Raw genomic sequence first — 57,382 nt, forward strand, 5'->3', positions numbered from 1 at the left:
ACAGGGCTTCGCATTCGAATCGACGCTCGGCAAGGTCGCGCGCGTGCTGACCGGGCAATACGGCGTGACCGTCGTGTTCAGTCCCGATGGGCCGCGCGTCGAACCCGGCCGCATCGTGATTCCCGATTACGAACGCGATGGCGGTGTCGAGCGCGATGTATTGATCGGCTATCTCGATCTGCTCGTCGCGCGCGCCAAACATGCGTCGCTCGCGCAACTCGATGCGCTGCCGCAAGGCATCACGGCAAAGCTCGCGCAGGTGATCGACGATCGTCGCGTCTGCGCGCAACTGCTCGACGAATATCCGGGCGCGCGCTGGTTCATCGGCGCATTGCGCGCGCATACGGCCGAACGTGTGCGGCAACGCTGGCCGAAGCTGCATTGGCGCGATCGGCTCGCGTGGCTCGTCGAGCGCACATTGTGGGACGAAGCGCCGACCCGTACCGAGGCGGTTCATTCGCTGCTGGCGGCATTGCACGCGTCGCAGGATTTGCTGCACGAAGCCCGCGCGAGCGGTTCGACCGCGCGCAGCATCGCGGTCGCGCACGATCTCGTCGCGCGCGTGCGGGCATTGTCGGCCGGCGAGGCGAACAGCATGATGTTCACGGCCGATCCCATCGAAGACATCGACACCGATACCGTGCCCGCTTCGTCGGCACCGTTCAGCGAGGACGATGATCTGCGGCCCGATCACGCCGCCGCCACGCCGCCGGCGGAGCGCGGCGGCGGCGCGCAGGCCGACGACGCGGTCGGCATGGGCCAGTCGCCCGCCGATGCGCAGGCGCTCGCCACGCGCACCGAAGCCGCGACAAGCGCGACCTCGGCGGGCGCCGCACGCATGCTGCTGTCGCTTCCGCTCGCCACCGAATTCGACGTGATCGCCGACGTGACCGGCCAGGGCGACAGCGCGGCATGGCGCGCGCTGCGCGCCCAGGCGCGTGCCGACACTGCGCCGCTCAAGGACAAGCTCGAGCGCGCGCTGTCCGCCGACGAGCGCATCCGCTGGCGCCGCGAACAGGAGCGCGGCGAGATCGACCGCATGGCGCTCGCGAAGCTCGCGACGTCGCCCGGTTATCGCACGCCGTTTCGCACGCAGCGCGCGGCCAAGGGGCGCGACGTCGCGGTGACCTTGCTGATCGACCGCAGCGGTTCGATGGCCGGCCGCAAGATCGAACTTGCGCGCCTCTGCGCGAGCGCCCTATGCGATGCGCTCACGCAGTTGTCGTTCGATTGCGAAGTGCTCGGCTACTGCTCGCTCGAATCGGCGCCGATGAAGCAGCTCTACGAGCGCCAGCTCGCGGCCGGCGCCGATTTGCGGCGCTATAACCGCTTCGTCGAGCGGCTCGATCTGAAGGTCTACAAGCACTTCGGCGCGACCGATCTGAGCGGCCTCGCCGAAATCGACTGCGGGCACGAGAACCCGGACGGCGAGGCGCTCGCATGGGCCGCGACGCGGCTCGCCGATCACCCGGCCGCGCGCCGCATCCTGATGGTGTTCTCCGACGGCTACCCGTCGACCGGCGACGGCGATCCGCAGGTCTTGCGCAGCGATCTGCGCGAACGCGTCGCGGCGATCGGCAAGCGCGGCATCGAACTGGTCGGCATCGGCGTGCTGACCGATGCGGTCGAAGATTTCTATCCGCGTAACGTCGTCATCAGCCGGCTCGCCGAACTGCCCGCGACGGCGTTCTCGGTGCTTGGCTCGATGCTGCTCACACGCTAGTTTGCCAGTGCGGCGAGTTGGGCCTTCGTCGCACAAACCGACTCCATGAACGCGCCGAATCGGCGATCTGGCCGATCAAGCGAAATCCGCAATCTTCACTGACGACGGTTTGCACGAATCCGTGCGCAACGGGCTGAAGGCTTCCGAGGTCGGCACGCTGAATAGCGCCAGCGCGAAGGTCGTCATGGCCGGGTAGATGGACCTTGAAATTACAAAAAATCAGCGACTGGATTTAAAAATATTTTCTTTAATCAAAACTGGAATTATAAAAACATGAATTATCTTTTCCTTGACAGAAAAGAATGATGTGGCGAGGATGGAATGTAGTTAATTAATATCACTGGCGATTACAGAATAGTAAAAATTTCGTGTGAACGTATGCTCGCCGGCAAAAATACCTGGCATATGAATTTGTTCCATCACAGGAGAAAACCATGAAGCGCTTTATCTCGAACGCCATTCTTGCAAACGCTGTCTTGTGCTGTGCCGCTGCCTACGCGCAGACCCCGCCGCACAACGTCGGCGACAGGCATCCCAACCTGCGTGCCGCCCAGCATCTCGTTGACCAGGCCAACAGGCGGATCGACGATGCTCAAAGAGCGAACGAATGGGACCTCGGCGGGCACGCCCAAAGGGCTCGCGATCTGCTCGTCCAGGCCAATGAGGAACTCAAGCAGGCGGCGGAAACCGCGAATACCGAGCACAGGTAAACCGGACCTGTTAGCGAACATTGCCGGTGCCCGAATTTGCGGCACCGGCGTTATAGGTATAAATAGCGCTGAAAGTTAATCAGGGGCCAAGTCACACACCTCATGCCGGTCAAGGCCTTACTCGCCTTTGGCCGCCCCGAATCCAGTCTCGATTTCGTACCTGCATCGCGCAACGCTCGCAACCTTCATCAAAGCCTGCCGTGAAGCTTGACTGCGCGCGGTATAGGCAACGTAATAAACGTGTTCGCGCTTTTCATCTCGCCACCGGCGGCATCGTCGCGATCGGAATCAGGAATTCGGACACGCCGGTCAGGATGATCTGCACGCCGATGCACAGCAGCAGGAACGCCGACACTCTCAACGCGACCTTCGTGCCTTCCACGCCGAGGTAGCGCGCGAACACCACCGCGCGGCTATAGACCAGATAGACGGTCACGGCCACCGCGAGCGAAATCGCCACCGAGGCGATGCCCGACATCACGAACGCCGAGAGCTTGTGCGTGCGGTTCGCTGTCAGTGCGATGGCCGTCGCGATCGAGCCGGGCCCGGTGGTGAGCGGCACGGTCAGCGGGAAGAAGGCGCGCGACATCGCATTCTCCGCATCGACGCGCTTCACGCCGGTCTGCTCGGCCGGCTGCGTGTCCGGCGCATTGAGCATCTGCCAGCCGCCCACCGCGAGCGCGAGGCCGCCGCCGATGCGCAGCGCCTCCATCGAAATGCCGAAGAAATGCAGGATCGGCGTACCGATGAAAAACGCCACCAGCAGCACGACGCTCGCGTTGATCGCGATCTTGCGGGCGAGCACGCTGCGCTCCTCGGTGGTCAGCGAGGCGGTCCGGTCGAGAAAAACAAAAGCGCCGCCGATCGGATTGATGATGCTGATCAAGCCGGTAAAGCCAAACAGAATGTCGGAGATCAGGCTTTCGACCATATGTGTGTCCGTAGCGGGCCGCGTCGACAGACGCCGTGCCCTGTTGATGAACCCGGGGCGCGGACCCCACGAACTGCTGCGACGAACCGCGGCCCGGACCATGCTGCATTGCTGGCAGATGATATCGCGCCGCGCCAGCCAGGCCGCAAAAAACCGCGCGCCCCGTGCCCCGCGACAGCGCACGGCGAGTCCCGCTCGCGAGCGGCGCGCCGGGCCGCGCTCCGCCTTGCGGTGCAGCAATCGCACCGGAAAGATGCATCCGCAACTTTCGGAAAACTGACATTTATTTTGAAGCCCTTTACGGGACCAAAGTATCAGGCATAAAGTCGTCAACGCAGCCGTACTTTCAACGACATCTACCCCTTCGTTCGAGGAGTTGCCCACATGCTGCTTCGTGTACTTGCCGCGTTGCCGTTCATCGGCATCCTGGTCGGCGTTGCGTTTGTCAATCGTGTCGAGCCGCTCGTGCTCGGCATGCCGTTCGTGCTGGCCTGGATCGTCATGTGGGTGGTGTTGAGTGCGATCATCATGGCGATCGTCTACCGCCTCGATCCGTCCAACCGCCAGCTTGCCGCCGACGCCGAGGAGGTTCGCCCATGAGTGCACTCGTCATCATCGCGGCCGTCACGCTCGGCGCGCTGTTCCTCGGGGTATGCGCGCGGCGCGGCCACGACATGAGCCTCGAGCAGTGGAGCGTGGGCGGCCGCAGCTTCGGCACCGCGTTCGTGTTCCTGCTGATGGCCGGCGAAATCTACACGACCTTCACGTTCCTCGGCGGCAGCGGCTTCGCCTATGGCAAAGGCGCGCCGGTCTACTACATCCTCGCCTACGGCACGCTCGCCTACATCATCTCGTACTGGGTGCTGCCGCCGATCTGGCGCTACGCGAAGATCCACCGTCTCGTCTCGCAGCCGCACTTCTTCACGTGCAAATACGACAGCCCGGCGCTCGGCACGCTCGTCGCGCTGGTCGGCGTGGCCGCGCTGATTCCGTACCTCGTGCTGCAGCTGAAGGGGCTCGGCATCATCGTCGCGACGGTTTCGTACGGCGCGATTTCGTCGACGGCGGCGGTCTGGATCGGCGCCTGCGTGGTCACGGCCTACGTGACCGTGTCGGGCGTACGCGGCTCCGCGTGGAACTCGGTCGCCAAAGACCTGCTGATTCTGGCGATCGTGCTGTTCCTCGGCATCTATCTGCCGCTGCACTACTACGGCGGCTTCTCCGACATGTTCCGCGCGATCGACGCCGCCCGCCCCGGCTTCCTGTCGTTCCCGGCGCGCGGCTCGAGCGTGGTGTGGTTCCAGTCGACCGTGCTGCTGGCCGCGCTCGGCTTCTTCATGTGGCCGCACACGTTCGGCTCGATCTACACGGCGAAGGACGAGCGCATCTTTCGCCGCAATGCAGCAGTGCTGCCGCTCTATCAGCTGATCCTGCTGTTCGTGTTCTTCGTCGGCTTCGCGGCGACGCTGCGCGTGCCGGGCCTGACCGGCGCCGACATCGACCTGTCGCTGTTCCGCCTCTCGCTGCAAACGTTCGACCCGTGGTTCGTCGGCGTGATCGGCGCGGCCGGCATTCTGACTGCGCTCGTGCCGGGCTCGATGATCCTGACCTCGGCCTCGACGCTGCTCGCCAACGACGTCTATCGCGGCATGCTGAACCGCGGCGCATCGGATGCGACCGTCGCCACGATTGCCCGCGTGCTCGTGCCGATCGTGGCGCTCGTCGCGGTCGGCTTCACGCTGCACGGCGGCGCGACGATCGTCGCGCTGCTGCTGATGGGCTACAACTTCGTCACGCAGCTGTTCCCGGCCATGATCTGCAGCCTGCGGCCGCACAACCGCGCGACCAGGCAAGGCGCGTTCTGCGGCATCGTGGCCGGCGTCGCGGTGGTCACGCTGACCACGCTGCTGCACTGGAGCGTCGGCCAGTTGATGCCGTTCCTGCCCGATGCGCTGAAGGACGTCAACATCGGCATCCTCGCGCTGGTGGTCAACGTGATCGTGTTCGTGATCGTGAGCGCGATGACGCAGCCGCGCGGCGCCGAGCAGACGCACGCGTCGGCGCATTGACATGTCCTACGTTCTCTACTATTCGCCCGGCACGGCCAGCATGGCCGTGCACTGGATGCTGATCGAACTGGGCGTGCCGTTCGAGACGCGCCTCGTCGATTTCGGCGCGGGCCAGCAGCATGATCCGGACTATCTGCGCCTCAATCCCGCCGGGCGGGTGCCGACACTGATCGTCGACGGCACGCCGCGCCATGAATCGGCTGCGTTGCTGATGCTGCTCGCCGAGCGGCACCCCGACGCCGCGCTCGCGCCGGCGGTGGGCTCGACGCAACGCGCCGCATGGATCGAGTGGATGATCTACCTCGCGAACACGCTGCTGCCCGCGATGCGCGACTGGTTCTACGCCGACAAGGACGGCGACGCCGGCGGTGCCGACGCGGTGCGCGCGCTCGCGCGGCGCCGCATCGAGGAGGCTTGCGAACGGCTCGATACGCACTTCGGCGGAGCGGAACACGCGTATTTAACCGGCGACAGGCTCAGCACCGCCGACCTGCTCGCGGTCGTGCTGATGCGCTGGACGCGCAACATGCCGCGGCCGGCGACGGACTGGCCGCATCTCGCGAGCTATATCCGCGGGATGCGCGCGCGGCCGTCGTTCATTGAGCTGAATGCGCGCGAGAAGTTGATGGGGTGGATGAACGAGGAGCGGTGACGTGTGTTTAGCATGAACAAGGCCGAATTGATCCGTTATATGCGGATACAGAATGACGCCGCAAAGGCTTGCGATCTGGCGATTAAGATTGAATATCCGTCACCAAAGGAACGGGCGCAACGCAACCATATAGAACTATATGATGTTATGGCAGCACGCTGCCGCTATGTGCTTAGAAGTCAACAAAATGAATTTCTGCGCGATCTCTATTCGATCAAAACGGGCTAAACGCCGTAGCTAATCCATTGAACTTTATCGAATCCCTCACCCCTCCCGCTCCACCACCCCCGTCGGCGCCGCGAACGCATAACCGTCCTTGCCGTCGCGCTTGACCCGATACATCGCGGCATCGGCTGCGGCGACCAGGTGGCGCGGATCGTCGACGTCGTCGGGAAAGCTCGCGATGCCGATGCTCGCGCGCACGGGGCCGACACCCATTTCCTCGTCGGCGCGGACCACGCAGGCGATCAGCCGGCGCGCGATCTCGACCAGTTGCGTTTCGTTCACGAACTCGCGCACCAGCACCGCGAACTCGTCGCCGCCGATCCGTGCGACAAGGTCGCTCTTGCGCACCGATGCGCGGAACCGCGCCGACACGTCGACGAGGAATGCGTCGCCGGTGCGATGCCCGAACGAGTCGTTGACCTGTTTGAAGCCGTCGAGATCGATATAGAGCAGCGCGACCCGCCGCTCTGCGATCGCGGTCCGCGCGCCGTCAGCGGCATCGTCGAGCGCGGTAAGCAGCATGCGGCGGTTCGGCAAGCCCGTCAGCGGATCATGCAGCGACGCATGCTCGAACTCGTGCGATTGCCCTGCGAGTTGCCGGTTGCGCTTCGCATACATGCCGAGCGCGGTAATCAGCATGCAGAACAGCAGCGTGGCGAGCACGATCAGCGTGCGCGAGACGTGCGTCGCGCGTAGCCGCACGTCGGCGCTCGACGCCTCGCGTTGCGCGTGCCAGAACGCATACACGTCGCCGAGCTGCGCCACCGTAGTTTCGGGCGGCGCATCCGCCGCGAGCGTGGACGGAAGCGGCGGTGCCGGCGACGGGCTCGCGTCGACGAGCGCCGCCAGCGAGGCAAGACGCCGCGCGAATTCGCCACGCGCCGCGCGATAGCCTTGCTGGTAGGCGGCGTCGCGGCTCACACCGGACATGCGCTGCCACACGGCCAGTTGTTCGCGCGCGCTGTCGGCGTGCTCGGTCGCTTCGAGCACGAGGCCCGCGTACTCCTGCTTGAATTGATCGGAGAAGACCGTGCGGATCTGCGTCGCGAGATACAGCACGCCGAACAGCAGACACAGCAGCGCGGCCACGGCGACGCTCGCCGGTCCGGGCCGCCAGCGGCGCATCCCTATCCGCGTGCGAACGGCGCCGCGCGGGCCGGCTCGCACGGCGGCAACCCACTCAAGGATGCGAGTAAATGTCTTGTTGTCGTCCGTTGCCATGTTGACGATAACTTACGCGTCGCAAGAAACTGCCCACGCGCGCAAACAGGCCGTCCTTGTGCTTCGCGTTCGACGACGCATGCCTTCCCTGCTGCGCGAGTCGCGTTTCTTTCGACGCACGGCCGGACGCGGGCTGCGCCGTGGAATCGGCGGCCTTCGCGGCGCGAAGGGGCGTGGATGGAGCAGCAGAGGTAGCCGTAGCAACGGGCGGATCAGCCGATGCATCAGCTACGGAATCGGACAACGTGCCTGCCAACTGCACCGCAGGGGCAGCCCCCGCAACAGGCGGAGGACTCTGCCTGATCTGCCCCGACCACCCGCCCGGATCGTTGCCATGCTCGTTGGCGGCTTCGCGCGTATCAACGGACGCGGCCGGTTGCGCGCGAGACGCCTCGGCTTCATGCGCGACGCTCACCGTCGCTGTCGCAGCAGCCCCGCCCGGCTTCGGCGAACCGAGCGCCGCACGCGCCCCGGCGATGGCCTGCGCATACACCTGCTGGTCCTGATCGAACCAGACGCCATAGGCGATGGTGCCCAACACGCCGAAAGTCAGCGCGACTGCCGCCGCGACGCAGAGCGCGAGGCGGCTGAAACGCCGCGGCACAACATCCGTCCGGTACGAACCGTCGAGGTCGAAGTCGCTATGTGGGTCGTCGGTTGCGGAATCACGCACGCGAATAGGATCGTGATCGGTAGCCATTGCAATACGCTCCGGGTACGTGCCACTTCGGGCTGACCAGTGGCCGCGAGCCGCGCTTGCGCGCCGCCGTTGCACGCACTGTTCGATGAATGTAGTCCTCTCGCCTGTGGGCCACAACAGGTTGACGTTGCGCTTTTGCCGCGTCCTTGTCGAGCCTCAATCGCGTTTGAAAATCAGGCCACCTATCGCCATACCAAACGGCAACAAGGCAGGTAAAAGCTGCAACGCGGCAGGTAGGCGCGTCGCCGCCCCCGGCCGCTACGCCAGATGCGACAAGGGTTCCGCGAAACACGCCAGAGCGGTGGCTGTCACCGATGCAACAACCACGCCTGCCCCGTGGACAGCGCACGATGCAAGGCCACCGCTTGAAACGGGCTTTTACCGAGACACGCGCCACATGCGGCGCGAGGCCTCCACCGAACTTGCCGCGGCACCGGATTCCCGAAATAGTCCGCGTGTAATGGTAAGTTCTCGTTCACGCGTTTCGCGAACGCGGGTTGCGAAACGCATAACGTCATCGCTCAGCATGCCAATCATGTCCAACGTGTATCAGCACAAACCTCTGACGCCTTTTCGCCGCGCCTTCGCGCGCTTTTCGCTGTCCGAAACCGCCAAGTACGCGAAGCTCACGCTCGGGCTGTGGATCGGCTTCGGCATCCCCTATCTGCTCGGCTATCCCGATGCGGCCGTGCCGCTCGCCGGTTCGACGATGCTGACGCTGGCGCTCGGCAGCTCGATTTCGGCTGCCCGAAGCTATTTCTACAAGCGCGTGTTTTCCAACGTGGTGGCGATGCCGATCGGCACGCTGCTGATCTGGCTCACCGCGCCACATCTATGGCTCGGCGCGGCGCTGCTGCCGGTCGTGATCTTCGGCATCGTGGCGCTGCGGCCGTCGCTGTTCCAGATGACCAGCATCACGGTGCCGATCACGCTCGTGCTCTATACCGGCGAACATATTCCGCTGCTCGAACAGCGCCTGATCGGCGTCGTGCTCGGCATGTTCCTCGGCTTCATCATCCAGCAGATCGCGTTTCCGCCCGATCACGGCTACTGGGCGAATACGCTCGTCAACGACGGCAACGAGCAGGCGACCGGCATCGTCGAGCAGCTCGCGGCCGGCACGCTCGAAAAATCTCAGATCAAGCCGGCCGCGGCGAAGCTGCGCGCGCTGAGCACGAACCTCAAGCAGGCGCATCAGTTGCTGAAAACCGATCTCGAACAGGCCTGGGTGTCGCCGCATCTGAAGCGCAACAAGGTGCGGCTGCCGGTATTCGCGTGCTATCAGGAGACCTTCGATACGCTCGTCAATTTTCTCGAGACCATGGACACGTTCCATGCCCCGTTCGCCGCGCTCGATGCGGCATGGCGCGAGGCGTTTCTCGCGCGCCTCGGCCAGCTCGTCGCCGTGCACCGGCAACTGGCCGAGGCGGCGGACCTGCGCGTCGAACGTGCGCCGCTCGCCGCGCCGCCGCTGCACATGGAAGACCTGCGTCAATTGAGCGAGGACCTGCCCGCGTCCAGCGTGTTTACGAGCGTGTATCTCGGGCATCTGACCGGCTACGGAATTCTGCTGTGCCGCCTGAGCGAGCTGCACACCGCATGAGTGGCATACAGTTCGCCATGCGGCTTACTGCACCGTGATCGTCTGCTTCATGTTCGGATGGATGCCGCAAAATATCTTGTAGATACCGGGTTTATCGAACCTGAACTGATACGTGTCGTTCTGATCGAGCGCGGCCGAGCGGAACATGCCGGCATCGTTGACGACCGTGTGCGGCTCGCCGTCGAGGTTCTTCCACGTCACCGTCGAGCCGGCTTTGACGGTCATTGCCATCGGCATGAACATGAAGTTCCTGATGACGGCGGCATTGGGGCTTTGCGTCTGCGTCTGCATGTGCCCCTGCATCGGCGTTTGCGCCTCGCCCGATCCCGCCGACATCGCGAGAATCAGAACGCTGCCGAGCAGGTTGAAAAATACACGGACCACGATACGGGTTTGCATGATCGATCTCCTCAGGGCGCGAAAAAATGCGGGCTTCGCCGTGCCGTTCATGCCAGCGTCGCGTCGTTGAGCGTCGCTTTGAGCGGATGCCGCGCGATGCTGACGCTCGTCACGCCGAGCATCTTCGGCAACTGATCGCTCGCGACTTTCAGCGGCCCCGGGCCGTCGCCATGGCCGGCGGTCGGCTGCGGATAGGCAGTCGAGCGCGCGGTATGGAACGTGACGTTGCCCTCGACCTTCGACACGATCTGATGGATATGGCCGTTGAGCACCGTCACCGAACCGAAGCGCTTCAGGTAGCTCATGGCCTGCCCCGCGTCGCCGGTGCCCCAGCCCCACGGTTCGTAGATCGTCCACATCGGCATATGCGCGAACACGACGACCGGCGTGCTCGACGAGCGTCCCTTCAGATCGTTTTCGAGCCACGCGAGCTGTTCGTCGCCGAGACCGCCTAGGCCGTTCGGCTTGAAATGCATCACGTTGACGAGGCCGACGAAATGCACGCCCTGATGATCGAAGCTGTAATAGCCGCGGTTATCGGAGGCCTTGCCGAAGCGGTTGAAGTATTCGGTGCCGGGGCCATCGGTCACGTCGTGCTCGCCGGGCACCGTGTGCAGTTCGGTGATTTTCAGGTCCGCCAGCAGTTGCGCCGCGAGATCGAATTCGGACGCCTTGGACAGATGCGTGATGTCGCCCGTGTGGATTGCGAGCGGCGGTCTGGACGGCATCGCGTTGACGAAGTCGATCGTCTGTTTCAGCGTGCCGGCAACGTCGGGATTCGCTTCCTTGTTGAAGCCGATATGCGTGTCGCTGATCTGCAGGAAAAGCGGCACGCCCGTCGATGCCGACGCGGTTTTTGCATCGGCGGCGAGCGCGAGTTCGACCGGCGCGAGCACGCCGCCCGACAGCATGAACACGCTGCCGAGTCCACCGAATGCAAGACATTTGAGCGCGCCGCGACGCGCCGGATCGAACGGATGATGTGACGACATGATGACCTCACGAAGAAGATTCGCCGCAGAAGCTGCGGGAGTGTCCCGCGGCCACTGCGGCCCGGTTCGTGAGGCATGACTGGCGCTGCGTGGGTTTTATTCCCGCCGGCCGTGCTCAATGTCGTCGTGTCGATGGCGGCGACTTCCGCCGCCGCGTGTGAAGCGTGCAATCATGAAGCGCGCAAGCGCGACTCACGCTTGCCAGGCGGCCTGTCCGGCGCGTTCGGGAAACGGCTTGCGCCACGCGTCGAAAGCGTTCAGCTGATCGTGCCAGCGCTGTACTTCGGAGAATTCATTGAGCGGTATCGCCGCCCTCGGCGCATACGGCAACATCGCGCCAACCAGAAAATCCGCGACCGACAGGTCATTGCCGAGCAGCCACTTGCGGCCCTTCAGGTGTTGCTCGAGCACGGCGGCGTTCTTGCGGAACAAGCCCTGCGCCTCGGCGACTTTCGCTTCATCGGGTGCGCCGATGCCGACCCACGCCTTGACCAGGTATTCGTAGTAAAGCGCGCCCGCCTGACGAAACAGATGCTGGCTATTCCAGCTCATCCAGCGCACGACCTCGATCTGCTGCTGCGGGTCTCGCGGCCAGAGCCCCGAGTCCGTGCGTTGCGCGAAATAGCAGGCGATCGCGTCGGCTTCCCAGAGCTTGCGTTCGCCTTCGACGAGCACCGGCACCTTGCCGTTCGGATTGATCGCGAGATACTCCGGCTTCGTTTGCTCGCCTTTGAGCAAGTCGACGAACACGTAGTCAATCGGCAAATCGAGGTAGCGTGCCACAGCGCAGACTTTGCGCGGAGCGGGAGTTTCAGCGTAGTAAAGCTTCATATCCGGTCTCGGGTTGAGTTAAGAAGATGTCGAAGTGGCGTTACCGTACACGCATTCATGTTCCGCTGCAGCGAGCTTCGCCAGCCTGTGCCTCCAGGAAGCGTTCGAGCTTGTCGAACGAACCGCTCCAGCCGGTCCGGTGATCGTCGCGCGCGGCTTCGTCGAAGAACTGCGCATGCGTGAAGTGGAGTTCCGTGCCCTCGTCGATCGCGCGCAGCACGATCGTCACGAGCGAGCGCCGCTCGGGCATCGTGACCCACTGCCACGTAAAGACCAGCTTGCGATCGGGCTCGACCTCGCGATATTCCCCGCTGCAATCGTGCGTTTCGCCATCCAGCGTCTGGAACACGACGCGAAAGCGCCCGCCCACGCGCGGATCGGCTTCGGCGCTCAGCACCGGGCCGCCATCCGGTCCCCACCAGCGCGCCATTAGTTCGGGACGCGTCCATGCCGCGTACACCTTCGCGGGCGGAACCTTCAGGCGCCGCACGATCGTGAGGCTCGGCTTCTGCGTGGGCTGCGTGGTCATTCGGATTCCCCTTCGACAAAATCGGCCAGCCGGTCGAGACTCGCGGACCAGAAACGCTCATAGCGCCGAAGCCACGCCATGGCCTCTTCCATCGGACCGGCAACGAGTTCGACCGACACGGTTCGTCCGCGCTTCGTGCGAGAAATCAGACCGGCCTCGCCGAGCACGTCGAGATGCTTCATCACGGCCGGCAGCTTCAGCGGCAGCGGACGCGCGATCTCCGTGACCGACAGGCCGGGCTCGCGTTCGAGACGCACGAGGATGGCCCGCCGCGTCGGGTCGACGAGCGCGGCAAACGTACGATCGAGTTGGCTGGATGGATACTTCACCATGTGGTGAACTATAGGCGCCAGGCGAACGGCGTCAAGGTTTTTATCGAAATGTCGCGAAATGTCGCGAAGTGCCGGGATCGTTCGCCGGGCGAAGGCCGGATAATGAACGTCCCTGCCCGCATGAATCCGCCGCGAATCCGGGCCGGTTCACCCACCGATCGAGAGGAGATTGATGCGATGTCCGCTGACGAATCCAAAGTGCCGCGTGTGCTGCTGACCAACGACGACGGCATCGACGCGCCCGGCCTCGCCGTGCTCGAAGCCGTGGCCGCCGAACTCGCGCACGAAGTCTGGGTGGTCGCGCCCGAGCACGATCAGAGCGGCACCTCGCATTCGATCAGCCTGCATTCGCCGCTGCGCGTGAGCCGCCAGGGCGAGCGCCGCTTCGGCGTGACCGGCACGCCCGGCGACTGCGTCGTGATGGGCGTGCGTCATCTGATGCGCGAGGCGCCGCCCACGCTCGTGCTGTCGGGCGTCAATCGCGGCGCCAATCTCGGTGTCGAGACGATGTTCTCGGGCACGGTCGGTGCGGCGATGACCGGCCTGCTGCTCGGGCTGCCTTCGTTCGCGCTGAGCCAGGCTTTTCGAGATCGCGAGCTCGTGCGCTGGGACACGGCACGCACGCTCGCGCCCGGCGTGATCCGCCAGTTGCTCGCGATCGAGCAGGCGGCGCCGACCTGCCTGAACATCAACTTCCCCGACGTCGATGCGGCCGACGCCGGCCCGCTCACGCCGACGCGGCAAGGCGTCGGCCTCGTCGAAGACATCGACGTGCTGCCGCAGGTCGACCCGCGCGGCATGGCGTATCACTGGCTGCGCTTTCAGCGCGGCACGCGCGCGAACGATGCCGACAGCGAAACGGCGGTGGTCGCGGCGGGCCGCGTGTCGGTCACGCCGCTCGCCTTCGATCGCACCGACGACACCACGTTCGCGCGGCTCGCGGCATCGCTGCGCTGAGTGGTTCAGGGCCGCCGCGCGACGGCGGAAGACGGCGTGCCGCCGGGTCCGACCGGACTCGGATTGCCGAAGGCCGGCAGGCTGCCGTCCTCGCGCGCCCGGACGAGTTCGGCCAGGACCTGGGCGCGTGTTTTGCGGCCGTCGTCGCTGGCTTGCGGCGAGGCGTCGGCGGACGGTGCCGGGCCGTTGCTCGCGGCTGGCGCGGCCGGTGCGGTGCCGGATATCGACGCTGTGGGCCCGCTAGCTGGCGCAAGCCGTCGATGCGGCCGCGCGGAAGTTGTTGGCGATGTTTTTTTCACGGCCCTCGTTGTGGACCGCTCGTGCACGGGCACCGACGGTTTGCTTCGCGTGCCGGCAGGCCGTGCATGATGGCCGCGTGAAGTCGTCGCGGCGTTTGCCGCGAGTCGCGTCGGCCTGGCCACGCCTGGCGCCTTTCTGGCCGGCTCGCGACGTGCAAGCCGGCGCTCGCGCGACGCGTGCGACTCGTGCGGATGGCTGTTTTTTGCCGCCTCGTGCGATGAGGGGCGAGCGGATCTGAGCGCAGGCTGTCGCATGTTGTTCGCCTGCAATGGCCGTTGTTGCCGCGGCGGTGCTTGCGGCACGCTGAGCGGCGGATCGTTGCGCGGCTCCGTCGATGCAAACGTCGCGTCCGGCGGCGTGTCCGCTCGCGCTGGCGCCGTCGCTCTTGCCCTGGTCGCATCGCTGCGACGCGAGTTATTGTGCGCCGCCCATGGGTTCGTCAGCGCATTGTCGCCACTCCGCTCGACACGCCCCATCGCCACCGTTGGGCCCGTGAGTTCGCTGCGCTCGCCGTCGCTCCTGAGCACCAGTTCGTCGTTCGGCAGCCAGTTGTTTTCGAACTGCAGCACATACAGGCCGATCGCCACCACGCCGACGACGAGCCCCGTCAGCACTGCCATTCTCGGTTCGCGATACAAGACGGATTCCCCTTCCAGCAGATCGACGTGCCGGGGCGAGCGCGATACGCACACGCGCGCAAACGCGCGTCGATGCGTACGGGCGCCCCGGGATTCAACCGGAAGTGGGCAGCGATCGATCCGATGGATGCCGCCATCACCGCCATCGCGACCGCCATGCGGCCGCTCAATGCACAGATGAATGAGAACGCAGCATAGGCAGTCGGTTCTCATTGCGCGCAGGGCGTGCGATGAATCGGCGGATCAGGCAGAGCGTGTGTCCGAATCGGGCGAGCGCTCAATGGATAAACCGGCGGCAATTCGAATGTGTGTTGTCCTGATACACGATGCACAACGATGAAAAGCAAACGCGGCGCACTGAACCTCAGTGCGCCGCGCTTTTTACGTCTGCTGCGTTATGGCTTTTTTCGGGCCTGCGGCCTTTGCGTTAATGCCGCCTGAATACGCGCTAGATATGCCCGATTCCCAAAGCCGCATTAAACGGCATAGATTTCCGGATTCTCCGCAAGCGGTAAAAATTCGCCGGTCTTGCCATCGAGCGCGAGCATCTCGCCGCTTTCGATATTGAAGATCCAGCCATGCAGCCGCAGCGTTTTATTGACGAGCCCGACCGCTACCGGCGGATGCGTGCGGATATTGCCAAGCTGCGCGATCACGTTGTCCTTGACGAGCGCTTCGAGACGCTCGGCATCCGAGCAGTAGTGACGCGATGCGTTGATGGCCTTGGCCGCATCCGCGTGACGCAGCCAGCTCGCGACCGCCGGCATGTGTTCGAGGTTCGTGCAGGTCGAGATCGCCGTCATCGCGCCGCAGTTCGAATGGCCGCAGATCACGATGTCGGTCACGCCGAGCACGGCCACCGCATATTCGACGGTGGCCGACACGCCGCCCGGCTCCGGGCCGTACGACGGCACGATGTTGCCCGCGTTGCGGATCACGAAGAGCGAACCCGGCTCGGTTTGCGTGAGCAACTCCGGCACCACGCGGCTATCCGAACAGGTCACGAACAGCGTGCTGGGATTCTGTGCCGTCGACAAACGCTTGTACAGCGCGCTCTGTTGCGGAAAGATCTCGCGTTGAAAGCGGATCAAACCTTCGATGATTTCCTGCAAGATATTCTCCAGAGTTTCGAAGAGACTGTTTGCTGACTGCCGCGACTATACAGGAGCCTCCCGCCGCTCGCGCGAACCGCCGTGCTAATCGGCGTTGCGCGAGCGACGGATTCGAACCCGGGAGTCCCCGCGCACCTCAACTGAAATCGCTGCCCTCGAGCTCCACCGACTGCCCGCCATTTTTCTCGAGCACGCGCCGTGTGGCATTTTCAATGCGTGCGCGGTTCGCCTCGAAGGTCCCCACCAGATCGTGGGCCGATGGGCCGCCGTTGCCGAAGTGGCTGTTCAGCGCGTCCAGCGATACGCTGCACCATACGCCCGTGCCGTCCACCTTGGCCTCGAAGGCAACGCGCGCGGCGGCTATCACTTCCCGACGTCCAGTGAATTCGATCCTCATCATGGTCCTCCATGTGTCGAAAGGGAATGTTGAATGCGCAACGCCCGTGCCAAAGCGGCAGGGCCGGCCTGACCCGCTTACCCGCTGACCCGCTTTTTCCCGCCCGCTCGCCCGAACGGAGCGGACCCGCGGCCGGGCTTGCCTGCACGAGGAATCCGGGCACGCATGCGCCGTAAGGTGCATACTCCACAGCGGCCGCCTTGCGCGGCCGCGCCGATGCGTCGCGCCTCGCCCCCGGCGAGCCGCCCGACGCGCTCCACACATCGATACTACGCCTTCATGTCCCGCAGCCCTCAATCCGCACGCCATCTCGTCATCATCGCCGTGATGGCCTCGATGGCGATGGTCGCCATCGAGGCGACCATCGTCTCCACCGCCATGCCGCAGATCGTCTCGCAACTCGGCGATCTGCATCTGTATAGCTGGGTGTTCTCGTCGTTCCTGCTCACGCAGACCGCGATGACCGTGATCTTCGGCAAGCTCGCCGACCTCTACGGACGCAAGCCCGTGCTCCTCACGGGCATCGCGATCTTTCTCGTCGGCTCGACGCTTTCCGGCTTCGCCTGGTCGATGCCCTCGATGATCGCGTTCCGCCTGCTCCAGGGCGTCGGCGCGGGCGCGATCCAGCCGGTCGCGCTGACCGTCGTCGCCGACCTCTACCCGGCGCGCGAACGCGGCAAGGTGCAGGGCTATCTCGCCAGCGTATGGGCGATCTCGGCGGTGCTCGGCCCGATGGTCGGCGGCTTCATCATTCACAACCTGTCGTGGGCGTGGATCTTCTGGATCAACCTGCCGATCGGCCTCGCGGCGGCGGCCGGCTTCATCGCGTTCCTGCGCGAATCGGAACGGCACGCGCGGCCGTCGATCGACTTCGGCGGCGCCGCACTCTTCATGGCCGCGATCGCCGCCTTGATGATGGCGCTCACCTACGCCGGCGACAACGCCCTCACGCAGGCCGGCTGGGCGGGCGGCGTGTTCGTGGTGTGCGTGGTCGGCTTCGTGCTGCAGGAGCGCCGCGCGGCCGAGCCGATGATCTCGTTCGCGCTCTGGAGCCGCCGGCCGATCGCCGCCTGCAACAGCGCGACGGTGCTGGCCGGCATGATCCTGATGGGCGCGACCACCTTCCTGCCGATGTACGTGCAGGGCGTGCTGCACCGCTCGCCGGTCGTGGCCGGCCTCGCGCTCACGATGATGATGGTCGGCTGGCCGAGTGGCGCGACCTTCGCGGCGAAGTCGTTCCACCGGCTCGGGCTGCGGCGCATGCTGATCGGCGGCAGTTCGTTCGTGCCGCTCGGCGCGGTACTGCTGCTGTTCCTGTCGCCAGGCGCCTCGCCGGTCATCGCCGGCGTCGCGTCGCTCATCATGGGCTTCGGCATGGGCACGTCGAGCGTCAGTTCGCTCATGCTGATCCAGGAGATCGTCAAGCCCGAGGAGCGCGGCAGCGCGACCGCGTCGAATCTGTTCTCGCGCAATCTCGGCAGCACGCTCGGCGCGACGCTGTTCGGCGCGGTGCTGAACTTCGGGCTCAGTCATTCGAAAGGCGTCGCCACGGTGACGTCGGACCAGCTGAAGGCACTGCTGCAGAACCGCGCGGCCGATCTCGGCGACAGCGACCTGATCCGCCTCGTGCTGCATCAGTCGCTGCACCTGACGTTCGTGTCGATCTTCGTGATCGGGCTGTGCGTCGTCTCGCTGTTCTCGCTCGTGCCGACGATCCGGCTCAGCGGAGACAAGCCGGTGCCGGTCGAAGTCCTGTCGCCGATGGAAGACTGAGCGCTTTCTCTCACTTGAAATAAAAACGCGCCCAACTCAGAATGGCGCAACGCCTCAAAGGCATACCAAGAAAAACATCGAGAGAAGGCGATCACATGGATCGTGTCGAACCCCATCCTGGAGCGTCGGGCCACGCTTCGGGCATGCCCCCTGCCGCGTTTTCCGTTTTCGCGGATTGGGACAGCGCAGCGACTTTCAAGCTGCGCTATTCAGTCCGGCCAAAAAGCTGGCATCTGCGCTGGAATCCGTTGTCCGCCTTGCGCCATGCATTACGCATCAAAGGCGAACTATCGATCCGCCAGGAGCGCGTCGTGCTGCGTCGAGCGAGCGGCCGTCAACAGTACGACTTTCACCGCGACGAAATCTACGACATCGAGTTCGACGGGCGGCAGTTGTGCTTCGATCTGCGCGCGGGCTCGCGCGACGTGCGACGCGTCGCGCTGACCACCGGCAGCCTCGAAGACGTGCAGCAGATCGTCGGCCTGCTGCCCGCGCAGATGACGCCCGCCTTCGCGGCCGAGCGGCGCGCGCTCAACACGATCAACTACCGGCTTGCCGCGCTGACGCCGCACCTGTGGGTCACCTACGCGCTGATCGTGCTGAACCTCGTCGTTTTCATGGCGATGTACGCCGCCGGAGCCGACCCGTTCAAGCCCCATCCGAGCACACTGCTCGACTGGGGCGCGAACTTCGCGCCCGATACGCTCAGCGGCGAGCCGTGGCGTCTGGTGAGTGCCCTGTTCGTCCATGCGGGCCTCGCTCACCTCGTGTCGAACATGCTCGTGCTCTATGCGCTCGGCCGGCTGACCGAACGTTTGTACGGCAACGCGCGTTTTCTCGCGCTCTATCTGTTCGCCGGGCTCAGCGCCAGCATGTTCAGCATCTTCGTGCATCCCGCGCTCAGCACCGTGGGGGCGTCCGGCGCGATCTTCGGCGTGGCCGGCGCGCTGCTGGTCTACGTGCTGCGCTATCGCAAGGAGTTGCCGAAGACGCTCGCGGAGCGCAATCGCAGCGCGATGTGGGTGTTCATTCTCTTCAATCTCTATAGCGGTCTGGTGCATCGCGGCGTCGACAATGCCGCGCACGTCGGCGGCCTGATCGGCGGCATGCTGATCGGCGCGCTGCTTGCGCGGCCGCTCGAACCCGTCGCGCGTGAGCGCCGCTCGCGCACGAGCCTGCTGGCGTCGACGCTGGTGGGGGGCGCCGCGCTCGGTGCGTTCGCCTATCCGCTTACGCACATGAGCGCGGCGAGACTCGAAGATGCGCAGTTCGAGAAAGTGCTGTTCGACATGCATCCAGCCCAACTGAAAGCGCTCGCGGACCTCGACGCATGGCGGCACATGCGCATGGCGTCGCAGGTCGAACGGGACGTGGCCTCGAACCGGCTCATCACCGATATCCTGCCGGAGTGGGACGCCCTCTACACGGCGATCGACCACGCGAAGCTGCCGCCCCGGTCGCCGCGCACCGCGATGCGCACGGCGCTACTGCGCTATCTCGACGACAACCGGCAGATCTTCCACCGTGAAGCGGTGCTGCTGACGCATCCGCAGGAGACCGACGACGCCACGCAGGCTCCGATCCGCGCGCTCGCCAAGGATGCGCGCGACCAGATCGATCTGGTCACGAAGCTTTCGCATGGGCGCGTGGTGCGCCCGCCTGGCGCCGAGCGCAAGGAGAGGCAGGAGCGCCCGTGAAGGCGCTGCTGAGGCGTTGACGAAGCGCTGATGACGCGTTGAGAACAGCGGCCCCATGCAGGCAGACCTAGCGCCTACCCTGCACGCACACGCGACATGCCCCCTGCCGCCCGCCACGCTCAAGCGCCCTTCGCGTACAACGTCGACTCCGCGAAGCCCTCGGCGGCCAGCACCTCGCCGACCAGAATCAGCGCGGTCCGTTCGATCGACGTCCCTGCCACCTTGCCGACGATATCGTCGAGCGTGCCGGTGATCTTCTCCTCGTCGGGCCAGCTGGCGCGATAGATCACCGCGATCGGACAGGCGCCGCCGTAATGCGGCCGCAACTCGTCGACGATGCGCGCGAGATGCCGCACGCCGAGGTGAATCGCCAGCGTCGCGCGATGCCGGGCGAGATCGGCGAGCTGTTCGCCCTCGGGCATCGCCGTCTTGCTCGCATAACGTGTGAGGATCAGCGTCTGCGAAACATCGGGCAGCGTCAGTTCGCAGCCGAGCGCGGCCGCGCAGGCGGCCGTCGCGGTCACGCCGGGCACGATCTCGTACGGAATGCCGAGTTCGCGCAGACGGCGAATCTGCTCGCCGATCGCGCCGTATAGCGACGGATCGCCCGAATGCACGCGCGCGACGTCTTGCCCCTTCGCATGCGCGGCTGCGAGCAGCGCGACGATCTGGTCGAGATCGAGGTCCGCGGTGTTGACCACCTGCTCGGCGCGATGTCCTTCGAGTACCGCGGCCGGCACGAGCGAACCCGCGTAGAGAATCACCGGGCAGGCACGCACGAGCCGCTGCCCTTTCACCGTAATCAGCTCCGGGTCGCCCGGACCCGCGCCGATAAAAAACACCGTCATTCAAGACTCCAAACGTTATTCAATGAGCTGTTGCGCCGACCGCGCCAACCGTACGCAATGCGTCAAGCAGATCGGCAACGGCGGCAAACTCGCGCTCGGCCGGCGGCAGTGGCGGACGCCGCAGCATCACGACCGGCAGGCCGCGTTCGCGCGCGACTTCGAGCTTCGCCTCGGTCGCGCCACCGCCGCTGTTCTTGCTGACGACCACGTCGAATGCCTGCAGCGCGAACAGCGCGCGCTCGCCATCGAGCGTGAACGGCCCGCGCGCCGCGAGCGTGCGCGAGCGCGCCGTGTCCGGGTGCGGGTCGAGCACGCGCACGGTCCAGAACTGATGCGGCGGGATTTCGTCGAGATGCGCGAGCGGTTCGCGCCCGAGCGTGAAGAGCGGCCGCCTGAACGGCGCGAGCGCCGCCGTCAGTTCGTGCCAGTCGCCGACCATGCGCCAGTCGTCGCCGGCTTGCGGCTGCCACGCCGGACGGCGCAGTGCCCAGCACGGCACGTGCGCCGCGCGGCTCGCCTGCGCCGCGTTGGCGCTGATTTGCGCCGCGTACGGATGGGTCGCGTCGATCACGAGCCCGATCCGTTCGCTTTCGAGGTAACGCGTGAGGCCGTCGGCACCGCCGAAACCGCCGACGCGCACCGCGCACTGCAAATCGTCGGGCACCTTGCCGAGACCCGCGAGACTGTACACGTGCGTGGGGCCGAGCCGGCGCACGATCTTCAGCGCGTCGCCGGTGCCGCCGAGCAGCAGAACCCGCATCATCGCGCGGCTCCGACCAGCTTGCCCTGGCGATCGATCGCAAACGTCTCGACGCCGACCTGCGGCGGCACGATCTCACGCGCGACGGCCAACGCGCGCGCGCAGACGATATCGCCGAGCGGCACCTGCTGCGCATGCGCTAGCGCGAGCGCCTGCTGGCTCGTGTTGGCCGCGCGCATCGCGGCTTGCAGCGCGGCGTCGGCGCCATGCGCGGCGGCCCATGCCGCAAGCTGTTCGAGGTCGATGCTCGAATTGCGGCTATGCAGATCGAGATGGCCCGCCGCGAGCTTGCTGAGCTTGCCGAAGCCGCCGCAGATGCTGAGCCGCTCGACCGGCGCGCGCTTCATATGCTTTAGCACCGCGCCCACGAAATCGCCCATTTCGATCAGCGCGATATCGGGCAGGCCGTAGTGCGCGCGCATCGCGTCCTCGCTCGCGTTGCCGGTGCAGGCGGCGAGATGCGTGTAGCCGTTCGCGCGCGCGACGTCGATGCCCTGATGGATCGACGCGATATACGCCGAGCACGAAAACGGCCGCACGATGCCGGTCGTGCCGAGAATCGACAACCCGCCGAGAATGCCGAGGCGCGGGTTCATCGTTTTCAGCGCCAGTTCTTCGCCGCCCTCGACGCCGACCGTCACCTCGAAGCCGCCGCGGTACGCGTGCTGCGCGGCGAGTTCGCTCAGATGCCGCGTCATCATCTGGCGTGGCACCGGGTTGATCGCCGGTTCGCCGACCGGCAGCGTGAGCCCCGCGCGCGTGACCGTGCCGACGCCGGGCCCCGCGCGAAAAATCACGCCGGGCTCGGGCACGAGGCGCACGCGCGCGAAGACGACCGCGCCGTGGGTCACGTCGGGATCGTCGCCGGCGTCCTTGATCGTGCCGGCTTCGGCGATCCGTCCGCTGTGCGGGCTTGCTTGCGGGTTTATTTGCACACCCGCTTGTTCATTGTCATGTTCGTTGCCATGCGTGCCCGTTAACCCGCTGTCCTGCGTCCCGCCCTCATCGCCCCGCGCCACGAACCGGCAAAACACGAGCCGCATCGGTACATGCTGGCCCTTCGGCAGCACGATCTCGGCGACCTCGCTGACCACGCCCGCGAGCAGCAGCCGCGCCGCCGCGAGCGAGGTCGCCGTCGCGCAGCTACCGGTCGTGTAGCCGCTGCGCAGCGGCGCCGGCTGTTCGGGAGTCTCGTCGCGCATCACGAATCGGCCGACCGGTTATCCGGCGACGCATCGGCCGGCTTCGTCGCTTCGAGCAGCGTGATCGGCAACGCCTGGCGCCACGTGTCGAAACCGCCGAGCGGTTGCGCCTGCGCGAGCGCGATACGCGTGAGCGTGCCGCCATGCTGCTCGCGCCATGCGACGAGCGCCGCCTCGCCTTGCAGCGTGACCGCATTGGCGACGAGCCGGCCGCCGTTGCGCAGACTCGCCCAGCAGGTGTCGAGCACACCGGGCTCGCTCACGCCGCCGCCGATAAACACCGCATGCGGCGCGGGCAGCCCCTGCAACGCGGCGGGCGCGCGGCCGGCCACGAGTTGCAGCGCCGGCACGCCGAGCGCATCGCGATTCCGCTCGATAAAGCCCTGGCGCATCTCGTGCGCTTCGATCGCAATCGCGCGGCAGGCCGGATGCGCGCGCATCCACTCGATGCCGATCGAGCCGCTGCCCGCGCCGACGTCCCACAGCAATTCGCCGGGCGCCGGCGCGAGGCGCGCGAGCGTGATCGCGCGGATATCGCGCTTGGTCAACTGGCCGTCGTGAATGAATGCGTCGTCGGGCAGGCCGCCGCTCAGTGGCAGACGCGGCGCATGCGCGGACGCGCGGCAGTCGAGCGCGATCAGATTGAGCGCGGCCATCTCGCCGGCCGGCCATTGATCGGCGCGGCCCTCGATGCGCCGTTCCCGCTCGCCGCCGAGATGTTCGAGCACGCTCATGCGCGTCGCGCCGAAGCCGCGCGCGACGAGCGCGGCCGCGAGCGCCGCAGGCGTGCCTCCATCGGCGCTCAGCACGAAGAGGCGCGCACGGTCATGCAGATGCGCGTTCAGCGCCGCGAGCGGCCGGCCCACCAGCGACACCGTCGCGACGTCCTGTAACGGCCAGCCGAGCCGCGCGGCCGCGAGCGACAACGACGACGGCGCGGGCAGCACGCGCAACTCGCCGGCCGGCAACTGCCGCGCGAGCGTCGCGCCGACGCCGAACAGCATCGGGTCGCCGCTCGCCAGCACGCACACCGCGTGCGGACGCTCGGCGAGCAGCGGCGCGAGATCGAACGGACGCGGCCATGCGGCGCGGCGCGCGGCAAGCCGCGCCGGCAGCATCGCGAGATGCCGCTCGCCGCCATACACCACCGAGGCGCCAAGCAAAGCACGCCGCGCGGGCCGTCCCAATCCGGCGAAGCCGTCGTCGCCAATGCCCACCACGGTCAGCCATGCCGGCATGCATCCATCCTCATCGTTTGTCGTTGGAAAAGCGGTTGAAAAGGCGCTTGGAACAGGCTCAAAAACAGGCTCAAAGCATGCCCGAAACGCCTACGAAAGCCGTCCGGCAGCGCGGCCGGCGAAGCCTTCGAAAGCGCGCCGAGGCGCGCCAGTCAAAGCGCCCAGCCTCGTTGCGCGGTTCGAAAAAAGGCATAATACAGCCGCCGGCGCCCTTCGGGGCCCAAGAGGGAACACAGTAACGATGTGGCTGCCCCCGCAACTGTATGCAGCGAGTCCGCCTGCGCCACGCGCCACTGGTTCGACCGGGAAGGCCGCGGCGGACCATGACCTGCGAGCCAGGAGACCTGCCGGCGCAACTGTTCGTGCCAGCCAACATCGGGCGGGGTGTACCGATGCCGCAGCAAGGTCCGCGACGCGGCCTGCTCGGGCCGTTGCGCGACGCTATTCCCGGTGTCCGTCTTGAATCGAGCTTCGCCCTCAACCGTTTTGCCCCACGCGCTTCCGATGTCGCGGCCCTCGGCGTGTCCGGGGCTGCTGCGCATCGTCGCCGCGCGCGACGGCGGCCTCTGCCGGATCAAGCTGCCGGGCGGCGAACTCGGCGCCGCGCAGGCGCGCGCGATCGCCGAGGCGAGCACGCGGCACGCGAACGGCGTGATCGAGTTGACCAATCGCGCGAATCTGCAGCTGCGCGGCGTGCGCGAGCGGCATGAGGCGGCGTTGAGCGGAGAGTTGATCGAAGCGGGGTTGGGGCCGGGGGCGGGTTCTCTGTGCGCTTTTGATCCTGCTTTTGCTCCTGCTTCCGGTTCGGCCGCTGGCTCTTGCTCTTCCCCGCTCGACGCGAACGACGCAAACGCTCCTCCGGACACCACCGCTCTCGGTTTCGCCGACGACATCCGCAACGTGATGACCAGCCCCACCGCCGGCCGCGATCCGTCTGCGTTGATCGATACGAGGCCGTTGTGCGCCGAATTGCTCGCGCTGCTGCAAGACGAGGCGCGCTTCGCGGCGTTGTCGCCGAAATTCGCCCTGCTGCTCGACGGCGGCGAACGGCTCGCGCGGGTCGATCATCCGCACGATGTGTGGCTCGCGGCGTCGGCGGATGAAGGCGGCGTGCGCTTCGTGTTCGGGCTCGCGGGATGCCCGGGAGATGGGGCGGACCTTGGTGCCGACACCGGCACTCGCCGCGACCTCGCCGGCCCCCGCCCCCTTGCTGCCGTTGCACCATCGCATGCCCTGGCGCTCGTACGCGCGTTGCTGCACACGTTCCTCGATCTCGCCGACGCCAACGCCGACACCCACGCCACCCGCATGCGCGACCTGCTCGCCACGCACTCCGCCGACGCGATCCTCGAACACGCGCAGCGCTACGTCGATTTCCCGCTCGCCCGCGACGCCTCGCTCGCGCACTGGCAACGCCCTCTTCGCGCTGACGCCGCGCTGCGCCTCGGCGCACACGCACAGCGCGGCGCACACACCTGGCACGTCGGCGGCCAGCCGCCGCTCGGGCGTCTGAGCGCCGCGGCGCTGCAGGGCCTCGGCGCGCTCGCACAGCAATACGGCAACGGCACGCTGCGCATCACCCCGTGGCAAAGCGTGCTGCTGCCCGACATCCCGACGCAGGCCGTGCCTGCCGTCCTCGCGCAGCTAGGCGCGCTCGGCCTCGCCTGCGATCCCGCCCAAGCCATCACGCACGTGATCGCCTGCACCGGCTCGCCAGGCTGCGCGAAGAGTCTCGCCGACACCAAGGCCGACGCGCTGCAACTGGCCGCGCGACTGCCCGCCGGCGTCGACGTGCATCTGAGCGGCTGCCCGCGCTCGTGCGCGGCCGCGCATTGCACGCCGTACACGCTGCTCGCCGCCGCGCCCGGCGTCTACGACCTTTATCGACGCGACGGCCGCTCCGGTTTCGGCCACTGCGTCGCACCCCCACTGACGATCGACGAGGCCGCCGACCTGCTCGCGCGTCTCGTCAGGAATAAACCCGATGCTTGATTACATCCGCGACGGTCAGGAGATCTATCGCCAATCCTTCGCGACGATTCGCGCCGAGGCCGACCTGTCACGCATTCCCGCCGACCTCGAAAAACTCGCGGTGCGCGTGATCCACGCGTGCGGCATGGTCGACGTGATCGACGACCTCGCGTTCTCCGCCGGCGCGGGCACGGCGGGCCGCGTGGCGCTCGCGCAAGGCGCGCCGATCCTGTGCGACGCGGGCATGGTTGCGCAGGGCATCACGCGCGCGCGGCTGCCCGCCGACAATGCGGTGATCTGCACGCTCACGCACATGAACGTGCCCGCGCTCGCGCGCGAGATCGGCAATACGCGCTCGGCCGCCGCGCTCGAGCTGTGGCGCCCGCACCTCGCCGGCAGCGTCGTCGTGATCGGCAATGCGCCGACCGCGCTGTTCCATCTGCTCGACATGCTCGATGCGGGCGCGCCGCAGCCCGCGCTGATTCTCGGCTTTCCGGTCGGCTTCGTCGGCGCGGCCGAATCGAAGGCGGCGCTCGCGGAAAACAGCCGCGGCGTGCCCTACGTGGTCGTGCACGGACGGCGCGGCGGCAGCGCGATGGCGGCCGCGGCGGTCAACGCGCTCGCAACGGAGATCGAGTAAATGACGGCACAGGTGACGACTCAAACGACAACTCAAGCGACCTCCCTGGCGACGCGGCATACGGCAACCCGGGGCCGGCTGTTCGGCATCGGCGTCGGCCCCGGCGACCCCGAACTCATCACGCTGAAGGCGCTGCGTTTGCTGAAGGCCGCGCCGGTGGTTGCGTACTTCGTCGCGAAGGGCAAGAAAGGCAACGCGTTCGGTATTGTCGAGGCGCATCTGGACGAGGCGCAGCAGCATCTGCCGCTCGTCTATCCGGTCACGACCGAGGCGCTCGAACCGCCGCTGTCGTATGAAGCGATCATCGCGGACTTCTACGACACGGCCGCCGAAATCGTCGCCGGCCATCTCGACGCGGGCCGCGACGTCGCCGTGATCTGCGAGGGCGATCCGTTTTTCTACGGCTCGTACATGTACCTGCACGACCGGCTGGCCGCGCGCTACGACAGCGAAGTCGTGCCGGGCGTGTGCTCGATGCTCGGCGGCGCGGCCGTGCTCGGCGCGCCGCTCGTGTATCGCAACCAGAGCCTCTCGGTGCTCTCGGGCGTGCTGCCCGAGGACGAATTGCGCCGCCGTCTCGCCGATGCCGACGCCGCCGTCGTCATGAAACTCGGCCGCAATTTCGACAAGGTGCGGCGCGTGCTCGACGACCTCGGACTCGCCGGGCGCGCGCTCTACGTCGAACGCGCGACGATGGGCAATCAGCGCATCGTGCCGCTTGCCGAGGTCGATCCGATGGCCTCGCCGTATTTTTCGCTGCTTGTCGTGCCGGGGCAAAAATGGCAAGGATGAACGTGCCGGCCATCGTGATTCTCGGTGCGGGAGCGTTGGAGACCGCGCGGCGGATTCAGGCGGTTTATGAGAGGCGCGGCGCACAGGCTATATGCGCTGCTGACGCGACACGCAGTGCCGACGCTGCCCGTGATGGCGATGCGGCTTGCGGTACGGCTATCGCCGATCGCGGCGTTCAACCTGCTCGCACCGCTCCCGCTCGCTGCGAAATCCACGCGCTGCAAGGCCGCGTAGGGGTCGGGGACGGGGGCGGGGCCGACGTCGCCTACACTGAACTCGGCGCGCACCTGCGCGAACTCTATACGCGCGGCACGCCGATCGTCGTGCTGTGCGCGGCCGGTATCGTGATCCGCTGTCTCGCGCCGTTGCTGTCGAACAAGGGCGCGGAGCCGCCGGTACTCGCGGTCGCCGAGGACGGCAGCGCGGTCGTGCCGCTGCTCGGCGGCCTCGCGGGCGTCAACCTGATGGCGCGCGAAATCGCCACGGCCCTGACCGTGCAGCCCGCGATCACGACGAGCGGCGAGTTGCGCTTCGGCACCTGCGTGCTCAATCCGCCCGAGGGCTATGCGCTCGCCGATCTGGGTCAAGGCAAGCGCTTCGTGTCGGATCTGCTCGCGGGGGCAAGCACGCGCATCGAAGGCGAGGCGCCGTGGCTCGACGACGCGCAACTGCCGCGCGATGCCCACGCACGGCTCGCGATTCGCGTGACGCCGCATGCGTGGGATGGCCGCGTGGATGAACTGGTGATTCATCCACGGAGCGTGGTGGCGGCGGTGGTGCTGGCGGATGCGTGGGGCAGTACCGATGCTGCTGAGCAAGCGCAGGCTCGTACTGCCGGCGCGGCTGAGGAAACCGGTGGCGATGCCGGTCACGCCAAGGCCAAAGCCAGCGATAACGCGAGCGGCACGGCAACTGACCGTGCTGCTGCGACCTCTATTGCGACCGCTACCGCCGAAGCCAACGCCCATACAGGCCGCACTACCGCTCAGCCTGCCGCGATGGCTGACAGCGCCCCGGCCGAGTCCGTTACCCAATCCGCCGAAGCGATCGCCGCACACGTACGTGCAGCCCTCGACGCACACGGCCTCGCCGCGCTGTCGCTAGCGGCCTTGCTCGCGCCGACCGCGAGCATGACCCACCCCGCGCTGGCGCAAGCCGCGGCGCTCCTGAACGTGCCGCTGCGCTTCGCCGACGCAAGCTCCGCGGCGGATCGCTCAACCCCCGAGGCATTGCTGCATGCTTCGCTGCGCGTCCCGCATAAGACGCTGAATGAAGCCATACCCAACACACCAGACGCAGCGGCTCACAACACGCCGCACGAAACATCCCACGAGGCGCCGCACGCCCATCCCCCCATCGCCCTCGCTCTCGCCCTCACCCCGCTCGCCATCGATCCCGCGACCATCGGCCGAGCGCGCGGCCGCCTGACCGTGATCGGCCTCGGCCCCGGCCGCGCCGACCTGCTGGCCCCGGCCGCGCGCACGGCATTGAACGAAGCCACCGACATCCTCGGCTACGACACCTACGTGAAAATGGCCGGCCCGCTGCGCGCGGATCAGCGCGTGCACGGCACCGACAATCGCGAGGAAATGCAGCGCGCGCGCCACGCGTTCGAACTCGCGAGCGAGGGCCGCGCGGTCGTGATGGTGTCCTCGGGCGACCCCGGCGTGTTCGCGATGGCGGCGGCCGTGCTCGAAGCGCTCGACGCCTCGCGCGACGACGCCTGGGCCACCGTCGAACTGTCGATCGTGCCGGGCGTCTCGGCCGCGCTCGCGACCGCCGCGCAAGCCGGCGCGCCGCTTGGCCACGACTTCTGCATGCTGTCGCTGTCGGACAACCTGAAGCCGTGGACGATCATCGAAAAACGCCTGCGTCACGCGGCCGAAGCCGATCTCGTGATGGCGTTCTACAACCCGATTTCGCGTGCGCGCCCGTGGCAACTGGACAAGGCGCTCGACATCGTGCGGGAGTATCGCGCGGCATCGACCGAGGTCGTGCTCGGCCGCGACATCGGCCGGCCCGGCGGCACGCTGCGCACGCTCACACTCGGCGAGCTGCGTTCGTCGGACGTGGACATGCGCACGATGGTGATCGTCGGCTCATCGCTGACGCGAAGGTTTGCCTGCGGGGCCAACGGCGCGCAGTGGGTGTACACGCCGCGCTGGTACGAGTAGGCGAGCGCGCCTGTACAAAACCCGCACGAGACCTGCGGGAAGCACGTCCCCTCGCTTTTCGCGTCGCTTCTCGCCTCACTGCTCGCTCCTCGCTTCGTCCCGCCTCGTCCCGATTGGCCCTGCCTCACCCCGCTCACGCCACCTTCTGATCCTCGACCGCTCGCTGCCTGACCCCGAGGTCGTCCCACAACTCCGGATGACATGTGAACACCAGAATCTGGTGCCGCGTGGCCGCGTCGATCAGCGCGCGCTTGAGCGCATCGCGCCGCGATGCGTCGGTATGCACAGCCGCATCGTCGAGCATTAACAGGGTTGGCCGGCCCGACGACTGAAGCAGGTCCGCGTAGGCGAGCCGCGTCAGGATGCCGAGCTGTTCGCGCGTGCCGAAGCTGAGCGCGTCGAGCAGTTCCTCGCGGCCCGCGCGATCGAGCGCCGCGGGACTCAGGTCGTCGCCGAGCGCGAGGCTCGCTTGCGGAAAAATCCGCTTCAGGTAGTGGCCCAGCCGCTCGGTCAACGGCGCGCGCAGTTGCGCCACCGCCGCATCGCGTTCGTCGACAAGCACCTCGTCGAGCAAACTCAGCGCGCCCGCGCGCAGGCTCAGCTCGTCCTTGCGGCGCGTGGCCTGCTCGATCTGCGCGTCGAGCGCCGCCAGCCGTTCGCCGAGACCGGACGCGCCCATCGTCTCCAACTGGCTGCGCAGTTGCGCGATCCGCACCTGGCGCTCGTGCTGCTCGCTGCGCGCAAGCTCCGCCGACGCGCGATAGCGCTTCGCCTCGGCAGCCGGATCGTCGAGACGCGCCGCATCGAGTTCGCGCTCGCGGCCCTCGCGCTGCTGGCGCAACGCATCAACCTTCACGCGCTGCTCGACGAGATTCGCCTGCCATTGCGTGCGGTTGCGGCGAAACGCATCGTCGGCGAGCTGCGCTTCCTTTCGCTGCAGTTGCGCGGCGAGCGAATCGGCCCGCGCGACGCCGGTCGAGCGCGCTTCGGCAGCCTGCGCGAGCACCTTGCGCGACGCATCCAGCGCGTCGCGCGCGAGGTCGGCGTGGCGGCGCGCGTCGTCGAGCGGTGGCGCGGCGGACACGTCGGGCAAGCCCGCAAGCCGCTCGCTCGATGCCTGCAAACGCGCGGCCGTCGAGGCCAGCGCCGCGCGCAACGCATCGATGCCCTGCGGCGCATGAACCCGCAGGATTTCCGCGTGGCGCTTCTGTTGCGCGAGCGAGGCTTTCCAGCGCTCGTGCCGCGCCTGCGCATCGCCCGCCGACGCGACGCCGAGCGTCTGCAACAACTGCGCATGCTGTGCTTCGAGCGACGCCAGTTCCGACAATTGCGCCGGCAGATCGGACACGCCCGGAATCACGCGCAATTCGCCGAGTTCGCCCAGGCCGATGCGCTTTTCCTCGTCGACACGCAACACACCCGTGCCGCTGATGCGCGCCTCGCCGACGCTCAACTCGCCATCGAGCCGATACTCGATGCGCGTCATCGCCGCTTCGGTGCGCGCGCGCAGCACGGTCAATTCGCCGTCGAGCGCGACGAGCCGCTTCAGCCGCGCCTCGTCGATTTCGAGCGCCGCCGCCTCGCGCGCGGCTTGCAGCACCGCTTCGTTCGCCTTGTCCGCTTCCACAATCGACGCGTCGAGACGCGTGCTTTCCGCGCGATAAAGCTCGATCTGGCTGCGCAGATCGGCGGCGGTCACGGCCGCGTTGGCGAGTTCGAGCGCGCGACTCGCCTCGGCCGAGGCCTGCTCGAATTGCGCGACGCCGCCCGCGGCCTGCGCATGCGCGCTCTCTGCGGCGGCCACTTCGGCGCGCGCCGCAGAGAGCTGTTCGCGTTCGCGCGCGACCGCCGCCTCGAGTTCGAGCGCGCCCTGCTCCTGCTGCACCGACAACGCCAACTCGGCCTCGCCGACCTGCAACGACTGCGCGAGCCCCTCTACGCTGCGTTCGAGTTCCGCGAGCGCGGCCGCGCGTTGCTGCGCCAGCGCGGCCTTCTGCTCGTGAAGCTCCCACGGCCGCCGACGCCCGGCGTCGTCGAACGCTTCCTGCTGCGCGGCGAGGCGCGCGATGTTGTCGTCGAACTGCTGGCGCTGCTGCTGCAACTCGTCGCGGCTCGCGACGAGCGCCGCGAGCTTCTGTTCGGCTTCGGCGAGCGGCCCGGTCGATTTCTGCGTGCGCGCGGTCAGCAACTGGCGCAATTCGCGCTGCACGGCGGCGATCAGCGCATCCTCGCCGGCCGAGTCGCTGCCGCCCGACAACTGCGCGAGCGCATCGCGCAGATACTGCGCGGCATGCCCGGTCGAATCGCGCAGTTCCTGCGTGCCGCCCTGCTGCACCCACAGCAGACCGGGCACGCCCGCGTTCTCGGCCTTCATCGCCCCGCGCGCGGCGCGCGAAAAACCGAGCAGCGCGGCGAGCTTGTCCTCGGCTTCGTCCTCGGTGAACACGGCCTGGCCGATCCGCAGTTCGCAGCGCTGCCGCGAGACGAACTGCTTCGACAGACGGCACGCCTCGCCATCGAGATCGAAGCTCACTTCCACCGACGGCTGCCCGCTCGCGAGCCCCCACGGCAGCAGGTCCTTCAGATGCGAAGCTTTATAGCGTTCGAGAAACACCGTGCGCACGGCTTCCGCGATCGTGCTCTTGCCGGCCTCGTTCGGGCCCGTGAACAGATTGAGGCCGGGCGCCAGGTCGTCGATCACGAGCCGCCCGCTGAACTGCCTGAATTCCTGAATCGCAATGCGCTGCAGCTTCATGCGGACCTCGCTTCGCGCTGCGGCGTGGTATGGGCCGTATGTGCCATATGTGTCTCACGTTGCCGCGCGGGTTGCTGTTCGCGTTGAAAACGCGCGAGCAGCAACAGCGCCTCGGCCGCGTGCCGCGCCTGCTGCGGATCGCCCTGCGGGTCTTCCTGCAAGCCGCGCAGCCGCGCGACGACCTTGGCCAGATAACCGCTTTGCGCGCCGAGTTCGGCGAGATCGTCGGCGGTGGGCAGTACGTGCAGGTCGCCAAGATCGGCCCGCAGCGCGCGCACGCGGGCGCGGGTTTCCTCGACCGCGACACGCAGCGCCTCGACATCGGCGAGCGCCGCCGTGCCGCCGACCTCGATCCGCAGCACGTCGTCGGCGCCGAGCGCGGCGAGCCGCGTCCTGAGCGCCTCGACGTCGCTCGGCACCGAGATCGTTTCGTCCCAGCGATGCCACCGGTATTGCCCGACCCGCACCGCTTCGACGCGCGGCGGCGCGTCCTCGCCTAGCGTCACGTCGAGCACGAAACCCGGCTCGTTGGCGCGAAAGCGGTCCTGCTCGTGCGTGCCCGCGTACCACGTACGGTCGTCGACACGCAGATGGCCGTGCCAGTCGCCGAGCGCGAGATAGTCGAGCCGCGCGCTCGCGGCACGCGTCGGCGCGATCGGATTCGACGAATCGATGCTCTCCTGCAGAATTCCGCCGACGCTGCCATGCGCGAGCCCGACGCGCGCATAGCCAGGCGGCGTCTCGGCCGTATCGAAGAAGGCGGTGGTGTCGTCGTAGGTGATGCGTTGCGTGAGCGGCGCGCACAGCAGCGCGCAACGGCAGGCGTCGAGCAGCACGACGCCGGGTTCGAGCACGACGCGCACGTTCGGCGCGATGCAGTTCAGGCGCTGCGCGCGGGTCCACACGCTTTCGACGAGGGCGGCGTCGTGATTGCCGGGCAGCATGATCCAAGGCCCGGAGAACGGTTGCAGCGCCGCGAACAGACGCCGGATCACCGTGTCCGAAACCGTTTGCAGATCGAACACGTCGCCCGCGACGAGCACCGCATCGACGTTGCGCGCGGCCGCTTCCTCAGCGATGCGGCGCACGGTATCGAAGCGCGCCTGTGCGAGATGCGCGGCCTCGTCCGCTTCGAACTGGCCGAACTGCGTGCCGATCTGCCAATCCGCGGTGTGTAGAAATCTGCTCACTGGGTCCTCGTTGCGGTTGTCCTGTCTCGTGCCATGCTGCATCGTGGTTCGTTGCGCCGAACCGCGTTTTGTTACGCTGCTTCGCCGTGTGTCGCGCCGCCGCATGGTTGTCCTGCCGGGTTTGCCGGCGTGCCTTGCCGTGCCTTGCCACGACCCGCATCACGCCCCGGCGCGCGCCATCGCATTCGACGCAGCCGCATGCGAGTCCAAGCGCGAATGTTACCTTGCCGAAGCCGCCGCGCGTACGCCGGCTGGACGCATGCGCCGGCCGTGCCGCATCATGGCACCCGCACCGTACCGCACCGCCCTCGCCCGACAGGACCACCCCGACGATGGACAAGACCACCGAACTGAAGCGCGCCAGGCGCACGCCCTTATTGCTGCTGCTCGTGGCCGCCGGCGTTTTCGTCGTGACCGCGTTCATGCCGCGCGGCGTGTGGATCGACGGCATCAAGGCGATTGCCGAGGCCGCGATGGTCGGCGCGCTCGCGGACTGGTTCGCGGTCGCCGCGCTGTTCCGGCGCGTACCGCTTCCGCTCGTCGCGCGCCATACCGCGATCATCCCGCGCAACAAGCACAAGATCGCCGATAACCTCGCGGTCTTCGTGCAGGACAAGTTTCTCGACGTGCCCTCGCTCGTCTGCCTGATCCGCCGCCACGACCCGGCGCGCAGCATCACGTTGTGGCTCACCGAGCCGGCCAATACCGCGCGCCTCGGCGATTACGTCGTGCGCCTGACGGGCGGCATGCTCGACGTGGCCGACGACGCGCGCATCCAGAGCTTCATCCGCGACGCGCTGCGCGACGTGCTCGCGAAGGTCGATCTGTCGCAAGCGACGGGCGCGATGCTCGACACGCTCACGCGCGACGGCCGCCATCAGGAACTGCTCGACACTGCGCTCGATCAGCTGATCGCACTGCTGCGCGAGCCGCCCGCGCGCGAGTTCATTGCGACACGCATCGTCGATTGGGTCAGGAGCGAGTATCCGAAGATGGAGAAGATTCTGCCCTCGGCCTGGCTCGGCGAGAAAGGCGCGGACGCGATTGCGAGCGCCGCGAACCGCATGCTCGAACAGATCGCGGAGAATCCCGCGCACGAGCTGCGCGAGCGGTTCGACGAGGCTGCGCGAAAGCTGATCGCGAAGCTGAAGACCGATCCCGCGTTTTTGCAGCACGGCGAAGCGCTCAAGCGCTATCTTGTCGAAGGCGACGCGTTCAGCGCCTACGTGAAGGATATGTGGAGCGAGTTGCGCGCGTGGCTCAAGCGCGACCTGCACAGCGCCGACTCGGCGCTGCATGCGCGCGTGGCGGCCATGGGCCAGTGGATCGGCCGCGAACTCGCGAACGACCCGGCGCTGCGGCAATCGCTGAACGATCATCTCGAAGATGCGGCGCGCGCGATGGCCCCCGACTTCGCGCAGTTCCTCACGCGTCATATCAGCGATACGGTGAAGAACTGGGACTCGCGCGAGATGTCGCGGCAGATCGAACTGAATATCGGCAAGGACCTGCAATACATCCGCATCAACGGAACGCTCGTCGGCGGCTTTATCGGGCTCTTGCTGTATGCGAGTTCGCAACTGCTGGAGCTGCTGCGCATGCAGGTCGGCTAGCTGGCGAGCCGGCGAATCGGCCAACGCGAGCGAGCCCATCGCGCCGCTCCGTTACGATGCGTGCCTCTGGTTCGCGGCATGCCAAACCGCCTACAATTCAGGCATATGTCTTGCTGCCCCGTTATCTCCCGGAACGCCCCGGCAGCGCGCTCCAACCGGAATCTCTGTTCACATGAAAATATCGTTACCGCCGCCGCAGCGGCCGCCGAACCGCGTTTACCCGCCGGGCACGCCAGGCCTGCATGGCCTCGTGTCGCTGATTACCGGCGTCGTGGTCGTATGCGCACTCTACTTCGGCCGGGCGGTGCTGATTCCGATCACGCTGTCGGTGCTGTTGAGCTTTCTGCTCGCGCCGCTCGTGCAGATGCTGCGGCGCCTGCACATGGGCCAGTGGCCGTCGATCTTCATCGCCGTGCTGTTCGCGCTCGCCTCGATGCTCGCGGTCGGCGCGCTGATCGGCGCGCAGATCGTGCAGTTGGCCGGCGCCCTGCCGCAGTATCAGGAAGCGATCGAGCAGAAGATCGAAACCGTGCAGGAAAAAACCGTCGGCCGCGCCGATTCGCTGATGAGCAGCACCGCTTCCGTGCTGCAGCGCATGGCGCCGTCGCGCCCCGCTCCGCTGCACCCGACCGGCCGCGCCGCGCGCAACGCGCCCGCGGTGCCGCAGCCGGTCGAGGTGCACGAGCCCGCGCCGACGCCGATCCAGCTCGCGCAGCGCGCGCTGTCGCCGGCCATCGCGCCGATCGAGACGAGCTTCATCGTGCTGGTCGTGACGATCTTCATTCTTTTGCAGCGCGAGGACCTGCGCGACCGGCTCATCAGCCTGTTCGGCTCGCGCGACCTGCACCGCACGACCACGGCGATCAACGACGCCGCCGGCCGCCTGTCCCGCTACTTCGTCGCGCAGCTCGGCGTGAACCTCAGCACCGGCAGCGTGATCGCGATCGGGCTGGCGATCATCGGCGTGCCGGGCGCGCTGCTGTTCGGCGTGATCGCCGCGCTGCTGCGCTTCGTGCCGTATATCGGCATCTGGATCGCGGCGATCCTCGCCGTGTTTCTCGCGGCCGCGATCCAGCCGCAATGGACAATGGCCGTCTATACGCTGATCCTGTTCATCGTCGTCGACGTGGTGGCCGGGCAGATTGCCGAGCCGCTGCTGTACGGCCATCGCTCGGGACTCTCGCCGCTCGCGGTGGTGGTCGCGGCGATCTTCTGGAGCTGGCTGTGGGGGCCGATCGGGCTCGTGCTGTCGACGCCGCTCACGCTGTGCGTCGTCACGCTCGGGCGCTATGCCGACCGCCTCCACTTCCTCACCGTGCTGCTCGGCGACCAGCCCGCGCTGACGCCCGCGCAGAATTTCTACCAGCGCCTGCTCGCCGACGATCCGCACGAGGCGATCGTGCAGGCCGAGCGGTTGCTGCGCGAGATGTCGCTGATCGACTACTACGACAAGGTCGCGCTCGAAGGCTTGCGGCTCGCGCGTAACGACGCGCTGCGCGGCGTGCTGATGCCGGACCAGTTGCAGCGGATCAACGACGCGCTCGTCGATATCGTCGAGAACCTCGAAGTCGCCGATGGCTTGCCGGACACGCTCGCGCGCACCGATGCGGCCCACGCCACCCACGCCACCGAGATGGGCGGCACGCTGCTCGCCAGCGCGCCGCAGGAAGCGGCCGGGCACCGCGGCGATCATGTGCCCGCGCATACGCCCGAGTCGCGGGACGCGACGAAAACGGCGGTGCTGTGCGTGCCCGGACGCGGCGCGTTCGACGAAGTGACGACCGCGATCGCGGTGCAACTGCTCGGCCGCCAGGGCTTCGCGCCGATGATGGCGACGCACTCCGGCTATCGCAGCGCTCACGCCGACGAGCCGAGCTACAAGGACGCGTCGATCATCTGCATCGTGTCGCTCGATGCGCCCGAGTCGCCGCCGTATCTGCGCAACATGCTGCGGCGCACGCGCGAATGGCGGCCGCGCGCGACGCTCGTGGTGGGCGTCGGCATCAGCGAGCCGGCGGAACGTAATGGCGCGGAACTGGAAACGGCCGGCGCCCTGCCGGCGTCGCCCACGTTTCGGGCGATGATCGAGGAATGCCACGCCGCGACGGGCGAGCTGCCGATGCGGCCGTCGGTGCATACGGCAGGGGCCGAGTAACGCGCGCGCGGACTCATTGCGGCGAGTCCGCATGAAAAACCGCGCGGTTTTCAGGCAAGACCGCGCTCGAGGGTTCGAGTCTGCGCGCCTCGAACCCTGACTACCTCACTGCCTCACTGCTTCGGATACAAACCCAACGTGCTCGCCTGCAAACGCGCGAGCCCGAGCAATACGTCGGTATACGGCGTCGGCACCTGCGTCAGTTGCCCGAGTTCGCGTACCGCCCCGACCAGCGCGTCGAGCTCGACCGCCTTGCCCGCCTGCACGTCCTGCAACATCGAGGTTTTCATCGCGCCGAGCTTCAGCGTGATCGCGTGACGATCGTCGGGCGCCTGCTCGATCGGAATGCCGAAGCGCGCGCCGATCTCCTTCGCTTCGAGCATGATCTGCGTGACGAAGCCGCGTACGAGTTCGTCGCCGAGAATCCGGTCCGTCGTCGCGCCCGTGAGCGCGCTGACCGGGTTCATCGTCATGTTGCCCCACAGCTTGTACCAGACGTCGCGCTGGATCTGCGCCGACATCGACGCATCGAAGCCGGCCGCCCTCAGCAGCGCCGCGAGCTGTTCGACGCGCTCGCTCGGCTGCCCCGACGCCTCGCCGACGATCAGCCCGTTGCCCTGATGATGGCGGATCACGCCGGGTGCATCGACGAGGCAGCTCGCATGCACGACGCAGCCGACCGTCCGCGCGCCGGGAATCGCCGCCGCGATCGCGCCGTCCGGGTCGATCGACGTCAGGCGCTGCCGCGCGAAGCCGCCGCCGAGCCCGTCGCAGAACCACCACGGCACGCCGTTCATCGCCGTCAGCACGATCGTGCCGGGGCCGAGCAGCGGCGCGATTCGCGCGGCCACCGCCGCCATCGCCGGTCCCTTCACCGCGATCACGACGAGTTCCTGCACGCCGAGGCTGGCGGGATTCTCGCTCGCCTCAACCTGTTCGGCGAACACGACGCCGCCTTCGACCAGACGCAGCCCGTGCTGGCGCAATGCGTCGAGCGTCGCGCCGCGCGCCACCACGCTCACCGCGTGGCCGGCCTGTGCGAGCTTCACGCCCATCCAGCCGCCGATCGCGCCGGCGCCATAGATCGCTACTTTCATCGCTTCAATCCTTGCGTGGATTCCTGACTGGGTTTCTTGACCTGCTTGCCGCGTTGAGGCTTCGAACGGGTCATGTGCTCCTCATGCGCCCATCACGCGCTCACTGCCGGTAGCTCGCGTCGATGCGATCGACGCGCCGCACCAGCGCATCGAACACGTCCTGCCCCGCGCCGTGGCGCGGGTCGAACTGCAGCGCATCGCGCGAGCAGCGGGCCGCCACGTCCTCGGGCACCGGCCGCGCGCGGCCCATCGCAAACGTCGCCATCTGGATTTCGCACGCGCGGTTGAGCGTCCACAGTATCGCGAAGGTCTGCGGCAACGTGTGGCCCCATGCGAGCAGGCCGTGATTGCGCAGGATCACCGCCTGGCGGTTGCCGATATGTTCGAGCAGACGCGGCCCCTCTTCCGCATGAATCGTAATGCCCTCGAAGTCGTGGTACGCAATGCGCTCGTGCAGTTGTGCGCTATAGAAGTTGGTCTGCTGCAAGCCGTCTTCGAGACAGGCCACGGCGACACCCGCTGTCGTATGCGTGTGCATCACGCAGTGCGCCTCGGGAATGCCTTCGTGAATCGCCGCATGCACGACAAAGCCGGCCGGGTTGACCGGATGCGGCGAGCCGTCGAGCACGCGGCCGTGCGCATCGATTTTCACGAGATTGCGCGCGGTCACTTCGCTGTAGTGCAGCCCGAACGGGTTGATGAGGAAGTGGCGCTCGTTGCCGGCGACGCTCGCCGGCACGCGCAACGTGATGTGGTTGTAGATCATCTCGGTCCAGCCGAGCATGTCGAAGATGCGATAGCACGCGGCGAGCTGCACGCGCGCCTGCCATTCGTCGGGATGCAGGGCGGCGGATGGCGCTACGCTCGCCGGCCGGGTTTCGAGGGTCGTCATTCGTGTCTCCATGATTGTCGTGGCGGCGCTGCGTCATGCCATGTTATGCCGCGGCGCCGCCCGTCGATACCTGCCGCCATTCGCCGCCGTCATGCGCGGCATACTGCCTGGCTCGATGCCGGACTCAGGCGCCCGACACCACCGCTGCGATCGACGAGGCCACGTACTCGGCGTTGCGCGCGTTGAGGCCCGCAACGCACATGCGTCCCGAGCGCAGCACGTACACTGCGTATTCGTTACGCAGGCGCTCGACCTGGCTTTCGGACAGCCCTGTGTACGTGAACATGCCGCGTTGCGCGACGTAGCGCGTGCGCATTACGTCGTCCACACGGCCTTCGAGGCCCGCGTAGATCGTGTTGCGCATCGCCAGAATCCGCTCGCGCATCGCGCCGAGTTCGGCTTCCCACGAGGCGCGCAGTTGCGCATCGGCAAGCACGTTGGCGACGAGGCGCGCGCCGTGCGTCGGCGGATTGCTGTAGTTCGCGCGCACCGCCGCCATCAGTTGGCCGAGCACGCGCGCGGCTTCGTCGGCGCTCCGGCACACGACGCTCAAGGCGCCGCAGCGTTCGCCGTACAACGAGAAGTTCTTCGAGAACGAATTGGCGACGATCAGCGGCACGTCCGCGTCGGCGAGCAGACGCACGCAGGCGGCGTCTTCCTCAAGGCCCGCGCCGAAACCCTGGTAGGCCATGTCGACGAACGCGATCAGCTTGCGGCGCTGCAATACCGGCACCAGTTCGGCCCATTGCGCCGGGCTCAGATCGACACCGGTCGGGTTATGGCAGCACGCATGCAGCAGCACGACGCTCTTTTCGGGCAGCGTATCGATCGCGGCGAGCATCTCGGCGAAACGCAGGCCACCCGTTTGCGGGTCGTAGTACGGATAGGTGTTGACCGTGAGCCCCGCCGCCTCGAACACGACGCGATGGTTTTCCCAGCTCGGGTCGCTGATCCACATCTGCGAGCCCGGGAAATAGCGCTTAAGGAAATCGGCACCGACCTTGAGCGCGCCCGAGCCGCCGAGCGTCTGCAGGGTGGCGATGCGGCCCGCCTCGCGCGCCGCGTGGTTCGCGCCGAACACGAGCGCCTGCGCGGTGTCGCGATAGAGCGGCAGACCCGCCATCGGCAGATACGAGCGCGGGCCGATCGCGTCGAGCAGCGCGGTTTCGGCGCGGCGCACCGCGTCGATGACGGGCAGCTTGCCGGCGTCGTCGAAATAGATGCCGATGCTCAGGTTGACCTTGTTCGGCCTGGGGTCCAGCTGAAAGTCTTCGTTCAGGCTCAGAATCGGGTCGCCGGGATAGGCGGGAATGTGGTCAAACATGGCAAGTCCTTGAAGGCGGCCTCGAAAGGCCAAGGGTAGCGGCCGCGACACCGGGGCCGCGCACCTCGGCCGAGCGGTTTCGGCGACGTCGGGCGCGGCCGCGGACGACCAGGCAAACCTCAAGTCTAAGCGGGTTTGCCCGACGACGTCGATTTGCACGAGTATCGGCCCTCGGCGCGCGCGGCACAATCAAGCGATTTTTCACGATTCGTAAGTTTTTCTTTAGAATCGGCCCTATGCCTCTCACCCGTGTCACGATCCGCCAGTTCGAAGCGTTTCTCGCCATCGTCGATCTTCACAGCATCGGCGCGGCGGCGGCCCGGCTCGGGCTGACTGCCTCGGCGGTCAGCCAGTTGCTGGCCGAACTCGAAACCGAACTCGGCTTCCGGCTGTTCGATCGCACGACGCGGCGCGTCGCGCTGTCGAGCGCGGGACAGGATTTCCTCGCCTCGGCCGAATCGGTGCTGCGCCACGTGCGCGCGGCCGCGCAATCTGCCGACGACATCCGCAACCGCGCGGCCGGCATCGTGCGCGTGGGCGCGCCGCTCGTGATCGCGGCCACCGCGCTGCCTGCGGCGATCGCCGACTATGCGCGCAACAAGCCGAAGGTCGTCGTGCGCATCTGCGACACCGGGGTCGAGCAACTGGTGGAGCGCGTCGAGAGCGGCGACGTCGATCTCGCGATCGGCCCCGACCGGCCAAGCGGCGCGCGCGTGCGCTGCGATCCGGCGTTCGCGAGCCCGTGGGTCATGTGGTGCGCGGCCACGCACGCGCTCGCGGCGCGCCGGCGCGTGCAGTGGCGGCATCTGCGCGACGTGCCGATCGTCGCGACCGGGCGCGATCACGAACGCGCGGTCGACCAGATGCGCGCGAATCTGCCGGCCGAGGCGCGCATTATCCCGGTCGACGTCGTCGACAACGTCACGACCGCGTTCGGTCTCGCCTCGCAGGGGCTCGCGGTCACGCTGGCGCCGGCCTACGTCGCGCCGCTCGCGCGCACGTTCGGGCTCGTGATGAGGCGCATCGTCGATCCCGAAACGATTCGCGAGGTCTGCGTGTATCGCCCGACCGAGCGCGCGCTGTCGCCGTCCGCCGATGGTTTCGCGGATTTCGTCATGCCGTGGTTAAGGCGCTGGGATCGGGAGATGCAGAGCGAGGCGCGGGGAAAGCGGGAGTGAGGCTGGATGGCAGGTTACGCTGAAGGCGCTGACTGCCTCGACGCGCTCGCTCCGTCGATACGCTGCTGCGAATGCAATTCAACCAGGTTTTCTATTTTGGGCCTTCGCCCATGTACGGACAGCCTGCCGCACGACGATTATCTGATCTCTGCCGATCCGGGCAGCGACTTCAAATCAATCGTCGGCCTGTCTATGTCCTTGACCGTCTATCGCGGTCAGGGCGCCCCTCACGCCCACAACGGGACAATCGATCCGCCTGGTGGGCAGCTCGGGCACGGCCCCGGTCTGCCGTTTTCACTGCTCCCCTGATAGACGGAAACGAAATGGAAAAATCAAATTACACAAACGTGCGGGAAATCCAGAGTCTCCCGAGCTTCCACGATGCCGAACTCTTGCGGATCGAGCACCGTCGCGATGAACGCGAGTTGGAGCTCGGCTTCAAGCGTGTCAATGGTGAAATAGAGGTCCTGCTTTTCAGGCAGGTGCTTGCCATGCGGATGCTGGATTTCGCGGAGCAAAATGTTGCCTCGCGCGTATTGCTGTCGCCGATACATTCGTTTTCCGTCAACGAGGTGAGAACCATCGTCGGATGGATTCGCAGCTGGGCCGACTCCAAACCCGTGCTCGTGTCTCAGGAGCAAGCGGAGCAGATCACTCAATCCGTACAGGCAGGAAAAACAGCGCTATTCGCACTGGATCCCTCATGCGGCGCTGAAGTCGCCGTCCTGTGTGAATCGGCATGGCTACGGCAACGCGATTGATCGCGTCGCCGTATTCGCCGGCCCCGGTCGCCTCAGAACCGATAGTTGATCGACACATCGGCAACCCCGGTCGCCCGGCTGTGCGTGATCGGACTGTTGCCCGCGCTGCCGACCAGTTGCTCGAATGCGCCATCCGCGGTGGCGAACCAGTGCCTGTTGAACAGCCAGACCGCGCTGATGCCGAAGCCCACCGACTTGAAGCCCGCGCTCGCGTGGTACGGCGAATACTGCGAGTGCGCGGCCTGCTCCTGATTGACGCCGAACCAGCTGTTCATGTATTTCGAGTCGGCAAGCGTCACGTTCGGACCGGCGAACCAGAAGAACTGCTTCGTGCTGCCGGGCATCGGCAGATAGGCGCCGAGATCGCCGGTCCACCCATTCGAGCCGCCGAAGTAGCGGCGAATGTCGGCGCGCACGACGAGCGGAAACGTCTTCGACACGACGTATTCGCCGGCCAGCTTCAGACCCGGCGCCGCGTTGATGTTGCCGAGTCCGTCGAGTTCCTGCGGATCGTCGCGCGCGCGCCGCCCAAGGTCGTAGACGGCGGCGAGACTCATGCGCCAGTTCTCGCCCTGCGCGAAGTTCGCGCCGAAGCCCTCGCCGCTCGACAGAAAGAACAGGTCCTTGTAGCGCACGTCGAGGCTCGGCCCGGCCACGACGTGATAGCGGTCCGAACCTTCGAAGCGCGGCTGGAACGACGTCGCCGCGCCGAGGCGCACCTGCCAGTCGGGGATGTCCGGCTGATACATCTTCTGCAGTGCAATGCCGGCCGAGTACTGCCACTCCCCGAGCGGCGACGGCGTCTGTGCGAAGGCGACGCCGGGCAGAAAGACCATTGCGCCAAGGGTCGCCTCGACGAGCGAACTCGCCGCGCTGCCGGTTTGTTTGTGGCGGAGCCTGCCGCCCCGCTTCTTTCTACGGCTGTTCAACACCAGGGGCCTCCGATCTCGCCTTGTCGCGAGGAGCTTGGGTCCTTGCCCGAGGTCCATGAGCGGACCTGAAACTCGGGCGACTGCCGCGCGGCTACTGACGGCAATGTAATTTTTCCAGTAGGAGATGCGGGCTGTGCGGCATGCGCTTGCGCCGCGCTACTGCATCGGCGACGCGCGACGATCACGCCGTGCGCGGCTTTCGCATCAACGGCCGGGTTGCGGAAAGTGGCCGCTGGAAAGCACTTACGCAAAATATGCGCCACGTTCGTGGTGATTCGATGATCGGAAGATACGGGCGCTGCTGCGGGAACGACGCGCGAGGGGTCGGGGCGAAGATCGGAGTGAAGCGGTCGCGCCATGCGCCGCAAAAGAGCACGAACAACGACCGCCTTCGTCGCCCGGAAGACGACGAAGGTAAGGAAGAAGGCGTCACGGCGCCACTACTGCTGCGCTTCGACCAGCACCGGCTTGTCGCGATACAGATTGGGGAATAGCCGTTTCAGATTGACGATTTTCGGCATGTCGTTGATCGCGATATAGGCCGAATCGGGATGCAACGTCAGGTAGTTCTGATGGTACGACTCGGCCGGATAGAAGCCCTTGTACGGCTCCGCCTTCGTGACGATCGGCGCAGGAAACACATGCGATCTGTCGAGCTGCGCGATATAGCTCTGCGCCACCCGCCGCTGCGCGTCGTTGAGCGGGAACACCGCCGAGCGGTATTGCGTACCGCTATCGGGCCCCTGACGGTTCAGTTGGGTCGGGTCCTGAATCACCGAGAAATAGACCTGTAAAAGTTGGCCGTACGTGACCTTGCCCGGATCGAACGTGACCTGCACCGATTCGGCGTGGCCCGTTTCGCCACCGCTGACGGTCTCGTACTGTGCGGTATCGCGCGCGCCGCCCGAATAGCCTGACACCGCCTTCGTCACGCCGCGTACGTGCTGGAACACGCCCTGCACGCCCCAGAAGCAGCCGCCCGCGAACACCGCGGTTTCCTCGCGCGGCATGCCGGCGGCAAGCGGTTCATCGAGTGTGGGTGGCGCGATCGCGACCGCGGTCTCCGCCGAGAACGCGATGCGCTGCGTGAACACCAGCGCAAACAGGCCGGCGCCGAGCAGCGCGAAGACTGCTGCGGTACGTGAGCGAGCCAGAATACACGACGAGATCGACGAAAAAGCACGCAATAAGCCGCGAAACGAGGTACGAAAACTACGCTTGCCGAGATTCATTTTGCGTCTCCTCATTCAACCCGCACACTCGGTCGATACACCCCAGTCGATACGCTCGCGAATCGCGATGCGAGACCGCCGTCGATCTGAACAATGTCCGTTTGTTGCCGCAAAATCGTGATGTCATTCATGGTGATCGCTCCGGAAAAAAACATATCGTTCACGCGGTGCGATGCTGCATCCCGGTGCATGGATGCTTCCCCTCGCGCGTGACCCGAAGCTTAGTCGGCGGTCACACCGTTTTATGACAGCATGCGCGTCTTTTCTCGCGGCAGCACGACTTGCAGCGGGAATTTCGCAGAGAAAAACCGCCCTTCAACGGCTGCTTTTCGGCTTGTGCAGCTTCGCCGCGACGGCCCGCGCAAATAAAAACGGCAGCCCTCAGGCCGCCGTTCCGTTCACTACTACTACAGCATCGAGCGATACGATCAAACCGTTGCTTCGACCTGCGCTTCGCTCTCTTCGTCCGCGCTGCTGCGGATCAGGTGATCGAACGCGGACAACGACGCCTTCGCCCCCTCGCCGACCGCGATCACGATCTGCTTGAACGGCACCGTGGTCACGTCGCCGGCGGCGAACACGCCCGGCACCGAAGTCGCACCGCGCGCATCGACGACGATCTCGCCATGCTTCGACAGCTCCACCGTGCCCTTGAGCCATTCGGTGTTCGGCACGAGGCCGATCTGCACGAACACGCCTTCGAGTTCGATTGTCTTCACGTCGCCCGAAGCCAGGTCCTTGTAGACCAGACCGTTGACCTTCTTGCCGTCGCCGGTGATCTCCGTGGTCTGCGCCTGCGTGACGACCGTCACGTTCGGCAGGCTGCGCAGCTTGCGTTGCAGCACTTCGTCGGCTCGCAGCGTCGCGCCGAATTCGAGCAGCGTCACTTCGCGCACGAGACCGGCGAGGTCGATCGCCGCCTCGACGCCCGAGTTGCCGCCGCCGATCACCGCGACGCGCTTGCCCTTGAACAGCGGGCCATCGCAGTGCGGGCAGTACGCCACGCCGTGATTGCGATACTCGCGCTCGCCCGGCACGTTGATTTCGCGCCAGCGCGCGCCGGTCGCGAGGACGATCGTCTTCGCCTTCAGCACCGCGCCATTCGCGAGACGCACCTCGTTGATGCGCCCCGGAATCAGCGCTTCGGCGCGCTGCACGTCCATGATGTCGACGTCATAAGCCTTTACGTGCTGTTCGAGCGCGGTCGCGAACTTCGGTCCTTCGGTTTCCGTCACCGAGACGAAGTTTTCGATCGCGAGCGTGTCGAGCACCTGGCCGCCGAAGCGCTCGGCCACGACGCCGGTTGCAATGCCCTTGCGCGCCGAGTAGATGGCCGCCGCCGCGCCCGCCGGGCCGCCGCCGACGATCAGCGTGTCGAATACCGGCTTCTTTTCCAGCTCCTTGGCAGCACGTGCACCGGCGTTGGTGTCGAGCTTCGCGAGGATTTCCTTGACGCCGCTGCGGCCCTGGCCGAACACTTCGCCGTTCATGAACATCGTCGGCACGGCCATGACCTGGCGCGCTTCGACTTCGTTCTGGAACAGCGCGCCGTCGATCGCGACGTGACGGATGCGCGGGTTGATCAACGCCATCACGTTCAGCGCCTGCACGACTTCCGGGCAGTTCTGGCACGACAGCGAGAAATACGTTTCGAATTGATAGTCGCCGTCGAGACTGCGGATCTGTTCGATCACCGCGTCGTCGAGTTTGACCGGATGGCCGCCGACCTGCAGCAAGGCGAGGACGAGCGACGTGAATTCATGCCCCATCGGAATGCCGGCGAAACGGATGCCGGTGTCCTTGCCCGCTTCGCCGATCGAAAACGACGGCTTGCGTTCGCTGTCGCCGCGACGCTCGATCACCGTGACGCGCTCCGACAACGTCGCGATATCGTTCAGCAAGGCCAGCAGCTCCTGCGACTTCGCGCTGTCGTCGAGCGAAGCGACGAGCTCGATAGGCCTGCTAACTTTTTCGAGGTACGTTTTGAGTTGAGTCTTGAGATTGGCGTCAAGCATGGCTTTGCGTTTTCCGTGACGTGGGGTGTGGGGTTCCCGGCACCGCACGCGTCGGATAGAACACGTGCGGCCCGAGGACGCACGAAGCGCCGTATCGGGCGTTTCGCGCGGTGATGCACCGGAAAATACCGGGAAATGTCGACTACAGCCGCAGCAGGCGCTGCGCAGACCTTAGATCTTGCCGATCAGATCGAGCGACGGGGTCAGCGTTTCTGCGCCCGGCGTCCACTTGGCGGGGCAAACTTCACCCGGGTGAGCCGCGATGTACTGGGCAGCCTGAACCTTGCGCAGCAGCTCGCCGGCGTCACGGCCGATGCCGTTGTCGTGGACTTCGCACAGCTTGATCTCGCCTTCCGGGTTGACCACGAACGTGCCGCGCAGTGCGAGGCCTTCTTCTTCGATCAGCACGTCGAAGTTGCGCGAGATGGCGAGCGTCGGGTCGGCCAGCATCGGGTACTTGATCTTCTGGATCGTGTCCGACGTGTCGTGCCATGCCTTGTGCGTGAAGTGCGTATCGGTCGACACGCTGTAGATTTCCACGCCGAGCTTCTTGAAATCTTCGTAACGATCGGCCAGGTCACCGAGTTCGGTCGGGCAGACGAACGTGAAGTCGGCCGGGTAGAACACGAAAACCGACCACTTGCCCTTCAGGCTTTCTTCAGTGACGGTCGTGAAATCGCCATTGTGGTAAGCCTGTGCCTTGAACGGTTTGACTTGACTGTTGATGATCGGCATTTGCTGAGTCCTCTTTCTGAGTGGGTGGAAAGTGGAGTCAGTATGCCAAACCGAGCCCGATAGGTAAAGCGGATTGTTTAAATGATATTGATAGTCTGACACTATTTATTTTACCGGTGCCGACTATCGGCTCGCTTTGGGGGCCTGCGGCCAGGCCGCTTCAATCCTTCAGAAGCCGCCACAGCGTGGTCCGGCCGATCCCCAGTGCGCGGCTCGCGGCCGCGCGATTGCCGCCGGAGCGTTCGAGCGCGAGCAGCACTTCCTCGCGGGTCGGCATCGCGCGCGGGGCCGTGGCGTCCGCGGCGACGCCAGCGCTTGTCTGCTGCGCTTCGGACGCCGTTGCCGGCCCAAGCCGCCCGAATTCGGGAAACACCGCCTGCCAGTCCGCCGAGGCGTCGTCCGGCGCGCTGTTGCCAGCCATCGAACCGATATAGATCGCGGCGCGCACGAGCAGGTTTTCGAGCTCGCGGACGTTGCCCGGCCACGCGTAATTCGCAAAAAGCGGCGCCAGAAACGCCAGCACCCGTTCGAGCGACGCCGCCGGCAAGCCGTACTGCAGCGCGTTGCGGCCCAGCAGATGCCGCGCCAGCAAGGCAATGTCGGCGCGCCGTTCACGCAATGGTGGCAATTTTATCTGAAGCAGGTTTAATCGAAAATACAGATCCGCGCGAAACGCACCCTGCTCGACGAGCGCATGCAGGTCGCGGTGCGTCGCCGCGATCACGCGCACGTCGACCGGCGTGGCGCGGCTCGCACCGAGCTTCATCACCTCGCGCTCCTGCAGCACGCGCAGCAGCCGGCTTTGCAGCGCGGCCGGCATTTCGCCGATTTCATCGAGAAAAATCGTGCCGGTATGCGCGATTTCGAAGAGCCCCGGCTTGCCGCCGCGCCGCGCGCCCGTGAACGCGCCTTCCTCGTGGCCGAACAGTTCGCTTTCGATCAGCCCCTCGGGCAGCGCCGCGCAGTTGAACGCGACGAACGGATTGCCGCGCCGCGGGCTCGCGTTGTGGATGCCCTGCGCGACCAACTCCTTGCCGGTGCCGCTTTCGCCGCTCAGCAGCACGGTCGCGTCGTGCGCGGCGCCGGCCAGCGCGAGCCGGCGCACGCGTTCGAGCGTCGACGACGCGCCGATCAGATCGTCGAGCCGATGCCGCGCGACCAGTTGCTTCGGCCGCTGGTTCGTGCGCAGCGAACGGTCGATCCGCTGCGCGACGAGCGCGTCCTGCGCGGTCACGACGAAACCGGCGCGCGTGCCCTGCTCGACGATCGGCACGCAATTGACGATCAGCGCGCGCCCGCCTATCTGCTCGATGCGCTCGTCGACCGGCCGGTCGTGGCCGAGGGTTTCGCGCAGCAGCGGCGCGAGCGTGCGTGTGACCTGCGATGACAGGTCGCCGACGTCCTGCGGAATCGGTTTCCCGGCGCCTGCGAGAGGCGCTTCTTTCGCCGTGTCGAGCCTGAGCCCGAGCAGTTCGAGCATGGCCGGGTTGACGGCTTCGAGCTGACCGGCCTCATCGAACGCGGCGACGCCGTCGCGCAGATGCGCGACGATCGTATTCAGCCGCACGCGCTTCGCCTCCTTCTGCCGGCTCACGCGCGCCAGTTCGACCGACTGCTCGAAGGCTTCCTCGACCGCCGCGAGCGAGTACAGGAAAACGCTCTCCATGCCGGCCTGCTGCGCCAGATCGCAGGCCATGCCGGCCCCGATGACGACGCCGCAGCCCTCGGCGGCCAGCTGTTCGACCACGAGCCGGACCTCGTCGAGCGACCGATAGGCGCGCTGCCGCAAATCGGCATTGAGCAGCGGGCTCAGATCGGCGAGTTCGTGCGCGATCGCCGCGTGCAGCACGAGCCCGATGCGCGCGCCGGGCCACGTGGCCGTGGCGCGCGTGATCGCGCTCAGCACGTCGAAGCCGTTCACCTTGACCATCACGACCGGCACGCTGAGGTTCTCGCGCAGATACGCGCCGTTCGAGCCGGCGGACAGCACGACGTCGACCGCGCCCGCATCCACGTAGGCTTGCAGCGCCGCGACGGCCGCACCGTAGCCCTCGCGCACCGTGAAGAATTTCGCGCGTCCGGCGTAGCGCGGCTCGACCGCCTCGCACAGCGATTGCAGCCGGCTGATGCTGACGAGCGCGACGCCGGGACGGCTGGAATCGGCGTTCGAATTGAGGGGTGGGATCGGGTTGGCGAGAAACGGGCTGAAGGTGGACACCGTGGGGCTCCTGGTTGAAGCAGTGTCGATGAAACGTTTCTGGAACGTTTTACTTATTCTGCCATGAACACCTCATGAACACCTTTTACCGGCTTATGTCACGCCAACCCTTGATCCGCCGGTTTGCCCCCGAAACACCAGTCAATGGCATGCTTCCTGCACAATGCTGCGTACGTTCCACCCACGCTTTTCTTCCGGAGACATAGCACCATGACGACAGCCGCCACCCGCCGCGCCGCGTTCCGCGCCAAGGTCAATCAACGCCAGGGCCTGCTCGTGCCTGGCGCGTTCAACGCGATGAGCGCACGCGTGATCGAGGACGCCGGTTTCGAAGCGATCTACGTCACCGGCGCGGGCGTCACCAATATGTCGCTGGGCCTGCCCGACCTCGGCTTTATCGGCCTTGCCGAAGTCGCCGAGCACACGGCACGCATTCGCGACGCGGTTGCGCTGCCGCTGCTCGTCGACGCCGACACCGGCTTCGGCAACGCGTTGAACGTGCGGCAGACCGTGCGCGTGCTCGAGCGCAGCGGCGCCGACGTGATCCAGTTCGAGGACCAGGTGATGCCGAAGAAATGCGGCCACTTCTCGGGCAAGGAAGTGGTCGCCACGAGCGAGATGGTCGGCAAGCTCCGCGCGGCCGTCGATGCGCGCGAGGACGCCAACCTGCAGATCATGGCGCGTACCGACGCGGCCGCGGTGCATGGCATCGAGGACGCGATCGAGCGTGGCCATCGCTTCATCGAGGCGGGCGCCGACATTCTCTTTATCGAGGCAACCGAGTCGCTCGCCGACATCGAACGTCTGCCGTCGCTGTTCGAGACGCCGCAACTCATCAACATCGTGATCGGCGGCAAGACGCCGGTGCAGTCGCGCGAAACGCTCGCGAAGCTCGGCTACGGCATCGTGCTGTACGCGAACGCGGCGCTGCAAGGCGCGCTGGTCGGCATGCAGCGCGCGCTCGGCACGCTCCGGAGCAACGGCCGCCTCGACGAAGACGCGACGATCGTTGCGCCGTTCAGCGAGCGTCAGCGGCTGGTTAATAAGCCGTTGTATGACCGGCTCGATAAGGAGTATGCGGCGAAGGAGTAAGGAGACGGCGGCCACTCATGGAAGCGCAGGCCGGCTACGTATTCTCGTGACCAGGCCTGCCGTTATCCGATCACGCCAGGATGGCGCAGGTACAGGCCTATTTGATGGTCGAATGCATCCATCGTCCCGAGATATTCCTTCTTGCAATACGATGCGATCTCTGCCCTGCTCTTTCCGCTGAAGTATGCGCTCGCGGGTTGAGCCTTCTTATAGTCGAATGCCGATCCGTAAATCGATGTAGACGCATATGCCGTCTGTGCTACCAGGCAAAGCAGCCCAAATAATCTAATGACGTGCATCATAGGCTCTCCTTTGTACGGATAGGTTCTCGAAGTGCTTGCCCATCGTCGGTTACGGAACGTGCGATGCGTCCCGCGAGATCGACCCCGTCCCGCGTGATCCAGGCGTATCAACGTTAGCCAGATTTCTCCCCTAATACAGTCAGACAGCTCTTAAACCCGCGTGCGGATCGCGCAAAACACATAAACCGCTTCAAAAACCAGGCCCCCGACAAAAACCGCTAACACAAAACCATCCACTACGCCCCCGCACCCCAACCCCCTGCACACCGCAACAATATGGCGCCATTTATTGCGTTACGATTCAGGGCTGGCGACCGGGCAAGCCCAAAGGCGGACCGACGTCTTCGCCAGGCCACCGCCACTCAGCCACCGTTCCGCGGCCGGTTTCGAATTTCTCGCCGATCCGCTCCCACGAACGCCGGCAAAACGCAATCGAAAGGCAATCGCAAGCACCATGAAGTCAAACTCCTCGCGCACCACGTCCCTGCTCGCCAACCGTCCTCACGCGCATGCGCTCATGCGCCCGGCAGCGGAGATCGCGCGATGAGCGGCGCCGGCACCCGCAATGCGCACGTCGGCTGGCTGCCGTATATCGTCGCGGCCACCTTCTTCATGGAGTATCTCGACACCACCGTGATCGCCACCGCGCTGCCGCAGATGGCGCGCTCGTTCGGCGTCGGCCCGAACAGCCTGAGCCTCGGCATGACCGCGTACATGCTCGCGCTCGCGATCTTCATCCCGGCGAGCGGCTGGGTCGCCGACCGCTGCGGCGCGCGCACCGTGTTCGTCAGCGCAATCGGCGTGTTTACGGTCGCCTCGGTGCTGTGCGGGCTGTCGCAGAACGTCCCCGAGTTCACGGCCGCGCGGCTGCTGCAAGGCATCGGCGGCGCGATGATGGTGCCGGTCGGCCGGCTCATCGTCGTGCGCAGTACCGAAAAGGCCCGCATGATGCAGGCGATCGCGACCATCACCTGGCCGGCCATCGCGGCGCCCGTGGTCGGGCCGCCGATCGGCGGCTTCATCACGACTTACGCGTCGTGGCGCTGGATCTTCCTGCTCAACGTGCCGTTCGGCATCGCCGCGATCACGGTCGCGCTGATGCTCGTGCCGAACCTGCGCGAAACCGCCCGCAAGCCGCTCGACGTGGTCGGCCTCGTGCTGAGCGGCATCTCGCTGACCGCGCTCCTGTACGGCGCCGAGCTCGCGAGCCAGCCCGCCACCAACGTGTGGCTCGCCTGCGCGGTCATGGCGGGCGGCCTGCTGGTCGGCGTGATCGCGTTCCAGCACGCGAAGCGCCACCCGCATCCGCTCGTCGACGTATCGACGCTGAAGGTGCCGACGTTCTCGGTGACGGTCATCACCGGGTCGTTCACGCGCATCGGCATCGGCGCGGTACCTTATCTGATGCCGCTGCTGTTCCAGCTCGGCTTCGGGCTCTCGGCGTTCCACTCGGGTCTGCTGCTGCTCGCCAGCGCGACCGGCAACCTCGGCATGAAGGCGCTGACCACGCGCATCCTGAAACGCTACGGCTTTCGCATGGTGTCGATCGTCGACGTGACGATCGCGGGCGTGTTCATCATCGCGTGCGGGCTGCTGACGCCGAACGTGCCGCTCGCGCTCGTGCTGATCGTCGTGTTCGTGTACGGCGTCGCGCGCTCGATGCAGTTCTCGACACTTGCCACCCTGGCCTACGCCGATATCGCGCAGCCGCAGATGAGCGCCGCGAGCACGCTATGGAGCGCCGCCGCGCAGATGACGCTCGGCCTCGGCATCGCGTTCGGCGCGGTGTCGCTGCGCGTCGCGGCTCACCTGAACGGCGAGACGACCGGCCACGTTTTCACGCTCGACGACTTCCGTCTCGCGTTCCTGTTCGCCGGCGTGCTGACGCTGCTGTCGGTGCTCGGTTATAGAGGGCTCGCGCGCAATGCCGGCCAGAGCATCGGCGGCGGTTCGGGCAGCGGGGAGAATACGGAGAAAAACCCGGCGGAGAAGAGCCGGGCCGCGAAGGGCTGAGCGCGGTTTTATCCGCGTGATATGGCGCGGATGGATCGGCCCACGTCAGACATAAGCGCGCTCGCGCATCCACTTCGTCATGATCCATTTGTCGCCGGCCAGCACTGGCGCGCCGCCGTGCAAGGTCAGCGGATCGAGCTGGCGCCGGCCGTTCATATAGCGGAAATACACGGCGCCGCCCGCGCGCGCCGCGACCGAAATGCCCGCGCCGGGAAAGATCGTTTCGCCGCCCTCGGCGACGTCGTTCAGATAGATCACGAGCGTCGCGACGCGCTGGCCACCGCGCGCGGTATGCACGGCGCTGCCCGGATGATCGGGCGAAAAGTAGTCGAAATGCGGACGGTATTCGCCGCTCGTGCCGTAATGCAGGACCTGCAAGCCCTCGCCGTTTTCGAGCGGCCAGTTCATCAGGCTCGCGATGCGCCGGTCGAGCGTCTCGATCAACGCGTCCTCGCCGCGCTGATACCAGACGCCTTCGCTGGTGCGATTGCGGATCACGTCCTCGCTACCGGTGACGGGATTGACCGTGGTCGAGCGTTTCAGCCGATGCCGCGAGCGCTCGATCAACGCGTCGCACTCCTCGGGCGATAGCACGTCGGCGAACACGATCAGTTGCGGCCGCTCGCAGCGCATCAGCACGCGCACGTCGCGATCGCCGGCGCGGATCAGGTTGCCGTGCGCGACCGGCGCTGCGTCGTAGAGGTAGCCGTGCGGCGCGGCGTTGGCGGCGGTGGTTTCGATGACACTCGCTTCGCTCGCGACCGACCTGCCCGCGGTTGCATTAACGGCTGCATTAAGGGCCGCATTAACGGTTACGTTAGCGGCGACCTTGGCGACGGCTGCGTCGGTGATGGCGGCCTCGCTCGCAATCGCGCCGCCGATCGCTGAATCGGTGGCCGCCGCCTCGGTGGCGGCACGCACGGCGGCCCTGCGCTCGCTAACCGCCTTGTGCACGGCGACGCGCGCGGCCTCGGCCGCAAAGCCGGCCTGCACCATGACGTCGATCAGCGCATCCGGCAGGCAACCGCGCGCGACATTGGTGTCCAGCCATTCTTCCCATGCGGCATCCACGACCGGCATAGCGTTCCCTGTTCGTCCCACCCGCCAAAGCGCGGGCTCGAGTGGACGATCATAGCAAGCGTGCCATGCCAAAAAAGTTCGCCGGATGGCCAGGTCTCAAGAGCGGTTTTCAGCGGTTTTCCGGCGCCTTCCGGGCGAGTCCCGGTTGGCACTGCAACGGCATTGAAGCGACATCGCTACGCCGTTTCAACGATGCAGATGCCCACGATACAGCGTGAGCCCGCGGCGCGCCTGCGCCCTGAGCATGCGCTGCACGAGCGGCGACCAGCCGAACAGCGCGCCGCGCACGCCCATCGCCTGACGCATCCACAGCCACAGGTCGAAGCGGTCGCGATGCTCGACGATAAGCCCGTCGCGGAACGCGAAGCGCGCCTCGATCCGGTTGACCACGGGCCGCCCCGTCTGGGTGAACTGATAGCTCGCGACCCATTGCGCGCGGCCGCTCGCGTCGTCGGCCTCGATCTCGCCGAAGGTCAGCGAGAAATCCTGCGCGTGTTTGACGAGCATGCGCCACATGTCGCGCACTTCCTCGCCGCGCAGCTCGCCGAAGGCGGGATCGCTGAAGACGGCGTCGTCGGCATAGCAGGCGGCCATGGTTTCGGCGTCGCGTTGCTGGAAGGCGGTGTAGAAGCGTTCGATCAGCTCGGTGTTGGGATGGCTCATTGTTTCGATGTCGTGTGTTGCGTATTGCGGGAGCGCGCGGTATCGCACTCCGGAAAAACCGCCCGCTCGGGGTGGGTGGCGGGCATGGCGCACACGATATCGGAAAATGGCGTGAACGGGGGTTTTGGCGAATGTTTTGCGGCGGCGAAGCGCCTGCTGCTGAGGGAGTCCGGGCGCGCACGAACCCGGTACAAGCCCGCCATCAACCACGTACCAACCCGGCAAAACCCAGACAAAACCTGGCAAAAACCAGCTACAAGCGCCGCTACCCCCGCGACACGGCCCCTCGTCCCCTCGCGACTTCGGCCCTGCCCGCCAGCACCCATATCCCCGCAGCCACCGACGCCGCGACGAACGCGGCCACGCCCAGCGCCGCCGCAAAACCGCCCGCGAAGCTCGCGCGCGCGGCCGCCGTCAGCATGGCCTGCAAGGCCGGCGACAACCGCGCGGTGGCCTGCGCCGCATCGCCCGCCATCACGCGCGACATGAAACCGGCGTCGAGCGCGGCCCGTACCGGAGCCGTCAGCGGCGTGGTCGCGAGGAAGCTCGCCTCGGTGCGGGCCGCGAGCACCGCGCCGAGCACGCCGACCGACATCACGATCGCCGTGAAGCGCGTCGTCGTGCTGATGCCCGACGCCATGCCGGTACGCTCCGGCGGCACGCATGCCATGATCGCCTTCTGCGTATCGCCGTTCAGCACGCCCGCGCCGAGCCCCGTCACGACCATCCCGCACGCGACCCAGGCGTAGCGCTCGCCGCCGGCCGCGAGCGCGGTCAGCAGATTGCCGAGCGCGATCAGCAGCAGGCCCACGCTCAGCAGGGTCATTTGCGGAACGCGTCGGCCAAGGCGCGCGCCGAGGTAAGGCCCCGCCACCATCGCGAGCGCGAACGGCAGCATGCCGACACCGGCGGCGATCGCCGGCAGACCGAACGCGTTTTGCAGATACAGCGGCAGGAACGTCATCATCACCTGCGCGCAGGCGGCATAGCCGAACATCGCGAGCACCGCCGCGACGAAGCGCGGTTGCCGGAACAGGGCAAGATCGACCATCGCGTGAACGCGGACGCGCTGCAATTGCACGAACGCGCCGCCAAGCAGCACGCACGCCGCGAGCCGCGCACCGGTGGCCCAGCTCGCGAGGCCATGCGACGGCACTTCGATCAGCGCCCAGATGCCGGATGCGAGCGCGAGCCCGAACAGCAGGCTGCCGGCCGCGTCGAGCGAACCGGGCGACGGGTTGCGCGATTCGCGCAGCTCGCGCGCCGCGCTCCAGCCGAGCACGGCGCACACCGGCAGATTGAGCAGAAAGATCCAGCGCCAGCCGAGCCATTGCGTAATCACGCCGCCGACCAGCGGCGCGACCGTCGTCGCGACGCCCATGCAGGTGCCCCACACGGCCCACGCGCGCACGCGGGCGACGGGGTCGTGAAAGGTGTTGGCGATCACCGCGAGCGCCGCGGTCAGCAGCATCGCGGCGCCCACGCCCTTGAGCGCGCGCGCGAGGTTCAGCACCAGCGCCGAGGGCGCGAGGCCGCAGCCGAGCGAGGCCAGCAGGAACACCGCGAGACCGGTCAGCAGCATGCGCTTGCGGCCGACCCGGTCGGCCAGCGCGCCCGCCGGCAGCAGACACGACGCGAACGCGACCATGTACGCGCTGACAACCCATTCGACGTCGGCGAAACTGGCGTGGAACGAGCGCGCGATCGACGGCAGCGAAACGGCGACGACATTGGTGTCGAGCACGATCAACGCGCAGGTGGCCGAGGCGATGGCGAGCACGAAGCCGGGACGGGCGGGAGGTTCCTGCGCGGACGATGCGCGACGGCCGGGGATCAGTGACATACAGGCGGATTCGGAACGGATTAAGGGCGGATCAGGAGCGGATAGCGATTGGACGAAAGGTTTTCAAAGCGCGCTAGCTGGCTGATACGAAGCAGATGCGCAAAGCAGGCCAAAAAGCGGCTACGAAGCGGGCACGAAGCGAAAGCCACACTATCGTAGCGAAGTCATTATTGTCTGTCATTGACATAGAATCGAAGAATAATTGTCCCTGAAAGCAATACCGAAAAACCATGCGGCAACTTGAATTGCGCCATATCCGCGCTTTCGTTTGCGTCGCGCGGCAACTGCACTTCGCGCGCGCCGCCGACGAACTCGGCATCGCCGCGCCGTCGCTGACGCGGCTGATCCAGGAAGCCGAGCGGCTCGTCGGCGTGCGGCTCTTTTACCGCACCAAGCGCTCGGTCGCGCTGAGCGCGGCGGGCAGCGCCTATCTCGCCGAGGCGCTCGCGGCGCTCGACCATCTCGAACGCGCCGGGCAGCGCGCGATGCTTGCCGAGCGCGGCGAGCTGGGGCGCATCGAGGTCGGCTATGTGGCGTCGGCGGTGTATGTCGGCGTCCTGCAAAAAGCGGTCGGCGGATTTCGCGGCACGCATCCCGGCGTCGAGGTGGCGATCCAGGAAGTCCCGATGGACGCCGTCGCCGGCATGCTCGGCGACGGCCTGCTCGACGCCGCCTACATCCGCCCGCCGATGCCGCTCGCGAGCGGCATTCAGGCCGTGACCGTGCATCGCGATCGCTTCGTGCTGGCGCTGCCGGCCAGCTCTCCGCTTGCGACGTCGGCGAGCCTGCGGCCCGCGCAGTTACGCGACCAGTGCTTCGCGCTGCCCGAACAGGAATCGGGCACCTTCGAAGTCGCGCGGCGCGGCCGCTTTTCGC

General features: G+C 66.6%; 50 protein-coding genes and 1 riboswitch (2 of these 51 only partly in view). Of the genes, 21 read left to right on the forward strand and 29 right to left on the reverse strand.

Annotation, left to right across the window (positions count from 1 at the left end):
* Positions 1–1,723 carry the 3' portion of a cobalamin biosynthesis protein CobT gene (locus tag F3J20_RS02555; protein ID WP_167281733.1) on the forward strand. Its footprint begins 38 nt before the window's first position, so only the last 1,723 of its 1,761 coding nucleotides appear in the window; its start codon lies beyond the left edge, outside the window; its stop codon occupies positions 1,721–1,723.
* 434 nt (positions 1,724–2,157) lie between these two features.
* On the forward strand, positions 2,158–2,433 hold the full coding sequence (locus F3J20_RS02560) for a hypothetical protein (RefSeq protein WP_167041839.1): 276 nt from the start codon (positions 2,158–2,160) through the stop codon (positions 2,431–2,433).
* A gap of 253 nt (positions 2,434–2,686) precedes the next feature.
* On the opposite strand, the gene F3J20_RS02565 is transcribed toward F3J20_RS02560, so the two are convergent.
* Positions 2,687–3,364, reverse strand: a complete 678-nt coding sequence (locus F3J20_RS02565; RefSeq protein ID WP_167041836.1) for a MarC family protein — start codon at positions 3,362–3,364, stop codon at positions 2,687–2,689.
* Positions 3,365–3,748: 384 nt separating this feature from the next.
* On the opposite strand from F3J20_RS02565, the gene F3J20_RS02570 reads away from it, so the two are divergent.
* The 4 genes from F3J20_RS02570 to F3J20_RS02585 are packed head-to-tail and all read left to right on the forward strand — an operon-like array spanning position 3,749 to position 6,313.
* The gene (locus F3J20_RS02570; RefSeq protein ID WP_167041833.1) at positions 3,749–3,964 is read left to right on the forward strand and encodes a DUF3311 domain-containing protein; all 216 of its coding nucleotides are present in this window, start codon (positions 3,749–3,751) and stop codon (positions 3,962–3,964) included.
* The gene (locus tag F3J20_RS02575) at positions 3,961–5,433 is read left to right on the forward strand and encodes a sodium:solute symporter (protein ID WP_167281735.1); all 1,473 of its coding nucleotides are present in this window, start codon (positions 3,961–3,963) and stop codon (positions 5,431–5,433) included. Before F3J20_RS02570 ends, F3J20_RS02575 begins: the two co-directional genes overlap by 4 nt.
* Before the next feature lies 1 nt (position 5,434).
* Complete coding sequence (locus F3J20_RS02580; protein WP_167281736.1) at positions 5,435–6,085, forward strand: glutathione S-transferase family protein; 651 nt, start codon at positions 5,435–5,437, stop codon at positions 6,083–6,085.
* Positions 6,086–6,097: 12 nt separating this feature from the next.
* Positions 6,098–6,313: a hypothetical protein gene (locus tag F3J20_RS02585; protein ID WP_167281737.1), complete on the forward strand. Its 216-nt coding sequence runs from the start codon at positions 6,098–6,100 to the stop codon at positions 6,311–6,313.
* Positions 6,314–6,349: 36 nt separating this feature from the next.
* Here the strand turns inward: F3J20_RS02585 and F3J20_RS02590 are convergent, their stop codons facing one another.
* Together F3J20_RS02590 and F3J20_RS02595 are read right to left on the reverse strand one after the other, a co-directional pair.
* The gene (locus F3J20_RS02590) at positions 6,350–7,435 is read right to left on the reverse strand and encodes a GGDEF domain-containing protein (RefSeq protein WP_240158917.1); all 1,086 of its coding nucleotides are present in this window, start codon (positions 7,433–7,435) and stop codon (positions 6,350–6,352) included.
* 55 nt (positions 7,436–7,490) lie between these two features.
* Positions 7,491–8,231 carry a hypothetical protein gene (locus F3J20_RS02595; RefSeq protein ID WP_167281739.1) on the reverse strand — a complete coding sequence of 247 codons (741 nt, stop codon included), beginning with the start codon at positions 8,229–8,231 and terminating at the stop codon, positions 7,491–7,493.
* Between the two features lie 535 nt (positions 8,232–8,766).
* On the opposite strand from F3J20_RS02595, the gene F3J20_RS02600 reads away from it, so the two are divergent.
* The gene (locus F3J20_RS02600; RefSeq protein WP_167281740.1) at positions 8,767–9,834 is read left to right on the forward strand and encodes an FUSC family protein; all 1,068 of its coding nucleotides are present in this window, start codon (positions 8,767–8,769) and stop codon (positions 9,832–9,834) included.
* Between the two features lie 24 nt (positions 9,835–9,858).
* On the opposite strand, the gene F3J20_RS02605 is transcribed toward F3J20_RS02600, so the two are convergent.
* From F3J20_RS02605 to F3J20_RS02625, 5 genes are all read right to left on the reverse strand, one after another.
* Positions 9,859–10,137: a plastocyanin/azurin family copper-binding protein gene (locus F3J20_RS02605; RefSeq protein WP_240162685.1), complete on the reverse strand. Its 279-nt coding sequence runs from the start codon at positions 10,135–10,137 to the stop codon at positions 9,859–9,861.
* Between the two features lie 143 nt (positions 10,138–10,280).
* Entirely contained in the window at positions 10,281–11,225 is a 945-nt protein-coding gene (locus tag F3J20_RS02610) for a metallophosphoesterase (protein WP_167281743.1), read from the reverse strand.
* 192 nt (positions 11,226–11,417) lie between these two features.
* Positions 11,418–12,056, reverse strand: coding sequence for a glutathione S-transferase family protein (locus F3J20_RS02615; protein ID WP_167041810.1), 639 nt, complete (start codon positions 12,054–12,056; stop codon positions 11,418–11,420).
* Between the two features lie 55 nt (positions 12,057–12,111).
* Complete coding sequence (locus tag F3J20_RS02620; protein ID WP_167041807.1) at positions 12,112–12,585, reverse strand: SRPBCC domain-containing protein; 474 nt, start codon at positions 12,583–12,585, stop codon at positions 12,112–12,114.
* Entirely contained in the window at positions 12,582–12,917 is a 336-nt protein-coding gene (locus F3J20_RS02625) for a metalloregulator ArsR/SmtB family transcription factor (RefSeq protein ID WP_167281745.1), read from the reverse strand. The genes F3J20_RS02620 and F3J20_RS02625 overlap by 4 nt, the downstream gene beginning before the upstream one ends.
* 177 nt (positions 12,918–13,094) lie before the next feature.
* On the opposite strand from F3J20_RS02625, the gene surE reads away from it, so the two are divergent.
* The gene (gene surE, locus F3J20_RS02630; protein ID WP_167281746.1) at positions 13,095–13,874 is read left to right on the forward strand and encodes a 5'/3'-nucleotidase SurE; all 780 of its coding nucleotides are present in this window, start codon (positions 13,095–13,097) and stop codon (positions 13,872–13,874) included.
* Positions 13,875–13,879: 5 nt separating this feature from the next.
* Here surE and F3J20_RS02635 read toward each other — a convergent pair whose 3' ends face one another.
* The 3 genes from F3J20_RS02635 to F3J20_RS02645 form a co-directional block, all read right to left on the reverse strand.
* Complete coding sequence (locus F3J20_RS02635) at positions 13,880–14,794, reverse strand: DUF4148 domain-containing protein (RefSeq protein WP_167281748.1); 915 nt, start codon at positions 14,792–14,794, stop codon at positions 13,880–13,882.
* A 494-nt stretch (positions 14,795–15,288) separates the two neighbouring features.
* Entirely contained in the window at positions 15,289–15,924 is a 636-nt protein-coding gene (locus tag F3J20_RS02640; protein ID WP_167041794.1) for a carbonic anhydrase, read from the reverse strand.
* A 136-nt stretch (positions 15,925–16,060) separates the two neighbouring features.
* Positions 16,061–16,321 carry a DUF1488 domain-containing protein gene (locus tag F3J20_RS02645; protein WP_167281847.1) on the reverse strand — a complete coding sequence of 87 codons (261 nt, stop codon included), beginning with the start codon at positions 16,319–16,321 and terminating at the stop codon, positions 16,061–16,063.
* A gap of 279 nt (positions 16,322–16,600) precedes the next feature.
* Between F3J20_RS02645 and F3J20_RS02650 the strand changes: the two genes are divergently transcribed.
* Complete coding sequence (locus F3J20_RS02650; protein ID WP_167041791.1) at positions 16,601–18,094, forward strand: MDR family MFS transporter; 1,494 nt, start codon at positions 16,601–16,603, stop codon at positions 18,092–18,094.
* Positions 18,095–18,189: 95 nt separating this feature from the next.
* Positions 18,190–19,791, forward strand: coding sequence for a rhomboid family intramembrane serine protease (locus F3J20_RS02655; protein WP_167281749.1), 1,602 nt, complete (start codon positions 18,190–18,192; stop codon positions 19,789–19,791).
* 119 nt (positions 19,792–19,910) lie between these two features.
* Here F3J20_RS02655 and cobM read toward each other — a convergent pair whose 3' ends face one another.
* The 4 genes from cobM to cbiE are packed head-to-tail and all read right to left on the reverse strand — an operon-like array spanning position 19,911 to position 23,839.
* Positions 19,911–20,639 (reverse strand): precorrin-4 C(11)-methyltransferase, encoded by a 729-nt coding sequence (cobM, locus tag F3J20_RS02660; protein ID WP_167281751.1) that lies wholly within the window; start codon positions 20,637–20,639, stop codon positions 19,911–19,913.
* A 19-nt stretch (positions 20,640–20,658) separates the two neighbouring features.
* Positions 20,659–21,402 carry a cobalt-precorrin-6A reductase gene (locus F3J20_RS02665; protein WP_167281752.1) on the reverse strand — a complete coding sequence of 248 codons (744 nt, stop codon included), beginning with the start codon at positions 21,400–21,402 and terminating at the stop codon, positions 20,659–20,661.
* Positions 21,399–22,601, reverse strand: a complete 1,203-nt coding sequence (locus tag F3J20_RS02670) for a cobalt-precorrin-5B (C(1))-methyltransferase (protein WP_167041780.1) — start codon at positions 22,599–22,601, stop codon at positions 21,399–21,401. The genes F3J20_RS02665 and F3J20_RS02670 overlap by 4 nt, the downstream gene beginning before the upstream one ends.
* Complete coding sequence (cbiE, locus tag F3J20_RS02675; protein WP_167281754.1) at positions 22,601–23,839, reverse strand: precorrin-6y C5,15-methyltransferase (decarboxylating) subunit CbiE; 1,239 nt, start codon at positions 23,837–23,839, stop codon at positions 22,601–22,603. Before cbiE ends, F3J20_RS02670 begins: the two co-directional genes overlap by 1 nt.
* Positions 23,840–24,026: 187 nt before the next feature.
* Positions 24,027–24,206, forward strand: a riboswitch (cobalamin riboswitch).
* Between the two features lie 137 nt (positions 24,207–24,343).
* On the opposite strand from cbiE, the gene cobG reads away from it, so the two are divergent.
* Genes cobG through cobJ form a run of 4 tightly spaced genes read left to right on the forward strand, consistent with a single transcriptional unit; the run spans position 24,344 to position 29,416 of the window.
* Positions 24,344–25,831 carry a precorrin-3B synthase gene (gene cobG, locus F3J20_RS02680; protein ID WP_167281756.1) on the forward strand — a complete coding sequence of 496 codons (1,488 nt, stop codon included), beginning with the start codon at positions 24,344–24,346 and terminating at the stop codon, positions 25,829–25,831.
* Positions 25,824–26,450, forward strand: a complete 627-nt coding sequence (locus F3J20_RS02685; protein ID WP_167041771.1) for a precorrin-8X methylmutase — start codon at positions 25,824–25,826, stop codon at positions 26,448–26,450. Before cobG ends, F3J20_RS02685 begins: the two co-directional genes overlap by 8 nt.
* On the forward strand, positions 26,451–27,242 hold the full coding sequence (locus F3J20_RS02690) for a precorrin-2 C(20)-methyltransferase (RefSeq protein ID WP_240158915.1): 792 nt from the start codon (positions 26,451–26,453) through the stop codon (positions 27,240–27,242).
* A complete protein-coding gene (gene cobJ, locus F3J20_RS02695) occupies positions 27,230–29,416 on the forward strand; it encodes a precorrin-3B C(17)-methyltransferase (RefSeq protein ID WP_240162680.1) in 2,187 nt (728 codons plus the stop codon). The genes F3J20_RS02690 and cobJ overlap by 13 nt, the downstream gene beginning before the upstream one ends.
* Before the next feature lie 133 nt (positions 29,417–29,549).
* On the opposite strand, the gene F3J20_RS02700 is transcribed toward cobJ, so the two are convergent.
* Positions 29,550–32,171, reverse strand: coding sequence for an AAA family ATPase (locus F3J20_RS02700; protein WP_167281757.1), 2,622 nt, complete (start codon positions 32,169–32,171; stop codon positions 29,550–29,552).
* Complete coding sequence (locus F3J20_RS02705; protein WP_167281759.1) at positions 32,168–33,361, reverse strand: DNA repair exonuclease; 1,194 nt, start codon at positions 33,359–33,361, stop codon at positions 32,168–32,170. The genes F3J20_RS02700 and F3J20_RS02705 overlap by 4 nt, the downstream gene beginning before the upstream one ends.
* A 332-nt stretch (positions 33,362–33,693) precedes the next feature.
* Between F3J20_RS02705 and F3J20_RS02710 the strand changes: the two genes are divergently transcribed.
* Both F3J20_RS02710 and F3J20_RS02715 read left to right on the forward strand, forming a co-directional pair.
* Positions 33,694–34,974 carry a DUF445 family protein gene (locus tag F3J20_RS02710; RefSeq protein WP_167281761.1) on the forward strand — a complete coding sequence of 427 codons (1,281 nt, stop codon included), beginning with the start codon at positions 33,694–33,696 and terminating at the stop codon, positions 34,972–34,974.
* A gap of 172 nt (positions 34,975–35,146) precedes the next feature.
* Positions 35,147–37,129 carry an AI-2E family transporter gene (locus F3J20_RS02715; RefSeq protein WP_167281763.1) on the forward strand — a complete coding sequence of 661 codons (1,983 nt, stop codon included), beginning with the start codon at positions 35,147–35,149 and terminating at the stop codon, positions 37,127–37,129.
* Positions 37,130–37,242: 113 nt separating this feature from the next.
* Here F3J20_RS02715 and F3J20_RS02720 read toward each other — a convergent pair whose 3' ends face one another.
* From F3J20_RS02720 to F3J20_RS02730, 3 genes are all read right to left on the reverse strand, one after another.
* Positions 37,243–38,226 (reverse strand): 2-dehydropantoate 2-reductase, encoded by a 984-nt coding sequence (locus F3J20_RS02720; RefSeq protein ID WP_167041756.1) that lies wholly within the window; start codon positions 38,224–38,226, stop codon positions 37,243–37,245.
* Positions 38,227–38,326: 100 nt separating this feature from the next.
* On the reverse strand, positions 38,327–39,118 hold the full coding sequence (locus F3J20_RS02725) for a class II aldolase/adducin family protein (protein ID WP_167281764.1): 792 nt from the start codon (positions 39,116–39,118) through the stop codon (positions 38,327–38,329).
* A 124-nt stretch (positions 39,119–39,242) separates the two neighbouring features.
* Positions 39,243–40,442: an amino acid aminotransferase gene (locus F3J20_RS02730; protein WP_167041750.1), complete on the reverse strand. Its 1,200-nt coding sequence runs from the start codon at positions 40,440–40,442 to the stop codon at positions 39,243–39,245.
* 236 nt (positions 40,443–40,678) lie between these two features.
* Here F3J20_RS02730 and F3J20_RS02735 point away from each other — a divergent pair, with 236 nt between their 5' ends.
* Complete coding sequence (locus tag F3J20_RS02735) at positions 40,679–41,620, forward strand: LysR family transcriptional regulator (protein ID WP_167281766.1); 942 nt, start codon at positions 40,679–40,681, stop codon at positions 41,618–41,620.
* 323 nt (positions 41,621–41,943) lie between these two features.
* The gene (locus F3J20_RS02740) at positions 41,944–42,381 is read left to right on the forward strand and encodes a hypothetical protein (protein ID WP_167281768.1); all 438 of its coding nucleotides are present in this window, start codon (positions 41,944–41,946) and stop codon (positions 42,379–42,381) included.
* Positions 42,382–42,413: 32 nt separating this feature from the next.
* Here F3J20_RS02740 and F3J20_RS02745 read toward each other — a convergent pair whose 3' ends face one another.
* The 5 genes from F3J20_RS02745 to prpR form a co-directional block, all read right to left on the reverse strand.
* Positions 42,414–43,313, reverse strand: coding sequence for a MipA/OmpV family protein (locus F3J20_RS02745; protein ID WP_167281770.1), 900 nt, complete (start codon positions 43,311–43,313; stop codon positions 42,414–42,416).
* Between the two features lie 440 nt (positions 43,314–43,753).
* Positions 43,754–44,545: a peptide-methionine (S)-S-oxide reductase MsrA gene (msrA, locus tag F3J20_RS02750; RefSeq protein ID WP_167281772.1), complete on the reverse strand. Its 792-nt coding sequence runs from the start codon at positions 44,543–44,545 to the stop codon at positions 43,754–43,756.
* A gap of 428 nt (positions 44,546–44,973) precedes the next feature.
* Positions 44,974–46,560, reverse strand: a complete 1,587-nt coding sequence (gene ahpF, locus F3J20_RS02755) for an alkyl hydroperoxide reductase subunit F (protein ID WP_167041734.1) — start codon at positions 46,558–46,560, stop codon at positions 44,974–44,976.
* Between the two features lie 171 nt (positions 46,561–46,731).
* Entirely contained in the window at positions 46,732–47,295 is a 564-nt protein-coding gene (gene ahpC, locus F3J20_RS02760) for an alkyl hydroperoxide reductase subunit C (RefSeq protein WP_167041731.1), read from the reverse strand.
* 160 nt (positions 47,296–47,455) lie between these two features.
* Complete coding sequence (gene prpR / locus F3J20_RS02765; RefSeq protein ID WP_167281773.1) at positions 47,456–49,513, reverse strand: propionate catabolism operon regulatory protein PrpR; 2,058 nt, start codon at positions 49,511–49,513, stop codon at positions 47,456–47,458.
* A 210-nt stretch (positions 49,514–49,723) separates the two neighbouring features.
* On the opposite strand from prpR, the gene F3J20_RS02770 reads away from it, so the two are divergent.
* Positions 49,724–50,605 carry an oxaloacetate decarboxylase gene (locus F3J20_RS02770; RefSeq protein WP_167041725.1) on the forward strand — a complete coding sequence of 294 codons (882 nt, stop codon included), beginning with the start codon at positions 49,724–49,726 and terminating at the stop codon, positions 50,603–50,605.
* Positions 50,606–50,667: 62 nt separating this feature from the next.
* On the opposite strand, the gene F3J20_RS31790 is transcribed toward F3J20_RS02770, so the two are convergent.
* On the reverse strand, positions 50,668–50,907 hold the full coding sequence (locus F3J20_RS31790) for a hypothetical protein (RefSeq protein WP_205299189.1): 240 nt from the start codon (positions 50,905–50,907) through the stop codon (positions 50,668–50,670).
* A 543-nt stretch (positions 50,908–51,450) separates the two neighbouring features.
* On the opposite strand from F3J20_RS31790, the gene F3J20_RS02780 reads away from it, so the two are divergent.
* Complete coding sequence (locus F3J20_RS02780) at positions 51,451–52,920, forward strand: MFS transporter (protein ID WP_167041722.1); 1,470 nt, start codon at positions 51,451–51,453, stop codon at positions 52,918–52,920.
* A gap of 45 nt (positions 52,921–52,965) precedes the next feature.
* Here F3J20_RS02780 and F3J20_RS02785 read toward each other — a convergent pair whose 3' ends face one another.
* The 3 genes from F3J20_RS02785 to F3J20_RS02795 all read right to left on the reverse strand — a co-directional run bounded on the left by F3J20_RS02785 (position 52,966) and on the right by F3J20_RS02795 (position 56,506).
* Entirely contained in the window at positions 52,966–54,000 is a 1,035-nt protein-coding gene (locus F3J20_RS02785; protein ID WP_205299190.1) for a 2OG-Fe(II) oxygenase, read from the reverse strand.
* 186 nt (positions 54,001–54,186) lie between these two features.
* Positions 54,187–54,663, reverse strand: coding sequence for a nuclear transport factor 2 family protein (locus tag F3J20_RS02790; RefSeq protein WP_167041720.1), 477 nt, complete (start codon positions 54,661–54,663; stop codon positions 54,187–54,189).
* 265 nt (positions 54,664–54,928) lie between these two features.
* Positions 54,929–56,506 carry an MFS transporter gene (locus F3J20_RS02795; RefSeq protein WP_167281775.1) on the reverse strand — a complete coding sequence of 526 codons (1,578 nt, stop codon included), beginning with the start codon at positions 56,504–56,506 and terminating at the stop codon, positions 54,929–54,931.
* Positions 56,507–56,736: 230 nt separating this feature from the next.
* Between F3J20_RS02795 and F3J20_RS02800 the strand changes: the two genes are divergently transcribed.
* Positions 56,737–57,382: the 5' portion of a LysR family transcriptional regulator gene (locus F3J20_RS02800; protein ID WP_167281777.1), read on the forward strand. Its footprint extends 242 nt past the window's final position; 646 of the gene's 888 nt are visible here — the first part of the coding sequence; it begins with the start codon at positions 56,737–56,739; its stop codon lies beyond the right edge, outside the window.

Origin of the sequence: Paraburkholderia sp. Cy-641, from assembly GCF_011752945.1 — a bacterium.
GTDB lineage: Bacteria > Pseudomonadota > Gammaproteobacteria > Burkholderiales > Burkholderiaceae > Paraburkholderia.

Coding starts and splice junctions, on each gene's coding strand:
- F3J20_RS02560 (WP_167041839.1), top strand. CDS start 2,158: ATGAAGCGCTTTATCTCGAACGCCATTCTTGCAAACGCTGTCTTGTGC.
- F3J20_RS02565 (WP_167041836.1), bottom strand. CDS start 3,364: ATGGTCGAAAGCCTGATCTCCGACATTCTGTTTGGCTTTACCGGCTTG.
- F3J20_RS02570 (WP_167041833.1), top strand. CDS start 3,749: ATGCTGCTTCGTGTACTTGCCGCGTTGCCGTTCATCGGCATCCTGGTC.
- F3J20_RS02575 (WP_167281735.1), top strand. CDS start 3,961: ATGAGTGCACTCGTCATCATCGCGGCCGTCACGCTCGGCGCGCTGTTC.
- F3J20_RS02580 (WP_167281736.1), top strand. CDS start 5,435: ATGTCCTACGTTCTCTACTATTCGCCCGGCACGGCCAGCATGGCCGTG.
- F3J20_RS02585 (WP_167281737.1), top strand. CDS start 6,098: ATGAACAAGGCCGAATTGATCCGTTATATGCGGATACAGAATGACGCC.
- F3J20_RS02590 (WP_240158917.1), bottom strand. CDS start 7,435: ATGCGCCGCTGGCGGCCCGGACCGGCGAGCGTCGCCGTGGCCGCGCTG.
- F3J20_RS02595 (WP_167281739.1), bottom strand. CDS start 8,231: ATGGCTACCGATCACGATCCTATTCGCGTGCGTGATTCCGCAACCGAC.
- F3J20_RS02600 (WP_167281740.1), top strand. CDS start 8,767: ATGTCCAACGTGTATCAGCACAAACCTCTGACGCCTTTTCGCCGCGCC.
- F3J20_RS02605 (WP_240162685.1), bottom strand. CDS start 10,137: ATGCAGGGGCACATGCAGACGCAGACGCAAAGCCCCAATGCCGCCGTC.
- F3J20_RS02610 (WP_167281743.1), bottom strand. CDS start 11,225: ATGTCGTCACATCATCCGTTCGATCCGGCGCGTCGCGGCGCGCTCAAA.
- F3J20_RS02615 (WP_167041810.1), bottom strand. CDS start 12,056: ATGAAGCTTTACTACGCTGAAACTCCCGCTCCGCGCAAAGTCTGCGCT.
- F3J20_RS02620 (WP_167041807.1), bottom strand. CDS start 12,585: ATGACCACGCAGCCCACGCAGAAGCCGAGCCTCACGATCGTGCGGCGC.
- F3J20_RS02625 (WP_167281745.1), bottom strand. CDS start 12,917: ATGGTGAAGTATCCATCCAGCCAACTCGATCGTACGTTTGCCGCGCTC.
- surE (WP_167281746.1), top strand. CDS start 13,095: ATGTCCGCTGACGAATCCAAAGTGCCGCGTGTGCTGCTGACCAACGAC.
- F3J20_RS02635 (WP_167281748.1), bottom strand. CDS start 14,794: ATGGCAGTGCTGACGGGGCTCGTCGTCGGCGTGGTGGCGATCGGCCTG.
- F3J20_RS02645 (WP_167281847.1), bottom strand. CDS start 16,321: ATGAGGATCGAATTCACTGGACGTCGGGAAGTGATAGCCGCCGCGCGC.
- F3J20_RS02650 (WP_167041791.1), top strand. CDS start 16,601: ATGTCCCGCAGCCCTCAATCCGCACGCCATCTCGTCATCATCGCCGTG.
- F3J20_RS02655 (WP_167281749.1), top strand. CDS start 18,190: ATGGATCGTGTCGAACCCCATCCTGGAGCGTCGGGCCACGCTTCGGGC.
- cobM (WP_167281751.1), bottom strand. CDS start 20,639: ATGACGGTGTTTTTTATCGGCGCGGGTCCGGGCGACCCGGAGCTGATT.
- F3J20_RS02665 (WP_167281752.1), bottom strand. CDS start 21,402: ATGATGCGGGTTCTGCTGCTCGGCGGCACCGGCGACGCGCTGAAGATC.
- F3J20_RS02670 (WP_167041780.1), bottom strand. CDS start 22,601: ATGCGCGACGAGACTCCCGAACAGCCGGCGCCGCTGCGCAGCGGCTAC.
- cbiE (WP_167281754.1), bottom strand. CDS start 23,839: ATGCCGGCATGGCTGACCGTGGTGGGCATTGGCGACGACGGCTTCGCC.
- cobG (WP_167281756.1), top strand. CDS start 24,344: ATGTCGCGGCCCTCGGCGTGTCCGGGGCTGCTGCGCATCGTCGCCGCG.
- F3J20_RS02685 (WP_167041771.1), top strand. CDS start 25,824: ATGCTTGATTACATCCGCGACGGTCAGGAGATCTATCGCCAATCCTTC.
- F3J20_RS02690 (WP_240158915.1), top strand. CDS start 26,451: ATGACGGCACAGGTGACGACTCAAACGACAACTCAAGCGACCTCCCTG.
- cobJ (WP_240162680.1), top strand. CDS start 27,230: ATGGCAAGGATGAACGTGCCGGCCATCGTGATTCTCGGTGCGGGAGCG.
- F3J20_RS02700 (WP_167281757.1), bottom strand. CDS start 32,171: ATGAAGCTGCAGCGCATTGCGATTCAGGAATTCAGGCAGTTCAGCGGG.
- F3J20_RS02710 (WP_167281761.1), top strand. CDS start 33,694: ATGGACAAGACCACCGAACTGAAGCGCGCCAGGCGCACGCCCTTATTG.
- F3J20_RS02715 (WP_167281763.1), top strand. CDS start 35,147: ATGAAAATATCGTTACCGCCGCCGCAGCGGCCGCCGAACCGCGTTTAC.
- F3J20_RS02720 (WP_167041756.1), bottom strand. CDS start 38,226: ATGAAAGTAGCGATCTATGGCGCCGGCGCGATCGGCGGCTGGATGGGC.
- F3J20_RS02725 (WP_167281764.1), bottom strand. CDS start 39,118: ATGACGACCCTCGAAACCCGGCCGGCGAGCGTAGCGCCATCCGCCGCC.
- F3J20_RS02730 (WP_167041750.1), bottom strand. CDS start 40,442: ATGTTTGACCACATTCCCGCCTATCCCGGCGACCCGATTCTGAGCCTG.
- F3J20_RS02735 (WP_167281766.1), top strand. CDS start 40,679: ATGCCTCTCACCCGTGTCACGATCCGCCAGTTCGAAGCGTTTCTCGCC.
- F3J20_RS02740 (WP_167281768.1), top strand. CDS start 41,944: ATGGAAAAATCAAATTACACAAACGTGCGGGAAATCCAGAGTCTCCCG.
- msrA (WP_167281772.1), bottom strand. CDS start 44,545: ATGAATCTCGGCAAGCGTAGTTTTCGTACCTCGTTTCGCGGCTTATTG.
- ahpF (WP_167041734.1), bottom strand. CDS start 46,560: ATGCTTGACGCCAATCTCAAGACTCAACTCAAAACGTACCTCGAAAAA.
- ahpC (WP_167041731.1), bottom strand. CDS start 47,295: ATGCCGATCATCAACAGTCAAGTCAAACCGTTCAAGGCACAGGCTTAC.
- F3J20_RS02770 (WP_167041725.1), top strand. CDS start 49,724: ATGACGACAGCCGCCACCCGCCGCGCCGCGTTCCGCGCCAAGGTCAAT.
- F3J20_RS31790 (WP_205299189.1), bottom strand. CDS start 50,907: ATGATGCACGTCATTAGATTATTTGGGCTGCTTTGCCTGGTAGCACAG.
- F3J20_RS02780 (WP_167041722.1), top strand. CDS start 51,451: ATGAGCGGCGCCGGCACCCGCAATGCGCACGTCGGCTGGCTGCCGTAT.
- F3J20_RS02785 (WP_205299190.1), bottom strand. CDS start 54,000: ATGCCGGTCGTGGATGCCGCATGGGAAGAATGGCTGGACACCAATGTC.
- F3J20_RS02790 (WP_167041720.1), bottom strand. CDS start 54,663: ATGAGCCATCCCAACACCGAGCTGATCGAACGCTTCTACACCGCCTTC.
- F3J20_RS02795 (WP_167281775.1), bottom strand. CDS start 56,506: ATGTCACTGATCCCCGGCCGTCGCGCATCGTCCGCGCAGGAACCTCCC.